The organism is Escherichia sp. MOD1-EC6162, assembly GCF_002965125.1.
GTDB classification, from domain to species: Bacteria; Pseudomonadota; Gammaproteobacteria; order Enterobacterales; family Enterobacteriaceae; genus Escherichia; species Escherichia marmotae.
Genome location: NZ_PTSB01000008.1, coordinates 115,344 through 170,546, shown reverse-complemented (window position 1 = coordinate 170,546; position 55,203 = coordinate 115,344). Strand labels below are relative to the sequence as shown.

General features: G+C 52.0%; 45 protein-coding genes and 1 rRNA gene (1 of these 46 cut by a window edge). 30 read left to right on the top strand and 16 right to left on the bottom strand.

Annotated features, from left to right (window positions below; translation table 11 throughout):
• Positions 1-48 precede the first annotated feature (48 nt).
• Positions 49-164: ribosomal RNA gene (gene rrf, locus A9587_RS09450) — 5S ribosomal RNA — on the top strand.
• Between the two features lie 124 nt (positions 165-288).
• On the opposite strand, the gene A9587_RS09445 is transcribed toward rrf, so the two are convergent.
• A complete protein-coding gene (locus tag A9587_RS09445; protein WP_105264048.1) occupies positions 289-732 on the bottom strand; it encodes an acetyltransferase in 444 nt (147 codons plus the stop codon).
• 156 nt (positions 733-888) lie between these two features.
• Here A9587_RS09445 and metA point away from each other — a divergent pair, with 156 nt between their 5' ends.
• The 4 genes from metA (at position 889) to aceK (ending at position 7,699) form a co-directional block, all read left to right on the top strand.
• Positions 889-1,818 carry a homoserine O-acetyltransferase MetA gene (gene metA, locus A9587_RS09440; RefSeq protein ID WP_001122799.1) on the top strand — a complete coding sequence of 310 codons (930 nt, stop codon included), beginning with the start codon at positions 889-891 and terminating at the stop codon, positions 1,816-1,818.
• A gap of 268 nt (positions 1,819-2,086) precedes the next feature.
• Positions 2,087-3,688, top strand: coding sequence for a malate synthase A (aceB, locus tag A9587_RS09435; protein ID WP_000193602.1), 1,602 nt, complete (start codon positions 2,087-2,089; stop codon positions 3,686-3,688).
• A 29-nt stretch (positions 3,689-3,717) separates the two neighbouring features.
• Positions 3,718-5,022: an isocitrate lyase gene (gene aceA, locus A9587_RS09430; protein WP_000857846.1), complete on the top strand. Its 1,305-nt coding sequence runs from the start codon at positions 3,718-3,720 to the stop codon at positions 5,020-5,022.
• Positions 5,023-5,974: 952 nt separating this feature from the next.
• Positions 5,975-7,699, top strand: coding sequence for a bifunctional isocitrate dehydrogenase kinase/phosphatase (gene aceK / locus A9587_RS09425; RefSeq protein WP_061090589.1), 1,725 nt, complete (start codon positions 5,975-5,977; stop codon positions 7,697-7,699).
• Between the two features lie 15 nt (positions 7,700-7,714).
• Here the strand turns inward: aceK and iclR are convergent, their stop codons facing one another.
• On the bottom strand, positions 7,715-8,539 hold the full coding sequence (gene iclR / locus A9587_RS09420; protein WP_105263966.1) for a glyoxylate bypass operon transcriptional repressor IclR: 825 nt from the start codon (positions 8,537-8,539) through the stop codon (positions 7,715-7,717).
• Between the two features lie 199 nt (positions 8,540-8,738).
• Here iclR and metH point away from each other — a divergent pair, with 199 nt between their 5' ends.
• Both metH and A9587_RS09410 read left to right on the top strand, forming a co-directional pair.
• Positions 8,739-12,422 carry a methionine synthase gene (gene metH, locus A9587_RS09415; RefSeq protein ID WP_016249460.1) on the top strand — a complete coding sequence of 1,228 codons (3,684 nt, stop codon included), beginning with the start codon at positions 8,739-8,741 and terminating at the stop codon, positions 12,420-12,422.
• Between the two features lie 158 nt (positions 12,423-12,580).
• A complete protein-coding gene (locus A9587_RS09410) occupies positions 12,581-14,212 on the top strand; it encodes a Na/Pi cotransporter family protein (RefSeq protein WP_105263967.1) in 1,632 nt (543 codons plus the stop codon).
• 90 nt (positions 14,213-14,302) lie between these two features.
• Here the strand turns inward: A9587_RS09410 and pepE are convergent, their stop codons facing one another.
• Positions 14,303-14,992, bottom strand: a complete 690-nt coding sequence (gene pepE, locus A9587_RS09405) for a dipeptidase PepE (RefSeq protein ID WP_000421749.1) — start codon at positions 14,990-14,992, stop codon at positions 14,303-14,305.
• 411 nt (positions 14,993-15,403) lie between these two features.
• On the opposite strand from pepE, the gene A9587_RS25005 reads away from it, so the two are divergent.
• Positions 15,404-15,541 carry a CcdB family protein gene (locus tag A9587_RS25005; RefSeq protein WP_228929306.1) on the top strand — a complete coding sequence of 46 codons (138 nt, stop codon included), beginning with the start codon at positions 15,404-15,406 and terminating at the stop codon, positions 15,539-15,541.
• A gap of 88 nt (positions 15,542-15,629) precedes the next feature.
• Positions 15,630-16,502, top strand: coding sequence for a 23S rRNA pseudouridine(2604) synthase RluF (gene rluF / locus A9587_RS09390; protein ID WP_105263968.1), 873 nt, complete (start codon positions 15,630-15,632; stop codon positions 16,500-16,502).
• Here the strand turns inward: rluF and A9587_RS09385 are convergent, their stop codons facing one another.
• The gene (locus A9587_RS09385) at positions 16,503-16,775 is read right to left on the bottom strand and encodes a DUF3811 domain-containing protein (protein ID WP_001207629.1); all 273 of its coding nucleotides are present in this window, start codon (positions 16,773-16,775) and stop codon (positions 16,503-16,505) included.
• Between the two features lie 304 nt (positions 16,776-17,079).
• On the opposite strand from A9587_RS09385, the gene A9587_RS09380 reads away from it, so the two are divergent.
• Positions 17,080-17,868: a nucleotidyltransferase domain-containing protein gene (locus tag A9587_RS09380; RefSeq protein WP_001130546.1), complete on the top strand. Its 789-nt coding sequence runs from the start codon at positions 17,080-17,082 to the stop codon at positions 17,866-17,868.
• Positions 17,869-17,905: 37 nt separating this feature from the next.
• Here the strand turns inward: A9587_RS09380 and lysC are convergent, their stop codons facing one another.
• A complete protein-coding gene (gene lysC / locus A9587_RS09375; RefSeq protein ID WP_001517553.1) occupies positions 17,906-19,255 on the bottom strand; it encodes a lysine-sensitive aspartokinase 3 in 1,350 nt (449 codons plus the stop codon).
• A 294-nt stretch (positions 19,256-19,549) separates the two neighbouring features.
• On the opposite strand from lysC, the gene pgi reads away from it, so the two are divergent.
• From pgi to A9587_RS09350, 5 genes are all read left to right on the top strand, one after another.
• Positions 19,550-21,199, top strand: a complete 1,650-nt coding sequence (gene pgi, locus A9587_RS09370; protein WP_105263969.1) for a glucose-6-phosphate isomerase — start codon at positions 19,550-19,552, stop codon at positions 21,197-21,199.
• A 510-nt stretch (positions 21,200-21,709) separates the two neighbouring features.
• Positions 21,710-21,952 carry an exopolysaccharide production protein YjbE gene (gene yjbE, locus A9587_RS09365; RefSeq protein WP_000757338.1) on the top strand — a complete coding sequence of 81 codons (243 nt, stop codon included), beginning with the start codon at positions 21,710-21,712 and terminating at the stop codon, positions 21,950-21,952.
• 113 nt (positions 21,953-22,065) lie between these two features.
• The gene (locus A9587_RS09360; protein WP_001517554.1) at positions 22,066-22,704 is read left to right on the top strand and encodes a YjbF family lipoprotein; all 639 of its coding nucleotides are present in this window, start codon (positions 22,066-22,068) and stop codon (positions 22,702-22,704) included.
• Positions 22,701-23,438, top strand: coding sequence for a capsule biosynthesis GfcC family protein (locus tag A9587_RS09355; protein WP_016262767.1), 738 nt, complete (start codon positions 22,701-22,703; stop codon positions 23,436-23,438). Before A9587_RS09360 ends, A9587_RS09355 begins: the two co-directional genes overlap by 4 nt.
• Complete coding sequence (locus A9587_RS09350; RefSeq protein WP_105263970.1) at positions 23,438-25,534, top strand: YjbH domain-containing protein; 2,097 nt, start codon at positions 23,438-23,440, stop codon at positions 25,532-25,534. Before A9587_RS09355 ends, A9587_RS09350 begins: the two co-directional genes overlap by 1 nt.
• A 46-nt stretch (positions 25,535-25,580) precedes the next feature.
• Here A9587_RS09350 and A9587_RS09345 read toward each other — a convergent pair whose 3' ends face one another.
• Positions 25,581-25,859 carry a hypothetical protein gene (locus tag A9587_RS09345; RefSeq protein ID WP_000804022.1) on the bottom strand — a complete coding sequence of 93 codons (279 nt, stop codon included), beginning with the start codon at positions 25,857-25,859 and terminating at the stop codon, positions 25,581-25,583.
• A 256-nt stretch (positions 25,860-26,115) separates the two neighbouring features.
• On the opposite strand from A9587_RS09345, the gene psiE reads away from it, so the two are divergent.
• Complete coding sequence (gene psiE / locus A9587_RS09340; protein WP_000202902.1) at positions 26,116-26,526, top strand: phosphate-starvation-inducible protein PsiE; 411 nt, start codon at positions 26,116-26,118, stop codon at positions 26,524-26,526.
• Between the two features lie 94 nt (positions 26,527-26,620).
• Here the strand turns inward: psiE and malG are convergent, their stop codons facing one another.
• The 3 genes from malG to malE all read right to left on the bottom strand — a co-directional run bounded on the left by malG (position 26,621) and on the right by malE (position 30,962).
• Positions 26,621-27,511, bottom strand: a complete 891-nt coding sequence (gene malG, locus A9587_RS09335; RefSeq protein WP_001252091.1) for a maltose ABC transporter permease MalG — start codon at positions 27,509-27,511, stop codon at positions 26,621-26,623.
• A 14-nt stretch (positions 27,512-27,525) separates the two neighbouring features.
• Positions 27,526-29,070 (bottom strand): maltose ABC transporter permease MalF, encoded by a 1,545-nt coding sequence (malF, locus tag A9587_RS09330; RefSeq protein ID WP_001517565.1) that lies wholly within the window; start codon positions 29,068-29,070, stop codon positions 27,526-27,528.
• A gap of 701 nt (positions 29,071-29,771) precedes the next feature.
• The gene (gene malE, locus A9587_RS09325; RefSeq protein WP_000695404.1) at positions 29,772-30,962 is read right to left on the bottom strand and encodes a maltose/maltodextrin ABC transporter substrate-binding protein MalE; all 1,191 of its coding nucleotides are present in this window, start codon (positions 30,960-30,962) and stop codon (positions 29,772-29,774) included.
• Between the two features lie 364 nt (positions 30,963-31,326).
• Between malE and malK the strand changes: the two genes are divergently transcribed.
• From malK to ubiA, 5 genes are all read left to right on the top strand, one after another.
• On the top strand, positions 31,327-32,442 hold the full coding sequence (gene malK / locus A9587_RS09315; protein WP_105264051.1) for a maltose/maltodextrin ABC transporter ATP-binding protein MalK: 1,116 nt from the start codon (positions 31,327-31,329) through the stop codon (positions 32,440-32,442).
• A gap of 71 nt (positions 32,443-32,513) precedes the next feature.
• Positions 32,514-33,854: a maltoporin LamB gene (lamB, locus tag A9587_RS09310; protein WP_001517566.1), complete on the top strand. Its 1,341-nt coding sequence runs from the start codon at positions 32,514-32,516 to the stop codon at positions 33,852-33,854.
• 1,152 nt (positions 33,855-35,006) lie between these two features.
• Positions 35,007-35,927 carry a maltose operon protein MalM gene (gene malM / locus A9587_RS09305; RefSeq protein ID WP_105263472.1) on the top strand — a complete coding sequence of 307 codons (921 nt, stop codon included), beginning with the start codon at positions 35,007-35,009 and terminating at the stop codon, positions 35,925-35,927.
• A 178-nt stretch (positions 35,928-36,105) separates the two neighbouring features.
• Positions 36,106-36,603 carry a chorismate lyase gene (ubiC, locus tag A9587_RS09295; protein ID WP_000019214.1) on the top strand — a complete coding sequence of 166 codons (498 nt, stop codon included), beginning with the start codon at positions 36,106-36,108 and terminating at the stop codon, positions 36,601-36,603.
• 12 nt (positions 36,604-36,615) lie between these two features.
• Positions 36,616-37,488, top strand: a complete 873-nt coding sequence (gene ubiA / locus A9587_RS09290; protein WP_000455236.1) for a 4-hydroxybenzoate octaprenyltransferase — start codon at positions 36,616-36,618, stop codon at positions 37,486-37,488.
• Between the two features lie 212 nt (positions 37,489-37,700).
• On the opposite strand, the gene plsB is transcribed toward ubiA, so the two are convergent.
• Positions 37,701-40,124 (bottom strand): glycerol-3-phosphate 1-O-acyltransferase PlsB, encoded by a 2,424-nt coding sequence (plsB, locus tag A9587_RS09285; protein WP_001517568.1) that lies wholly within the window; start codon positions 40,122-40,124, stop codon positions 37,701-37,703.
• A 170-nt stretch (positions 40,125-40,294) separates the two neighbouring features.
• Between plsB and dgkA the strand changes: the two genes are divergently transcribed.
• The 4 genes from dgkA to A9587_RS09265 all read left to right on the top strand — a co-directional run bounded on the left by dgkA (position 40,295) and on the right by A9587_RS09265 (position 43,104).
• Positions 40,295-40,663, top strand: a complete 369-nt coding sequence (gene dgkA, locus A9587_RS09280) for a diacylglycerol kinase (protein WP_000002905.1) — start codon at positions 40,295-40,297, stop codon at positions 40,661-40,663.
• Positions 40,664-40,772: 109 nt separating this feature from the next.
• On the top strand, positions 40,773-41,381 hold the full coding sequence (gene lexA / locus A9587_RS09275) for a transcriptional repressor LexA (protein WP_000646076.1): 609 nt from the start codon (positions 40,773-40,775) through the stop codon (positions 41,379-41,381).
• A 72-nt stretch (positions 41,382-41,453) separates the two neighbouring features.
• Complete coding sequence (gene dinF, locus A9587_RS09270; RefSeq protein WP_123057481.1) at positions 41,454-42,779, top strand: MATE family efflux transporter DinF; 1,326 nt, start codon at positions 41,454-41,456, stop codon at positions 42,777-42,779.
• 115 nt (positions 42,780-42,894) lie between these two features.
• On the top strand, positions 42,895-43,104 hold the full coding sequence (locus A9587_RS09265; protein WP_001030602.1) for a CsbD family protein: 210 nt from the start codon (positions 42,895-42,897) through the stop codon (positions 43,102-43,104).
• 41 nt (positions 43,105-43,145) lie between these two features.
• On the opposite strand, the gene zur is transcribed toward A9587_RS09265, so the two are convergent.
• Complete coding sequence (gene zur / locus A9587_RS09260; RefSeq protein ID WP_000416265.1) at positions 43,146-43,661, bottom strand: zinc uptake transcriptional repressor Zur; 516 nt, start codon at positions 43,659-43,661, stop codon at positions 43,146-43,148.
• 153 nt (positions 43,662-43,814) lie between these two features.
• On the opposite strand from zur, the gene dusA reads away from it, so the two are divergent.
• The gene (gene dusA / locus A9587_RS09255; protein WP_001272039.1) at positions 43,815-44,810 is read left to right on the top strand and encodes a tRNA dihydrouridine(20/20a) synthase DusA; all 996 of its coding nucleotides are present in this window, start codon (positions 43,815-43,817) and stop codon (positions 44,808-44,810) included.
• Positions 44,811-44,945: 135 nt separating this feature from the next.
• On the top strand, positions 44,946-45,188 hold the full coding sequence (gene pspG, locus A9587_RS09250; RefSeq protein ID WP_000891405.1) for an envelope stress response protein PspG: 243 nt from the start codon (positions 44,946-44,948) through the stop codon (positions 45,186-45,188).
• Positions 45,189-45,351: 163 nt separating this feature from the next.
• On the opposite strand, the gene A9587_RS09245 is transcribed toward pspG, so the two are convergent.
• The 5 genes from A9587_RS09245 to A9587_RS09225 all read right to left on the bottom strand — a co-directional run bounded on the left by A9587_RS09245 (position 45,352) and on the right by A9587_RS09225 (position 52,311).
• Complete coding sequence (locus A9587_RS09245; protein ID WP_000235536.1) at positions 45,352-46,335, bottom strand: quinone oxidoreductase; 984 nt, start codon at positions 46,333-46,335, stop codon at positions 45,352-45,354.
• A gap of 83 nt (positions 46,336-46,418) precedes the next feature.
• Positions 46,419-48,488 carry an FAD-dependent oxidoreductase gene (locus A9587_RS09240; RefSeq protein ID WP_000149523.1) on the bottom strand — a complete coding sequence of 690 codons (2,070 nt, stop codon included), beginning with the start codon at positions 48,486-48,488 and terminating at the stop codon, positions 46,419-46,421.
• Positions 48,478-49,878 (bottom strand): MFS transporter, encoded by a 1,401-nt coding sequence (locus A9587_RS09235; RefSeq protein ID WP_001183245.1) that lies wholly within the window; start codon positions 49,876-49,878, stop codon positions 48,478-48,480. The genes A9587_RS09240 and A9587_RS09235 overlap by 11 nt, the downstream gene beginning before the upstream one ends.
• Positions 49,879-49,967: 89 nt before the next feature.
• A complete protein-coding gene (locus A9587_RS09230; protein WP_105263470.1) occupies positions 49,968-50,747 on the bottom strand; it encodes an enoyl-CoA hydratase/isomerase family protein in 780 nt (259 codons plus the stop codon).
• A complete protein-coding gene (locus A9587_RS09225; RefSeq protein ID WP_000337274.1) occupies positions 50,740-52,311 on the bottom strand; it encodes an acyl CoA:acetate/3-ketoacid CoA transferase in 1,572 nt (523 codons plus the stop codon). Before A9587_RS09225 ends, A9587_RS09230 begins: the two co-directional genes overlap by 8 nt.
• Before the next feature lie 254 nt (positions 52,312-52,565).
• Here A9587_RS09225 and A9587_RS09220 point away from each other — a divergent pair, with 254 nt between their 5' ends.
• The 3 genes from A9587_RS09220 to alr form a co-directional block, all read left to right on the top strand.
• Positions 52,566-53,600 carry a LacI family DNA-binding transcriptional regulator gene (locus A9587_RS09220; protein ID WP_001129779.1) on the top strand — a complete coding sequence of 345 codons (1,035 nt, stop codon included), beginning with the start codon at positions 52,566-52,568 and terminating at the stop codon, positions 53,598-53,600.
• Between the two features lie 72 nt (positions 53,601-53,672).
• Positions 53,673-55,088 (top strand): replicative DNA helicase, encoded by a 1,416-nt coding sequence (gene dnaB, locus A9587_RS09215; protein WP_001517572.1) that lies wholly within the window; start codon positions 53,673-53,675, stop codon positions 55,086-55,088.
• A 52-nt stretch (positions 55,089-55,140) separates the two neighbouring features.
• Positions 55,141-55,203, top strand: partial view of an alanine racemase gene (gene alr, locus A9587_RS09210; RefSeq protein ID WP_105263469.1) — the 5' end (the start) only. Its footprint extends 1,017 nt past the window's final position; 63 of the gene's 1,080 nt are visible here — the first part of the coding sequence; the start codon lies at positions 55,141-55,143; the stop codon falls past the right edge of the window.

Genomic DNA, 55,203 nt, shown 5'->3' with positions numbered 1-55,203 from the left:
GATACAGATTAGATTAGCCGGCGAAAGCGGGTTAATAAACAGAATTTGCCTGGCGGAGATAGCGCGGTGGTCCCACCTGACCCCATGCCGAACTCAGAAGTGAAACGCCGTAGCGCCGATGGTAGTGCGGGGTCTCCCCATGCGAGAGTAGGGAACTGCCAGGCATCAAATAAAGCGAAAGGCCATCCGTAAGGATGGCCTTTTTGCGCTGGTGCGGAAAAAGGCCGGATGCGATGCTGGCGAGCCTTATCTGTCCTGCGCAGGGTTACGGTAGGGGTCAGCAGTGCATTATTCCCCCACATACGCCAGATTCAGTAGCGGATACGGTTTCCCCAGCTCGTCGACTTCCGAACGCCCGGTAACTTTAAATCCCATCTTCTTATAGAATCCTACTGCTTGATCATTTTGCTCATTAACGTTGGTTGTCAGTTCCGTGGCCATCGAGAGCGCATGTTCCACCAGTAGTCGACCTACGCCATACCCGCGCGCATCAGAATCGACAAATAGCGCATCCATATGCTGCCCGCTTAGCAACATAAACCCAATCGGTTGATCCCGCTCATTAACCGCAACCCACAGCGGTGCTTCTGGCAGAAACGAACTTACCAGCTCTTCCAGTTCGACCCGATAGTCTGCAGACAAAAAATGGTGGGTAGCATCGACAGAACGACCCCAGATCGAAACCAGTTTTTCCCCTTCCTCATGCCGTGAACGGCGAATTCTAATAACCATTTCCACTCCTTTTATTCATGCTTATATTCTAACTCAGCCTTTTTCTTGAAACTTTCTCACCTTGAACATGCAGGCTCGACATTGGCGAATTTTCTGGTTATCTTCAGCTATCTGGATGTCTAAACGTTTAAACGTATGTAGTGAGGTAATCAGGTTATGCCGATTCGTGTGCCGGACGAGCTACCCGCCGTCAATTTCTTGCGTGAAGAAAACGTCTTTGTGATGACAACTTCGCGCGCGTCTGGTCAGGAAATTCGTCCGCTAAAGGTGCTTATCCTTAACCTGATGCCGAAGAAGATCGAAACTGAAAATCAGTTTTTACGCCTGCTTTCAAACTCTCCTTTGCAGGTCGATATTCAGTTGTTGCGCATCGATTCTCGCGAGTCGCGCAACACGCCTGCAGAGCATCTGAACAACTTCTACTGCAACTTTGAAGATATACAGGAACAGAACTTTGATGGTCTGATTGTAACTGGCGCGCCGCTGGGTCTGGTGGAGTTTAATGACGTCGCTTACTGGCCGCAGATCAAACAGGTATTGGAGTGGTCGAGAGATCACGTCACCTCGACATTATTTGTCTGTTGGGCGGTTCAGGCCGCGCTTAATATTCTCTACGGTATACCCAAGCAAACCCGCACCGACAAACTTTCGGGTGTATACGAGCACCACATTCTCCATCCTCATGCGCTTCTGACGCGTGGATTTGATGATTCATTTCTGGCACCGCATTCGCGATATGCAGACTTTCCGGCAGCGTTGATTCGTGATTACACCGATCTGGAGATTCTGGCAGAGACAGAAGAAGGGGATGCGTATTTGTTTGCCAGCAAAGACAAGCGCATTGCCTTTGTGACGGGCCATCCCGAATACGATGCGCAAACACTGGCGCAGGAATATTTCCGCGATGTAGAAGCCGGACTAACTCCGGATGTACCGTATAACTATTTCCCGCATAACGATCCGCAAAACAAACCGTGTGCGAGCTGGCGTAGTCACGGTAATTTGCTGTTTACCAACTGGCTCAACTATTACGTCTACCAGATTACGCCATACGATCTACGCCACATGAATCCAACGCTGGATTAATCTTCTGCGGCGATCGATCGTTAAGCGATTCAGCACATTACATCAGGCACCTTCGGGTGCCTTTTTTATTTCTGAAACGTCACTCATCAAGTGAATTAATTTTATTATTATTGTTATCAATAAGTTAATTTATAATTAAATTAAAAATGGAAATTGTTTTTGATTTTGAATTTTAAATGAGTAGTCTTAGTTGTGCTGAACGAAAAGCGCACAACGATCCTTCGTTCACAGTGGGGAAGTATTCGGATCCATGACGAGGAGCTGCACGATGACTCAACAGGCAACAACAACCGATGAACTGGCTTTCATAAGGCCGTATGGCGAGCAGGAGAAGCAAGTTCTCACCGCCGAAGCGGTAGAATTTCTGACTGAGCTGGTGACGCATTTTACGCCACAACGCAATAAACTTCTGGCAGCGCGCATTCAGCAACAGCAGGATATCGATAACGGGACGTTGCCTGATTTTATTTCGGAAACAACTTCCATTCGAGAAAGTAATTGGAAGATTCGCGGAATTCCTGCGGACTTACAAGATCGCCGGGTAGAGATAACCGGACCCGTTGAGCGCAAGATGGTGATTAACGCGCTAAACGCTAATGTGAAAGTCTTCATGGCTGACTTCGAGGATTCACTGGCCCCGGACTGGAACAAAGTGATCGACGGGCAAATTAACCTGCGCGATGCGGTTAACGGCACCATCAGTTACACCAACGAAGCAGGTAAAATTTATCAACTCAAGCCCAATCCGGCGGTTTTGATTTGTCGGGTACGCGGCCTGCACTTGCCGGAAAAACATGTTACCTGGCGTGGTGAAGCAATCCCTGGCAGCCTGTTTGATTTTGCTCTCTACTTCTTCCACAACTACCAGGCGCTGCTGGCAAAGGGCAGTGGTCCTTATTTTTATCTGCCAAAAACTCAGTCCTGGCAGGAAGCTGCATGGTGGAGCGAAGTCTTCACTTACGCAGAAGGTCGCTTTAACCTGCCGCGCGGCACCATCAAGGCAACGTTACTCATTGAAACCTTGCCTGCTGTATTCCAGATGGATGAAATCCTTCACGCACTGCGCGACCATATTGTCGGTCTGAACTGCGGTCGCTGGGATTACATCTTTAGCTATATCAAAACATTAAAAAACTATCCCGATCGCGTCCTGCCAGACCGCCAGGCAGTGACAATGGATAAACCGTTCCTCAGTGCCTATTCACGTCTGCTGATTAAAACCTGCCATAAACGCGGTGCATTCGCGATGGGCGGCATGGCAGCCTTTATCCCGAGTAAAGATGAAGAGCGCAATAATCAGGTGCTCAACAAGGTAAAAGCGGATAAAGCACTAGAAGCCAACAACGGTCACGATGGTACGTGGATCGCCCATCCAGGCCTTGCTGATACCGCAATGGCGGTATTTAACGACATCCTCGGCTCTCGTAAAAACCAGTTAGAAGTCCTGCGCGAGCAAGATGCACCGGTTACTGCCGAACAACTGCTGGCTCCTTGTGACGGTGAGCGCACCGAAGAAGGCATGCGCGCCAATATTCGTGTGGCCGTGCAGTACATCGAAGCATGGATCTCCGGCAACGGCTGTGTGCCGATTTATGGTCTGATGGAAGACGCAGCAACGGCAGAGATTTCCCGCACCTCTATCTGGCAATGGATCCACCATCAAAAAACGTTGAGCAATGGCAAACCGGTGACCAAAGCACTGTTCCGCCAGATGTTGGCTGAAGAGATGAAAGAGATTGCCCATGAATTGGGCGAACAACGTTTCAATAGTGGGCGCTTCGATGATGCTGCTCGCCTGATGGAACAGATCACCACTTCCGATGAGTTAATTGATTTCCTAACCCTGCCAGGCTACCGCCTGTTAGCGTAAACCACCACATAACTATGGAGCATCTGCACATGAAAACCCGTACACAACAAATTGAAGAATTACAGAAAGAGTGGACTCAACCGCGCTGGGAAGGTATTACCCGCCCATACAGCGCGGAGGACGTGGTGAAATTACGCGGCTCGGTCAATCCGGAATGCACGCTGGCACAACTGGGCGCGGCAAAAATGTGGCGACTGCTGCACGGTGAATCGAAAAAAGGCTATATCAACAGCCTCGGCGCACTGACTGGCGGTCAGGCGCTGCAACAGGCGAAAGCGGGTATTGAAGCGGTTTACCTGTCTGGCTGGCAGGTAGCGGCGGATGCTAACCTGGCGGCCAGCATGTATCCGGACCAGTCACTTTATCCGGCAAATTCAGTGCCAGCGGTAGTGGAGCGGATCAATAACACCTTCCGTCGAGCTGATCAGATCCAGTGGTCCGCAGGTATTGAGCCGGGCGATCCGCGTTATGTTGATTATTTCCTGCCGATCGTTGCCGATGCTGAAGCCGGTTTTGGTGGTGTCCTGAATGCTTTTGAGCTGATGAAAGCGATGATTGAAGCCGGTGCAGCGGCAGTTCACTTCGAAGATCAGTTGGCGTCAGTGAAAAAATGCGGTCACATGGGCGGTAAAGTGCTGGTGCCAACCCAGGAAGCGATCCAGAAACTGGTCGCGGCGCGTCTGGCTGCGGATGTTACAGGAGTTCCGACCCTGTTGGTTGCTCGTACCGATGCCGATGCGGCAGACCTGATCACCTCCGATTGCGATCCGTACGACAGCGAATTCATCACTGGTGAACGCACTAATGAAGGTTTCTTCCGTACCCATGCGGGCATTGAACAAGCTATCAGCCGTGGTCTGGCTTATGCGCCATATGCTGACCTGGTTTGGTGTGAAACCTCTACGCCAGATCTGGAACTGGCGCGCCGTTTTGCCGACGCTATTCATGCGAAATATCCAGGCAAGCTGTTAGCCTACAACTGCTCGCCGTCGTTCAACTGGCAGAAAAATCTCGACGACAAAACTATTGCCAGCTTCCAGCAGCAATTGTCGGATATGGGTTACAAATTCCAGTTTATCACCCTGGCGGGTATCCACAGCATGTGGTTCAACATGTTCGACCTGGCAAACGCCTATGCGCAGGGCGAGGGGATGAAGCATTATGTTGAGAAAGTGCAGCAGCCGGAATTTGCTGCTGCGAAAGATGGCTACACCTTCGTTTCTCACCAGCAGGAAGTGGGTACGGGTTATTTCGATAAAGTGACGACCATTATTCAGGGTGGCACATCGTCGGTTACCGCACTGACCGGCTCTACCGAAGAATCGCAGTTCTAAGCAACCGACAATTGTTGTTGGCTGTAGACCGGATAATGCGTTTACGCCGCATCCGGCAATGAGCGCCTGATGCGACGCTTGCGCGTCTTATCAGGCCTACAAATGTTGCAGACGCGTAGACCGGATAATGCGTTCACGCCGCATCCGGCAATGAGCGCCGGATGCGACGCTGACGCGTCTTATCAGGCCTACAAATGTTGCAGACGCGTAGACCGGATAATGCGTTTACGCCGCATCCGGCAATGAGCGCCTGATGCGACGCTTGCGCGTCTTATCAGGTCTACAAATGTTGCAGACGCGTAGGCCGGATAAGGCGTTTACGCCGCATCCGGCAATGAGCGCCTGATGCGACGCTTGCGCGTCTTATCCGGCCTACAAATGTTGCAGACGCGTAGACCGGATAATGCGTTTACGCCGCATCCGGCAATGAGCGCCTGATGCGACGCTTGCGCGTCTTATCAGGCCTACAAATGTTGCAGACGCGTAGACCGGATAATGCGTTCACGCCGCATCCGGCAATGAGCGCCTGATGCGACGCTGACGCGTCTTATCAGGCCTACAAATGTTGCAGACGCATAGGCCGGATAATGCGTTTACGCCGCATCCGGCAATGAGCGCCTGATGCGACGCTGACGCGTCTTATCAGGTCTACAAATGTTGCAGACGCGTAGACCGGATAATGCGTTTACGCCGCATCCGGCAATGAGCGCCTGATGCGACGCTTGCGCGTCTTATCAGGCCTACAAATGTTGCAGACTCGTAGACCGGATAATGCGTTTACGACGCATCCGGCAATGAGCGCCTGATGCGACGCTTGCGCGTCTTATCAGGTCTACAAATGTTGCAGACGCGTAGGCCGGATAAGGCGTTTACGCCGCATCCGGCAATCAACGCCTGATGTGACGCTTGTGCGTCTTATCCGGCAATTCACAGCTCCCGATGAGGGCAACAAATGCCGCGTGGCCTGGAATTACTGATTGCACAAACAATTTTGCAGGGTTTCGATGCCCAGTATGGTCGATTCCTCGAAGTGACTTCCGGGGCGCAGCAGCGTTTCGAACAGGCCGACTGGCACGCTGTCCAGCAGGCGATGAAAAATCGTATCCATCTTTACGATCATCACGTGGGTCTGGTGGTGGAGCAGTTACGCTGCATTACTAACGGCCAAAGCACGAATGCGGCATTTTTACTGCACGTCAAAGAGCATTACACCCGGCTATTGCCGGACTACCCGCGCTTCGAGATTGCGGAGAGTTTTTTCAACTCCGTATACTGTCGGTTATTTGACCACCGCTCGCTTACTCCCGAGCGGCTTTTTATCTTTAGCTCCCAGCCGGAACGCCGCTTTCGTACCATTCCGCGCCCGCTGGCCAAAGACTTTTACCCCGATCACGGCTGGGAATCACTGCTGATGCGCGTTATTAGCGACTTGCCGCTACGCCTGCGCTGGCAGAATAAAAGCCGTGATATCAACTATATCATTCTTCATCTGACGGAAACGCTGGGGACAGATAACCTCGCTGAAAGTCATCTACAGGTGGCGAACGAACTGTTTTACCGTAATAAAGCCGCCTGGCTGGTGGGCAAACTGATAACGCCTTCCGGCACGTTGCCATTTTTGCTGCCGATCCACCAGACGGACGACGGCGAGTTGTTTATTGATACCTGCCTGACGACGACCGCCGAAGCGAGCATCGTCTTTGGCTTCGCGCGATCCTATTTTATGGTTTACGCGCCGCTGCCTGCCGCACTGGTCGAGTGGCTACGGGAGATTCTGCCGGGTAAAACTACCGCAGAACTGTATATGGCTATCGGTTGCCAGAAGCATGCCAAAACCGAAAGTTACCGTGAATATCTCGTTTATTTACAAGGATGTAATGAGCAGTTTATTGAAGCGCCGGGCATTCGTGGGATGGTCATGCTGGTGTTCACGCTGCCGGGCTTTGATCGGGTATTCAAAGTCATCAAAGACAAATTCGCCCCGCAGAAAGAGATGTCAGCGGCTCACGTCCGCGCCTGCTATCAACTGGTAAAAGAGCACGATCGCGTAGGAAGGATGGCGGATACCCAGGAGTTTGAAAACTTTGTACTGGAGAAGCGACATATTTCCCCGTCATTAATGGATTTGCTGCTTCAGGAAGCGCCAGAAAAAATCACCGATCTGGGCGAACAAATTGTGATTCGCCATCTCTATATCGAACGGCGGATGGTGCCTCTCAATATTTGGCTTGAACAGGTTGAGGGTCAGCAACTGCGTGATGCTATAGAAGAGTACGGCAACGCTATTCGCCAGCTTGCCGCCGCCAATATTTTCCCCGGTGATATGCTGTTTAAAAACTTTGGCGTCACCCGACACGGGCGCGTGGTGTTTTATGATTACGATGAAATTTGCTACATGACGGAAGTGAATTTCCGCGACATCCCACCGCCGCGCTACCCGGAAGACGAACTCGCCAGCGAACCGTGGTATAGCGTCTCGCCGGGCGATGTTTTCCCGGAAGAGTTCCGCCACTGGCTATGCGCCGACCCACGCATTGGTCCACTGTTCGAGGAAATGCACGCCGACCTGTTCCGCGCCGATTACTGGCGCGCTCTACAAAACCGCATCCGCGAAGGACATGTGGAAGATGTTTATGCATATCGGCGCAGACAGCGGTTTAGCGTGCGGTTTGTATAAATCAGAGGCGAAAAGTCACCGCATTCCACCATACGCCAGCGTCACTTCCTTCGCCGCTTTAATTACCATCGCGCCAAACTCAGTCACGCGGTCATCGGTAATACGTGAAATCGGCCCGGAAATTGAAATTGCGGCAAACGGTTCGCGGTGTTCATCGAAAATACACGCAGCCAGGCAACGCAGTCCCAGCGCATGTTCTTCATCATCAAATGAATAACCGCGTTTGCGTGTCTGCGCGAGGTCTTCTTTTAAATGCACAGGAGAAACCAGCGTCGCGTGGGTATAGGCATGTAACCCTTTGCGATGCAGCAGCTTTGTCACCTGTTCTTCACTCAGTTGAGCCAAAAAGGCTTTACCGGCACCGGAAGCATGCATCGGCAATTTACCGCCAATAGGGGCGGACATTCGCATCAGATGTGTACACTGCACCTGATCGATAATAATCGCCTCGTGATCGCTTTGATCGAGCACCGCCATATTGACCGTTTCGCCAGATTCTTCCATCAGATCGCGCAGTATAGGATGGACAATAGCTAACAAATTACGGCTCTGGAGAAAACTGCTACCGACCATAAATGCATGCGCGCCGATCGCCCAGTGACCCAGCTCACCGACCTGACGCACAAAGCCCTGTTGTTGCATAGTGGTTAGCAGACGGTGGGTGGTGGAATTGGGTAATCCGGCTTGCTGTGCCAGTTCGGTTAGTGCCACACTGCCATTGGATTCGGCAATCCACTCCAGTAATTTCAGGCCACGCGTTAAAGACTGAACCTGTCCAGTCGCGGGGCCGCTGGTTGCGGCAGGTTTTCTACCGCGTTTTGCGGGAATGGGTGCGACCATGACAGCCTCCTTTTTCTGTATCGTGGAAATCATTTTCATTTTTATTGTTAACTAATGCAACAGTTGCTGTACTGATCCGATGAGTTAATGTTGAACAAATCTCATGTTGCGTAGTGGTCGCTTTTACCACTGATGCGTTTGTGCCAGTATGGTTTGTTGAATTTTTATTAAATCTGGGTTGAGCGTGTCGGGAGCAAGTGTGAGCAGCAAAGTTGAACAACTGCGTGCGCAGTTAAATGAACGTATTCTGGTGCTGGACGGCGGTATGGGCACCATGATCCAGAATTATCGTCTGAACGAAGCCGATTTTCGCGGTGAGCGTTTTGCCGACTGGCCGTGCGATCTAAAAGGCAACAACGACCTGCTGGTACTCAGTAAACCTGATGTGATTGCCGCGATCCACAACGCTTACTTTGAAGCGGGCGCGGATATCATCGAAACCAACACCTTCAACTCCACGACTATTGCGATGGCGGATTACCAGATGGAATCCCTGTCAGCAGAAATCAACTTTGCAGCAGCGAAACTGGCACGTGCCTGCGCTGACGAGTGGACCGCCCGCACGCCGGGGAAACCACGCTACGTTGCTGGTGTTCTCGGCCCAACCAATCGCACAGCATCTATTTCTCCGGATGTAAACGATCCGGCATTTCGCAATATCACCTTTGACCAACTGGTGGCGGCTTATCGTGAATCCACCAAAGCGCTGGTGGAAGGCGGTGTAGACCTGATTCTGATTGAAACTGTTTTCGACACTCTTAACGCGAAAGCGGCGGTCTTTGCGGTGAAAACCGAGTTTGAAGCGCTGGGTGTGGAGTTGCCGATTATGATTTCCGGCACCATTACCGACGCCTCCGGGCGCACGCTCTCCGGTCAGACAACCGAGGCATTTTACAACTCCCTGCGGCATGCCGAAGCGCTGACCTTTGGCCTCAACTGCGCACTGGGGCCAGACGAACTGCGTCAGTACGTGCAGGAACTTTCGCGTATTGCCGAATGCTACGTCACCGCGCACCCGAATGCCGGACTGCCAAACGCCTTTGGTGAATACGATCTCGATGCTGACACAATGGCGAAACAGATTCGCGAATGGGCTGAATCGGGTTTCCTGAATATTGTCGGCGGCTGCTGTGGCACGACGCCACAACATATTGCTGCGATGAGCCGTGCAGTTGAAGGATTAGCACCGCGCAAACTGCCTGATATCCCCGTAGCCTGCCGTTTGTCCGGACTGGAGCCGCTGAACATTGGCGACGATAGTTTGTTTGTTAACGTTGGTGAACGAACTAATGTAACCGGTTCCGCTAAGTTCAAACGCCTGATCAAAGAAGAGAAATATAGCGAGGCGCTGGACGTGGCGCGTCAGCAGGTGGAAAACGGCGCGCAGATTATCGATATCAACATGGATGAAGGGATGCTCGACGCCGAAGCGGCGATGGTGCGTTTCCTCAGTCTGATTGCTGGCGAGCCGGATATCGCTCGCGTGCCGATTATGATCGATTCTTCGAAATGGGACGTCATCGAAAAAGGATTGAAGTGTATTCAGGGCAAAGGCATTGTTAACTCTATCTCGATGAAAGAGGGCGTTGAAACCTTTATCCATCATGCCAAATTATTACGCCGTTACGGTGCGGCGGTGGTGGTAATGGCCTTTGACGAACAGGGCCAGGCCGATACCCGCGCACGGAAAATCGAGATTTGCCGTCGGGCGTACAAAATCCTCACCGAGGAAGTCGGCTTCCCGCCGGAAGATATCATTTTCGACCCGAACATCTTCGCTGTCGCCACCGGGATTGAAGAGCATAACAATTACGCGCAGGATTTCATCGGCGCGTGCGAAGACATCAAACGCGAACTGCCGCACGCACTCATCTCCGGTGGCGTCTCCAACGTTTCCTTCTCGTTCCGTGGCAACGACCCGGTGCGCGAAGCTATTCACGCGGTGTTCCTCTACTACGCCATCCGTAACGGTATGGATATGGGGATCGTCAACGCCGGACAACTGGCGATTTACGACGATCTGCCTGCGGAACTGCGCGACGCGGTGGAAGATGTGATCCTTAACCGTCGCGACGATGGTACAGAGCGTTTACTGGAACTTGCCGAAAAATATCGCGGCAGTAAAACCGACGACACCGCCAACGCCCAACAGGCGGAGTGGCGCTCGTGGGACGTGAAGAAACGCCTGGAGTACTCGTTGGTCAAAGGCATTACTGAGTTTATCGAACAGGACACTGAAGAAGCTCGTCAACAAGCCGCTCGCCCGATTGAAGTGATTGAAGGGCCGCTGATGGACGGAATGAACGTCGTCGGTGACCTGTTTGGTGAAGGGAAAATGTTTTTGCCGCAGGTGGTGAAATCGGCACGCGTTATGAAGCAGGCGGTGGCGTATCTCGAACCGTATATTGAAGCCAGCAAAGAGCAGGGTAAAACCAACGGTAAGATGGTGATCGCCACCGTGAAGGGTGACGTGCACGATATCGGTAAAAATATTGTTGGTGTGGTGCTGCAATGTAACAACTATGAAATTGTTGATCTCGGCGTGATGGTGCCAGCGGAAAAAATCCTCCGCACTGCCAAAGAGGTGAATGCTGATTTGATTGGTCTTTCGGGGCTGATCACGCCGTCGCTGGACGAAATGGTCAACGTGGCGAAAGAGATGGAGCGTCAGGGCTTCACCATTCCGCTACTGATTGGCGGCGCGACTACCTCAAAAGCGCATACAGCGGTGAAAATCGAGCAAAACTACAGCGGCCCGACGGTTTACGTGCAAAACGCCTCGCGCACCGTTGGTGTTGTGGCGGCGCTGCTTTCCGACACTCAGCGTGACGACTTTGTCGCTCGTACCCGCAAAGAGTACGAAACCGTGCGTATTCAGCACGGGCGCAAGAAACCGCGCACGCCACCGGTCACGCTGGAAGTGGCGCGCGATAACGATTTCGCTTTTGACTGGCAGGCCTATACGCCGCCTGTAGCGCACCGTCTCGGCGTGCAGGAAGTCGAAGCCAGCATCGAAACGCTGCGTAACTATATCGACTGGACGCCGTTCTTTATGACCTGGTCGCTGGCCGGAAAGTATCCGCGCATTCTGGAAGATGAAGTGGTGGGCGAAGAGGCAAAACGCCTGTTTAAAGACGCTAACGACATGCTGGATAAATTAAGCGCTGAAAAATCGCTGAATCCGCGCGGCGTGGTTGGTCTGTTCCCGGCAAACCGGGTGGGTGACGACATTGAAATCTATCGTGATGAAACACGCACGCATGTGATTAATATCAGCCACCATCTGCGCCAACAGACGGAAAAAACCGGCTTTGCTAACTACTGCCTCGCTGATTTTGTGGCACCGAAACTCTCCGGCAAAGCGGATTACATCGGTGCATTTGCCGTAACTGGCGGGCTGGAAGAGGACGCGCTGGCTGATGCCTTCGAAGCGCAGCACGATGATTACAATAAAATCATGGTGAAAGCGCTTGCCGACCGTTTAGCCGAAGCCTTTGCAGAATATCTTCATGAGCGCGTGCGTAAAGTCTACTGGGGCTACGCGCCGAATGAAAATCTCAGCAACGAAGACCTGATCCGCGAAAACTATCAGGGCATCCGCCCGGCACCAGGATATCCGGCCTGCCCGGAACATACGGAAAAAGCCACCATCTGGGAGCTGCTGGAAGTGGAAAAACACACCGGCATGAAACTCACGGAATCTTTCGCTATGTGGCCTGGCGCATCAGTTTCGGGTTGGTACTTCAGCCATCCGGACAGCAAGTACTACGCAGTGGCACAAATTCAGCGCGATCAGGTTGAAGACTATGCCCGCCGTAAAGGTATGAGCGTTTCTGATGTTGAACGCTGGCTGGCGCCGAATCTGGGGTATGACGCGGACTGATTCACAAATCTGTCACTTTTCTTTACAACAAACAGGGCACTCACGGAGTGCCCTGTCTCTTTATTGATAGTAAACACATATACTGGACTTATATCAGACCGGAAAAGCGCTTCCGGAACTGTTTCAGGCACATATAACGATAAGGAGAACCTGAACTCGTGTTAACACTGCTTCACCTGCTTTCTGCCGTCGCCCTGCTGGTCTGGGGGACGCATATTGTTCGAACAGGCGTAATGCGTGTCTTTGGCGCACGGCTGCGTACTGTCCTTAGCCGGAGCGTCGAAAAAAAGCCGCTCGCCTTCTGTGCGGGGATTGGCGTTACGGCACTGGTGCAGAGCAGTAATGCCACCACCATGCTGGTGACGTCGTTTGTTGCCCAGGATCTGGTTGCTCTCGCGCCTGCGCTGGTGATTGTGCTGGGGGCCGATGTCGGAACGGCGCTGATGGCGCGGGTTCTCACCTTCGATTTATCCTGGTTGTCGCCGCTACTTATTTTTATCGGCGTAATTTTTTTCCTCGGACGCAAGCAGTCGCGCGCCGGGCAACTGGGCCGCGTCGGTATTGGCCTTGGGTTGATTTTGCTGGCACTGGAGTTGATTGTGCAGGCCGTAACGCCGATCACCCAGGCGAACGGTGTTCAGGTGATCTTTGCCTCGCTGACCGGCGATATTCTGCTGGATGCGCTGATTGGCGCGATGTTCGCCATTATCAGCTACTCCAGCCTTGCCGCGGTACTGCTGACTGCGACTCTGACTGCTGCGGGCATTATCTCTTTCCCGGTGGCGCTCTGCCTGGTTATTGGCGCTAACCTTGGTTCCGGCTTGCTGGCGATGCTCAACAATAGCGCCGCTAATGCTGCCGCACGTCGTGTCGCGTTGGGTAGCCTGCTTTTTAAGCTGGTGGGGAGCCTGATTATCCTGCCGTTTGTCCACGTTCTGGCAGAATCAATGGATAAACTGCCTTTGCCGAAAGCGGAACTGGTTATCTATTTCCACGTCTTCTATAACCTTGTGCGCTGTCTGGCGATGCTGCCATTTGTCGACCCGATGGCACGGTTTTGCAAAACCATTATTCGCGATGAACCCGAACTGGATGTCCATCTGAAACCAAAACATCTGGATGTCAGCGCGCTGGATACGCCGACCCTTGCTCTGGCGAATGCCGCCCGTGAAACACTGCGTATCGGTGACGCGATGGAACAGATGATGGAAGGGCTGAATAAAGTGATGCACGGCGAACCGCGTGAAGAGAAGGAGTTGCGCAAGCTGGCGGATGATATCAACGTCCTCTACACCGCGATTAAACTTTATCTGGCGCGGATGCCAAAAGAAGAGTTGGCGGAAGAAGAATCACGTCGCTGGGCGGAGATTATCGAAATGGCGCTCAACCTTGAGCAGGCTTCCGATATTGTCGAGCGCATGGGCAGCGAAATTGCCGACAAATCACTGGCAGCACGGCGGGCGTTTTCGCTTGATGGGTTGAAGGAACTGGATGCGCTCTATGAGCAATTGCTCAGCAATTTAAAACTGGCAATGTCGGTGTTCTTCTCTGGCGATGTCACCAGCGCTCGCCGTTTACGTCGCAGTAAGCATCGCTTTCGCATTCTTAATCGCCGCTATTCCCATGCCCACGTCGATCGCCTGCATCAGCAAAACGTGCAGAGTATTGAAACCAGTTCGCTACATTTAGGTTTATTGGGAGATATGCAGCGTCTGAACTCGCTGTTTTGTTCGGTGGCTTACAGCGTACTGGAACAGCCAGATGAAGATGAGGGACGGGACGAGTATTAATATTGTGAATCCTGTAGGCCTGATAAGACGCGTTAAGCGTCGCATCAGGCACTATGTACAAGATGCCGGATCATGCATCCGGCAATTCACTTAAAAACGGTGACCCGCTTCCAGCGGCACGGCTTCTTCACCGGCCTTAAACACATAAGTGGTATTCGGGCCGCCAAGCGTAGCGTGACCTTTACTTACGGTGATCCAGTTACCTTCCGGCAGACCAATAATCGTCAGTTCTGGCGCTACCACCAGTAATTCGCGAATACGCTGCTCGCGCGTTTCACCTTTGTGACCTTCCGGCAGCGCGTTGGTGAAGTGCGGGTTGATTTGCAGCGGGAACAGATTCAGCGCATCGAAGCCCTGCGGATCGACAATCGGCATATCGTTGGTCGTGCGAATGGTTGGGCAAGCGAGGTTAGCGCCTGCGCTCCAGCCAATATACAGCGCGCCGCGTTTCACTACGTCAACAATCGGTGCCAGCAGACCGCGCACACGGCATTCTTTCAGTAACTGGAAAGTGTTGCCACCGCCGACAATCACGATCTCCGCATTTTCAATCGCGGCAACAGGATCGGCAACGCTATGAATACCGGTGACAGAAATGCCAAGTGGGGCAAGAACTGCAGCCGTTTTGGCGGTGTAATCATCCCAGGTTTGCGTTACGCCAGCGAAAGGAATAAACACCGCGGAACGGCGACCCTGCAACTGTTCAGCAATCAGCGGCAGCGCATGTTCCAGCCAGGCTTTTCCCGGCAGCGTCGAGTTACTCAATAAAAGCAGTTCCATTACTTCTCCGGTTAGTAAGAAATCACGGAAGGCATGCTACCACTGTGAATTTAACCGCTTACTGACATGGCTCACGATGTCGCGTATTGCTTCTGGAAAGCGTCTCGCAAGTTTGAATGTTCAGGCGTGACAGGTATTCGCAACAGCGGTATTTTCCGACAAATTTCTAAGGACACTGGAGGAAAAATGCTCGCTAATTACGCTACTTTTAGACAGAGTATGCGCATCATGATGGAGGGAATTATGCGCACAATGTCGAAGGTGAAAAAATCTGTCAATGTTTCGCTGCCCCCCGAGATTCTGGAAGAGGCACGTAAATCCTGTCGCTGATGTATTAAAGCATGCCATTGTTGTCCGGCGGTCAGACTTGCTCAGCTATCTGGCGGTAAACCACCTGTAAAAGTTTGTCCGGTGGTTTCAATTGCTGGCCTGGACCACATGGTGATGACAGGAATACCGCTAAAAGAGTTGGGAGAACGTATAGCTGATCTTAGTCAACAGCGAATCGAACTGCGTGATGCTATCGATTTTCTATTAAACGGCTATTAATGCTGGTACGTAACTTATCGTATTCCGCATAAATCCTGTTTTTCCTCGCTAAGAGGTAAGGTATATTCCGCGTTTCAGAGGAGAATTTATGCTGCCCGACTCATCAGTCCGTTTAAATAAATACATCAGCGAAAGCGGAATTTGCTCACGCCGCGAAGCGGATCGCTATATCGAGCAAGGCAATGTGTTCCTTAATGGCAAGCGTGCCACTATTGGCGATCAGGTAAAGCCCGGTGACGTTGTAAAAGTAAACGGTCAGTTGATCGAGCCGCGGGAAGCCGAAGATTTAGTGCTTATCGCCCTGAATAAGCCCGTGGGCATTGTCAGCACTACGGAAGATGGCGAGCGCGATAACATCGTCGATTTCGTCAATCACAGCAAGCGCGTGTTCCCGATTGGTCGCCTGGATAAAGACTCCCAGGGGCTGATTTTCCTCACTAATCACGGCGATCTGGTCAATAAGATCCTTCGTGCTGGCAACGACCATGAAAAAGAATATCTGGTGACGGTCGATAAACCGATTACCGAGGAGTTTATTCGCAGCATGAGTGCGGGGGTGCCAATCCTCGGGACAGTGACCAAAAAGTGCAAAGTTAAAAAAGAAGCGCCGTTTGTCTTTCGTATTACCCTGGTGCAAGGGTTGAACCGTCAGATCCGTCGTATGTGTGAACATTTTGGCTACGAAGTGAAAAAGCTGGAACGTACGCGCATTATGAACGTCAGCTTAAGCGGCATTCCGCTGGGTGAATGGCGTGATTTAACCGACGATGAGCTTATCGATCTCTTTAAACTCATTAAAAATTCCTCTTCCGAGGCGAAGCCCAAAGCGAAGGCCAAACCGAAAACGGCAGGCATCAAACGCCCGGTGGTGAAGGTGGAGAAAACAGCGGAAAAAGGTGGCCGCCCGGCATCAAACGGCAAGCGTTTCGCCTCGCCGGGGCGGAAGAAAAAAGGTCGTTAATCAGCGTTTGCCACGCGTCGACGTATTTGCCGACCAACTGAATGACGCTTCAGGATCCGGTTTATAAGCCTGCTTTTTCTTCAATTGGCGGGCTTTTTTCGCTTCAGCCTCACGCTCAACCATTAATTTATCGATGTACTCTTTCTTAATGCTGTTGGTTTCGGCGTTGGTCAGCACGCGGCCATGTGCAATACGCGCTCGATCCAGCAGCGTCTTCAGTTCGCGCTGTTCACGCTCAGTCATCTCTTTTTGAGTAATGCGGGGGAGTGCCATGATGGTGCCCTCTGTTAATCGGATAGCTCAGTGTACGGGAATTCATTTGCGAGCAGAACCGATAAGATTCATTTGCGTTCTCTTTTATTTTTATGTTTTTAGCTAATTAGCGATAAATACATATAAAAATTTAACGGAAATAATTCACTGGTAACTGTTCAAATTTAATTAATCTTTTATTATTCAAGGTGTTAAATCTTAGAGTCCATTTCTGGCTCGTTTCTCGCAATAACGCTATCGCATTGATAACATTTCTGTTTTCAGTGGTCTGGCGCGGGTTAGTTAATATCAAAGGATGAGTCAAATGCCATTAAATGGAGTCAGTGCTGCGATGCGTGAACGGGTATCGCAGCAGTTAAAGGAAATTGAATGGCGGTATGGCGTGAAAGTGCTGTACGCCTGCGAATCGGGGAGTCGCGGCTGGGGATTTGCCTCGCCAGACAGCGATTACGATGTGCGTTTTTTGTATGTTCACCCGCTGGAATGGTATCTGCGGGTAGAGTCACCACGCGATGTTATCGAACTGCCCATCGACGACGAGCTGGATGTTTCAGGTTGGGAGTGGCGCAAGGCGCTGGGATTATTGAAAGGCGCGAACCCGACGCTGATTGAATGGCTGGATTCGCCGGTGGTCTATCAGCAGGATGAAGAAACGATAACGGCGCTTAAGGCGATGGTGCCGAAGTGGTTTTCTCCGCTACGTGCGCGCTGGCATTACTATTCGATGGCGCAGAAAAACTTCCGCGGCTATTTGCAGGCCGACGAAGTTCGGCTGAAAAAATATTTTTACGTGCTGCGCCCGCTGCTGGCCGTGCGCTGGGTCGAAGCGGGTAAAGGCGTACCGCCAATGCGCTTTGCTGAGTTACTGGCGGGAAGTGAGTTGGATGCGGCCTTACGTGCAGAAATAGATGAATTGCTGGAACGTAAACAGCGCGCGGGAGAAGCGGAATATGGACCGCGCCGTCCATTGCTACATGCGTTTATTCGTGCGGAACTGGCGCGCGGGGAAATTCCACCAGTGTTACCGGACAGCAGGGAAGGCGATGTCAGGGAGTTGGATCGTCTGTTGATGACGACAGTGATGGGGAAATAAATACGGCCCGGGGCATATCATCCGGGCCATACTGTTTTTACTCAAACAAATTACTATGCAGTTTCTGCACCACCTGATCGGCGTCTGCGCCTGGCACCAGGAAGCACAGGTTATGGCTGGAAGCGCCGTAGCAAATCATGCGGATGTTGAACGGTTCCAGTACGCCAAAGACCTCTTTGCCGACGCCGCAGGCTTTTGACAGGTCGTTACCAATCAGTGCCACCAGCGCCAGGCCTTCTTCCACTTCTACCCGGCACAGTGCCGAAAGCTCCATCAGTAAGGATTGCGTCAGCAACGTATCGCCGGTAGATGTTGATCCGGTAGTGTCGAGAGTTAACGCCACGCTTACTTCTGACGTCGTAATTAAATCCACCGAAATATTATGTCGCGCGAGGATGCCGAAAACCTCCGCGAGGAAGCCGCGGGAATGCAGCATATTCAGGCTATGTAGGGTTAATAGCGTTTGTTTACGGCGCAGGGCCAGGGCGCGAAATAGCGGTGGATTTTCGGTGGTATTACACACCAGCGTACCGCCAGCGCGCGGATCTTTGCTGGAGCCGACAAATACCGGAATATCGCTGCGTACTGCAGGCAACAACGTTGCCGGATGCAGCACTTTCGCGCCAAAGGTCGCCATTTCAGCGGCCTCTTCAAAAGCAATTTCATCTATGCGTTTTGCTGCGGGCACCACGCGCGGATCGGTGGTGTAGATGCCGGGGACGTCAGTCCAGATATCCACACGAGATGCGTGTAAAGCTTCCGCCAGCAAGGCTGCCGTATAATCGCTGCCGCCACGACCAAGTGTTGTGGTACGGCCTTTACTTTCTCTGCCAATAAATCCCTGAGTGATGATTAAACTTTCACTGAGTCGTGGAGCCAACTGCAACGCAGCCAGTTCCGCCAGTGCAGTAACATCCGGCTCCGCACGGCCAAATCGGTCATTGGTACGCATCACTTTACGCACATCAAACCACTGTGCCTGAACATTGCGTTCGCGCAGGATCTCAACAAACAGCAGAGTAGACATCAGCTCGCCGTGGCTGACCAGTTCATCTGTTAACGCCGGAGAGGTTGCCAGTGCCGCTGCTTCGGCCAGAATGGTAATGTTCTCCAGTAGACGTTCAATCTCTTCACGGACGACGTTCGGGTAACGCAGGCGTTCCAGAATAGCGAACTGAATATTGCGAATGGCATCGAGTTTTTCGAAACGCTCAGCCGGTTCCAGACCTTCGGCTAGTGCTACCAGCAGATTGGTGATCCCTGCGGAAGCGGAAAGCACAACTAAACGCACATTCACATCAGAAAGCACAATGTCAGCGCTGCGGTTCATGGCGTCGAAATCAGCCACGCTAGTACCACCAAATTTGGAGACAACAATATCGGGCATAACAACCTCGTGTCAGGGAATGAAAGAAGCGACCATGGCACAAAGGCAAAACAGAAACCGGTGCAGGCGCAGACCGTATTTATAAATAAAAGGTGTAGCGGAGTGTGTCAACGCTGGGATTATGCGGATTATTCATGCAGCGCTGGTGGCCAGAAATTGTGCTTATAACAGCTATACTGTTTTATCCATTTCGGCGGTTGAACGAGCTAAAGACACTAAAACCATCACATTTTTCTGTGACTGGCGCTACAATCTTCCACAGTCACAATTCTCAATATCAGAAGAGTATTGCTAATGAAAAATATCAATCCAACGCAGACCGCTGCCTGGCAGGCACTACAGAAACACTTCGATGAAATGAAAGACGTTACGATCGCTGAGCTTTTTGCTAAAGACGGCGATCGTTTTTCTAAGTTCTCCGCAACCTTCGACGATCAGATGCTGGTGGATTACTCCAAAAACCGCATCACCGAAGAGACGCTGGCGAAATTACAGGATCTGGCGAAAGAGTGCGATCTGGCTGGCGCGATTAAGTCGATGTTCTCTGGCGAGAAGATCAACCGTACCGAAAACCGCGCTGTACTGCACGTGGCGCTGCGTAACCGTAGCAATACGCCGATTCTGGTTGATGGCAAAGACGTGATGCCGGAAGTCAACGCGGTGCTGGAGAAGATGAAAACCTTCTCGGAAGCGATTATTTCTGGTGAGTGGAAAGGTTATACCGGCAAGGCAATCACTGACGTGGTAAACATCGGTATCGGTGGTTCTGACCTTGGTCCGTACATGGTGACTGAAGCGCTGCGCCCGTACAAAAACCACCTGAACATGCACTTCGTTTCTAACGTCGATGGGACTCACATCGCAGAAGTACTGAAAAAAGTGAATCCGGAAACCACCCTGTTCCTGGTGGCGTCTAAAACCTTCACTACTCAGGAAACTATGACCAACGCCCACAGTGCGCGTGACTGGTTCCTGAAAGCGGTTGGCGATGAGAAGCACGTTGCGAAACACTTTGCGGCGCTCTCCACCAACGCGAAAGCTGTTGGCGAGTTTGGTATTGATACCGCTAACATGTTCGAGTTCTGGGATTGGGTCGGCGGTCGTTACTCTCTGTGGTCAGCGATTGGTCTGTCGATTGTTCTCTCCATCGGTTTTGATAACTTCGTTGAACTGCTTTCCGGTGCACACGCCATGGACAAGCATTTCTCCACTACTCCGGCAGAGAAAAACCTGCCTGTACTGCTGGCGCTGATCGGCATCTGGTACAACAATTTCTTTGGCGCGGAAACTGAAGCGATTCTGCCATACGACCAGTATATGCACCGTTTTGCGGCGTACTTCCAGCAGGGCAATATGGAATCCAACGGTAAGTACGTTGACCGTAACGGTAACGTGGTGGATTACCAGACTGGCCCGATTATTTGGGGTGAACCAGGTACGAATGGTCAGCACGCGTTCTACCAGTTGATTCACCAGGGAACCAAAATGGTGCCGTGCGATTTCATCGCTCCGGCTATCACCCATAACCCGCTCTCTGATCACCACCAGAAACTGCTGTCTAACTTCTTCGCTCAGACCGAAGCTCTGGCGTTTGGTAAATCCCGCGAAGTGGTTGAGCAGGAATACCGTGATCAGGGTAAAGATCCGGCGACGCTCGATTATGTTGTGCCGTTCAAAGTGTTCGAAGGCAACCGCCCGACCAACTCCATTCTGCTGCGCGAAATCACCCCGTTCAGTCTGGGTGCCTTGATTGCGCTGTATGAGCACAAAATCTTTACTCAGGGCGTGATCCTGAACATCTTCACCTTTGACCAGTGGGGCGTAGAGCTGGGTAAACAACTGGCGAACCGCATTCTGCCGGAGCTGAAAGATGATAAAGAAATCAGCAGCCACGATAGCTCGACCAATGGTCTGATTAACCGCTATAAAGCGTGGCGCGGTTAATCTTCGTGCATTTCTGATGCCGATATGTAGGCCGAATAAGGCGTTCACGCCGCATCCGGCAACCGGTGCCTGATGCGACGCGGTCGCGTCTTATCAGGCCTACAGGTCGATGCCGATATGTACATCGCATTCGGCAATTAATACATAGCTCGATTGACTAAATAGCCTTAAAAACAATGCCGACTATAAGTCGGCATTGTTTTATCAGATAAATCCCCTTGCCGGGGATTTAACGAAAATCATACCGTGAGGTTAATCCTAAAATATATTTTTAGTCTGTGTTAATTTCAGAAAATACGCAGGAAATTTATTTTTATATTTATTTTAACTGAATGATTTAACTGATTGTTTTCATATTATAAAAATATATAGTTGATATTCATTCCAATTATCCTAAAACCCATTCACTAATTCCCCGCGGCGTAATTCGTATGCTTTAGTTGTGTATACTCGATCCCGCCCGAAATGTTTTTGGGTAAATCTCCATTCATTCAATGAAGGGAAATTATTATGAAAAAAGTTCTGTATGGCATTTTTGCCATATCTGCGCTTGCGGTGACTTCTGCGTGGGCTGCACCTGTACAGGTGGGCGAAGCGGCAGGGTCAGCAGCAACGTCGGTTTCAGCGGGTAGTTCCTCTGCGACCAGCGTCAGCACCGTAAGCTCGGCGGTGGGCGTCGCGCTCGCGGCAACCGGTGGCGGTGATGGTTCTAATACCGGGACCACAACAACCACGACCACCAGTACTCAGTAATAAAGTATGTATCCCCAAAATAATTCGAGTCATCGCATCTGTGGCTTGAGGTATGAAGGGATTTACCATAACCACACTCCGGTGTGGTTATTCTGCCCCTCTGGAGAAGAGTCGTGAAGCGACCTGCACTCATTCTTATCTGCCTGTTATTACAGGCCTGTTCAGCCACTACTCAAGAACTGGGCAACTCACTGTGGGACAGCCTGTTCGGTACGCCGGGCGTTCAGCTTACGGACGATGATATTCAAAATATGCCCTACGCCAGCCAGTATATGCAGCTTAATGGCGGTCCACAGTTATTTGTCGTTTTGGCCTTCGCTGAAGACGGACAACAAAAATGGGTTACTCAGGATCAGGCCACCCTCGTTACGCAACATGGTCGTCTGGTGAAAACCCTGCTCGGTGGCGACAACCTGATTGAAGTAAATAATCTTGCTGCCGATCCGCTGACCAAACCCGCACAAATCGTTGATGGCACAACCTGGACTCGCACGATGGGCTGGACCGAGTACCAGCAGGTGCGCTACGCCACAGCTCGTTCAGTCTTTAAATGGGATGGTACTGACACCGTCAAAGTCGGTAGCGATGAAACCCCGGTTCGCGTGCTGGATGAAGAAGTCTCCACCGATCAGGCGTGCTGGCATAACCGTTACTGGATCGACAGCGAAGGACAAATTCGCCAGTCGGAACAGTATCTCGGTGCAGATTATTTCCCGGTGAAAACCACGCTCATCAAGGCAGCAAAACAATGATTAAACAAACAATTGCAGCGTTGCTTTTGAGCGTAGGGATGTCATCGGTCTTGGCGGCGGGAACCGTCAAGGTGTTTAGCAATGGTAGTCGCGAGGCAAAAACGCTGACGGGCGCAGAGTATTTAATCGATCTGGTGGGGCAACCACGACTGGCAAATAGCTGGTGGCCCGGTGCGGTGATTAGCGAAGAGCTGGCAACGGCGGCGGCATTGCGTCAACAGCAGGCGTTGCTGGCACGACTGGCGGCGTTGGCCGCAGATTCCAGCGGTGATGATGCCGCCGCCATTAACACCTTACGCCAGCAAATTCAGGCGTTGAAAGTGACGGGCAGGCAAAAAATCAATCTTGATCCCGATATGGTGCGCGTTGCCGAACGCGGTAACCCGCCGTTGCAGGGCAACTACACGCTGTGGGTCGGATCTCCGCCGTCAACGGTCACGTTGTTTGGGCTTATTAGTCGTCCAGGCAATCAGCCATTTACCCCAGGTCGTGACGTGGCGAGTTACCTCTCCGGTCAGAACCTGCTTAGTGGTGCGGATCGCAGCTACGCATGGGTTATTTATCCAGACGGTCGCACGCAAAAAGCGCCGGTGGCTTACTGGAACAAGCGTCACGTAGAGCCGATGCCCGGCAGCATTATTTATGTTGGCCTGGCGGACTCCGTCTGGAGTAAGACGCCAGACGCCCTGAACGCCGACATTCTTCAGATTCTGACGCAGCGGATACCCCAATAATGAAAAAAAGACATCTGCTTAGCGTACTGGCGCTGGGCATTAGCGCGGCCTGCTACGGCGAAACGTATCCTGCGCCTATCGGGCCGTCGCAATCAGATTTCGGCGGCGTCGGTTTGTTGCAAACGCCCACCGCCCGTATGGCGCGGGAAGGGGAGCTTAGTCTCAACTACCGCGATAACGATCAGTACCGTTATTACTCAGCTTCAGTGCAACTCTTCCCGTGGCTGGAAACGACGCTGCGCTATACCGACGTGCGTACCAGACAGTACAGCAGCATCGAAGCGTTCTCTGGCGACCAAACGTATAAAGATAAAGCCTTCGATCTTAAACTGCGTTTGTGGGAAGAGAGTTACTGGATGCCGCAGGTGGCTGTTGGCGCGCGGGATATCGGCGGTACGGGGCTGTTTGATGCGGAATATCTGGTCGCCAGCAAAGCCTGGGGGCCGTTCGATTTCACGCTCGGCCTGGGGTGGGGATATCTGGGCACCAGCGGTAACGTGAAAAATCCGCTCTGTTCAGCCAGTGACAAATATTGCTATCGCGATAACAGCTATAAACAGGCGGGTTCTATCGACGGCAGCCAGATGTTCCACGGCCCAGCCTCGCTGTTTGGGGGAGTGGAATACCAGACGCCCTGGCAGCCGCTGCGCCTGAAACTGGAGTATGAAGGCAATAATTATCAGCAGGATTTTGCTGGGAAGCTGGAGCAAAAAAGTAAGTTTAACGTCGGGGCGATTTATCGCGTTACCGATTGGGCCGACGTTAACCTTAGCTATGAACGTGGCAACACCTTTATGTTTGGCGTCACGCTGCGCACCAACTTTAACGATCTGCGCCCGTCGTACAACGATAACGCCCGACCGCAATACCAGCCGCAGCCGCAGGATGCCATTTTGCAGCATTCGGTGGTGGCGAATCAGTTAACGCTATTGAAATACAACGCCGGGCTTGCCGATCCGCAGATCCAGGTGAAAGGCGATACGCTGTATGTTACCGGCGAGCAGGTGAAATATCGCGATTCGCGCGAAGGGATCATTCGTGCCAATCGGATCGTGATGAACGATCTGCCGGATGGGATCCGCATGATCCGTATAACGGAAAATCGGCTTAATATGCCGCAGGTGACCACCGAAACGGATGTCGCCAGCCTGAAAAATCATCTTGCCGGAGAGCCGCTGGGTCATGAAACAACGTTGGCGCAAAAACGCGTCGAACCGGTGGTGCCGAAGTCCACTGAACAAGGCTGGTATTTTGACAAATCGCGCTTTGATTTCCATATCGATCCAGTACTGAATCAGTCAGTTGGTGGCCCGGAAAATTTCTATATGTACCAGCTTGGCGTGATGGGGACGGCGGATTTGTGGCTAACGGATCATCTGCTGACTACCGGCAGCCTGTTTGCTAACCTGGCGAATAACTACGACAAGTTTAACTACACTAACCCGCCGCAGGACTCCCATCTGCCGCGTGTGCGTACTCATGTTCGTGAATATGTGCAGAACGATGTTTACGTCAATAACCTGCAAGCCAACTACTTCCAGCATCTGGGCAACGGCTTCTATGGCCAGGTCTACGGCGGCTATCTCGAAACCATGTTTGGCGGTGCGGGGGCAGAAGTGTTGTATCGTCCGCTGGATAGCAACTGGGCGTTTGGGCTGGATGCTAACTATGTGAAACAGCGCGACTGGCGTAGCGCGAAAGATATGATGAAGTTTACCGATTACAGCGTGAAAACCGGACATCTGACCGCGTACTGGACGCCATCTTTCGCCCAGGATGTGTTAGTCAAAGCGAGCGTCGGGCAGTATCTGGCAGGGGATAAAGGCGGTACGCTGGAGATTGCCAAACGTTTTGATAGCGGCGTGGTGGTGGGTGGCTATGCCACGATCACTAACGTTTCGAAAGAGGAGTACGGGGAAGGGGATTTCACCAAAGGCGTGTATGTCTCTGTACCGCTGGATCTCTTCTCGTCCGGCCCGACCCGCAGTCGTGCGGCAATTGGTTGGACACCGCTGACGCGCGACGGTGGTCAGCAACTTGGGCGTAAGTTCCAGTTGTATGATATGACCAGCGATCGTAGCGTAAATTTCCGTTAAGTCATGGGAAAGGTGCCAGCTTTCGCAATCACTGGCACCCTCATTCTTAATGGCCTGTCGAGCCATCAGGAACGCAGTTCACCCCCGGTTTACGATCTGGTGTGTAAAGGCGAAAACATTCTGTCTTCCTGTCCGTCGATATAGGTTGCAGGTCTGGTTGCCTGAGCGACTGAGCCATCATTGGGCTGGAGACATTGCTTTGCGGAAGGTCGGCTTTATCAGCAGTACCGAGCGGACCGGCAAAAGCAGGAAGAACAGAGACTGATAACAACAAAGCAGCAAAATAAGGCTTCATTTTTACCACCTTTATCAGGTTAGGTTTTATTTGTTCCAGAGGAACATTGTCGATTTTTCGCGCTTTGTTGGTGGCTGGGAATCACCTGAATGGGTGATTTTTTGGGGGCGCGTGTCTTGCCGGAGGCACAGTCAGGCGCGGTTTATCCGGCCTACGGGGAGCCGCATCCGGCGCTGGCGAGAGGAGCCATCTAAATCCAGGTTGAACAAAACATACACAAAAAATATAGATCTCCGTCACATTTTTACGTTATACAGGAAGCTCGCCACTGAGTTGGAGGGCTGTTATGACGTCGCTATCTCGTCCCCGCGTGGAGTTTATCTCCACTATTTTGCAGACCGTACTCAATCTTGGCCTGTTGTGCCTGGGCTTGATTCTGGTTGTCTTTCTCGGCAAAGAAACGGTGCATCTGGCTGATGTGCTGTTCGCACCAGAACAAACCAGCAAATATGAGCTGGTGGAAGGGCTGGTGGTTTACTTTCTCTATTTCGAATTTATTGCCCTGATTGTGAAGTATTTTCAGTCCGGATTTCACTTTCCCTTACGTTACTTTGTCTATATCGGGATCACCGCCATTGTGCGCTTGATCATCGTCGATCATAAATCGCCACTGGATGTGTTGATCTACTCTGCAGCGATCCTGTTACTGGTGATCACTCTATGGCTGTGTAATTCGAAACGGCTGAAGCGGGAGTAAAAAAGAGGCGCTCCGAAGAGCGCCGAATAACAGTCACAAGTTAGGATAACGTAAGTTGAGGGTGCAGCGGCATAACAGTGGCATAACAACATCTTTAACCTTTCACACCACCCGCCGTCAGGCCGTTGACCAGCCAGCGTTGAGCCAGCAAGAAGACGAGGGTGATCGGTAATGCAGACATCACAGCAGCGGCAGCAAAGTCACCCCACAGGTAGTTTTGTGGGTTGAGGTATTGCTGCATACCCACGGCCAGGGTGTAACTGTTCACATCACGCAGTAACAGCGACGCGACCGGAACTTCAGTAATAGCAGCGATAAATGACAGGATGAACACCACTGCCAGAATCGGTACTGACAGCGGCAGCAGGACGAGGCGGAAGGCCTGCCACGGCGTCGCGCCATCCAGCGCCGCCGCTTCTTCCAGCGAGCCATCGATAGTTTCGAAATAACCTTTGATCGTCCAGACGTGCAGCGCAATCCCCCCCAGGTAAGCAAAGATAACGCCGCCGTGGGTATTCAGGCCGATGAACGGAATGTACTCACCCAGGCGGTCAAATAACGCATACAACGCGACCAGTGAGAGTACCGCCGGGAACATCTGGAAAATCAGCATCCCTTTCAGCAGCGTCGCTTTGCCAGGGAAGCGCATACGGGCGAAGGCGTAGGCGCAGGTGGTGGAGAGCGCCACAATACCTATCGCAGAAATCCCCGCGACTTTCACCGAGTTCCACAGCCACAGCAGTACCGGGAACGGCGGTGGCGTAACGCGACCATCCGCCTGTTCAACGCTAAAACCTAACGCCAGTTTCCAGTGATCCCACGAGATTTGCTCCGGGATCAGGCTGCCGGTCGCGAAGTTCCCCTGGCGCAGCGAGATGGCGACGACCATTAGCAGCGGGAACATAATCGCCGCGATAAAAAGTAGCAGTAGCAGGTGAGTAATAAATAAACGTACTTTTTGCGATTTCGGTTGGACCATTGCCATTTTTGTTATCTCCCTTAATCAAACTTCATTCGCGTGGCTTTCAGGTTCACTATCGCCAACGCACCCACCAGCAGGAAGATCAGCGTGGCAATCGCTGCCGCCAGACCGAAGTCCTGACCACCGCCGCCTTCAAAGGCGATACGGTAGGTGTAGTTAACGAGCAGGTCGGTATAACCGGCTGGTGTGGTGGTGCCAAGACGATCCGGGCCGCCATTGGTCAACAGTTGAATCAGTACGAAGTTGTTAAAGTTAAAGGCGAAGCTGGCGATCATCAGCGGTGTTAGCGGCTTGATCAGCAGCGGCAGCGTGATTTTAAAGAAGTTCTGGAATGGGCCTGCGCCATCCATTGCAGAGGCTTCATACAGATCGTCTGGAATCGCTTTCAGCAAGCCCATGCAGAGGATCATCATGTACGGATAACCCAGCCAGGTGTTGACGATAATCAGCATCGTCCGCGCAGTGGTTGGATCGCTGAACCAGGCGGGCTTCACGCCAAACAGTGCGCTCAACATCATGTTGATTTCACCGAAGCTCTGGTTGAACAACCCTTTGAAAATCAAAATTGAAATAAATGAGGGGACGGCGTAGGGCAGAATCAGCAGTACGCGGTAGATAGCTTTGCCGCGCAACGCTTCCCATTGCACCAGACAAGCCAGCACCATGCCGACTGCCACCGTTAAAAAGACAGTGATCAGTGAGAACATCACGGTCCAGACGAAAATCGCGAGGAACGGTTTCTGAATGCCTTCGTCGGTGAAGACGCGGGTAAAGTTTTTCCAGCCGGTGGTTACGGTATAACCCGGACTTAACTTTTCGTCGCCCCAGTTGCCGTCGGCGGTAATGGACTGGTAAAAGCCTGTCTGGTCATTCGGACGATACTTTACACCACTCTGGTTATTGGTCAGCGTACCATCATCGCCCAGCGTGTAGAGCGGCTGCGTACCGGAGAACTGGCGCAGGGAGCTCATCATCACTTTGTTGTCATCCGGGAGAATGGCGGTAATGTTGCTCAGTGCCTGACGATTTTGGGTAATCACGCGCAGATTTGCGCGCTCGCCTTCAGGCAGTGTGGCGCTTTCTTTCAACTGTAGTTTTTGCTCGCCGCCAAATTTAAAGGCGTCGGAGAGATAATTCTTGCCGGTTTCACCATCGGTAAGCGCCAGTTGCCACTCATCACCTGCCGGATAAAGACCGAAGTTATAGGTTTTTCCCGCTTGCCAGGAACGATCCAACAGAACTTCCTGGGCGCGTTCAAAAGTAAGCTGGTTGGTGCTGCTGTAGTTGGTGAAGGCGATGGCGATGGTGCAGACCAGAGGGAAGAGGACGAATAAGCCCATTCCGGCCATTCCCGGATAGACATAGCGCCAGGCATAGGCTTTACGGTTGGCGAAAATATACAGCCCCGCTGAACTCAAAATCAGCGTGGTAATGGCGAACAGGTATTCCCCTTGTGCGTACATTAAAACTACAAGGTAACCCACCAGCAGGCCAAGCAGACCTAACACTGACCATTTCAGCGCGTCGCTTTGCCACCAATGTTTCTTTTTAATGACATCCATGGGGTTCTTCCTCATTCCAGGACGGATAAATGATTACACCGCATCCGGCAACAACTGCCTGATGCGACGCTGGCGCGTCTTATCAGGCCTACATACGTTTCGTTTTTTCGGTCGGATAAGGCGTTTACGCCGCATCCGGCAACAACTGCCTGATGCGACGCTGAGGCGTCTTATCAGGCCTACATAGGTTTCGTTTTTTCGGTCGGATAAGGCGCTCACGCCGCATCCGGCAACAACCGCCTGATGCGACGCTGAGGCGTCTTATCAGGCCTACATAGGTTTCGTTTTTTCGGTCGGATAAGGCGTTTACGCCGCATCCGACAACAACTGCCTGATGCGACGCTGAGGCGTCTTATCAGGCCTACATAGGTTTCGTTTTCGTAGGCCGGATAAGGCGTTCACGCCACATCCGGCAACAACTGCCTGATGCGACGCTGAGGCGTCTTATCAGGCCTACATACGCTTCGGCTTCGTAGGCCGGATAAGGCGTTCACGCCGCATCCGGCAACAACCGCCTGATGCGACGCTGAGGCGTCTTATCAGGCCTACATAGGTTTCGTTTTCGTAGGCCGGATAAGGCGTTTACGCCGCATCCGGCAACAACCGCCTGATGCGACGCTGAGGCGTCTTATCAGGCCTACATAGGTTTCGGTTTCGTAGGCCGGATAAGGCGTTCACGCCGCATCCGGCATTTAACGGCATTACTTGGTGATACGACCCTGTGCATCTTTCAGCGCGGCATCAACAGTTTGGCGACCGCTGGCAGCGTTGATCACTGCGGTACGCACGGCATACCAGAAGGCGGACATCTGCGGGATGTTCGGCATGATTTCGCCGTTTTTGGCGTTATCCATGGTGGCGGCAATGCGTTGATCTTTCGCCAACTGATCCTGGTAAGACTTCAGCGCCACGGCACCCAGCGGTTTATCTTTATTTACCGCTTCCAGACCTTCGTCGGTCAGCAGGTAGTTTTCGAGGAACTCTTTCGCCAGTTCTTTGTTCGGGCTGGCAGCGTTAATGCCTGCACTCAGAACACCAACGAATGGTTTGGAAGGTTGTCCCTTGAAGGTCGGCAGCAGCGTCACGCCGTAGTTCACTTTGCTGGTATCGATGTTGGACCATGCCCACGGACCGTTGATGGTCATCGCAGTTTCACCTTTGTTAAAGGCTGCCTCTGCGATGGAGTAATCAGTATCCGCATTCATGTGTTTGTTTTTAACCAGATCAACCAGGAAGGTCAGACCCGCTTTCGCGCCAGCGTTATCCACACCAACGTCTTTCACGTTGTATTTATCGTTTTCATACTTGAACGCATAACCACCGTCGGCGGCAATCAGTGGCCAGGTGAAGTACGGTTCTTGCAGGTTGAACATCAGCGCGCTCTTACCTTTCGCTTTCAGTTCTTTATCCAGAGCCGGGATTTCTTCCCAGGTTTTCGGTGGGTTCGGCAGCAGGTCTTTGTTATAAATCAGCGATAACGCTTCAACTGCGATCGGATAAGCAATCAGTTTGCCGTTATAACGAACAGCATCCCAGGTGAAAGGATACAGTTTGTCCTGTAACGCTTTGTCTGGGGAGATTTCAGCCAACAGACCAGATTGGGCATAGCCGCCAAAGCGGTCGTGCGCCCAGAAAATAATGTCCGGACCATCGCCAGTTGCCGCAACCTGGGGGAATTTCTCTTCCAACTTATCTGGATGCTCAACGGTAACTTTAATTCCGGTATCTTTCTCGAATTTCTTACCCACTTCTGCGAGGCCGTTGTAGCCTTTATCGCCGTTGATCCAGATTACCAGTTTACCTTCTTCGATTTTGGCGAGAGCCGAGGCGGAAAACATCATCGTCGTTAAAACAGATAATGCGAGGATGCGTGCACCTGTTTTTATTTTCATAATCTCTGGTCCTTGTTGGTGAAGTGCTTGTGAAAACGCCTGAACGGACTCTAGTTTCTTTATACGGCAACCTCTTTCCATCCTCCTTGCCCCTACGCCCCACCCTCGCTTTGTGTGATCTGCGTCGCAGAAATAGCAGTATTGCGGGGAGGCGCACACAAAATTGCCATGTTTTTTGCAAGCAATATCACGAATTTCCTTACTTCTCCTCGGATTAGTATGCAGACACCATCTTCTCATCCTCCCGCCTCCTCCCCCATAAAAAAGCCAGGGGGTGGAGGATTTAAGCCATCTTCCGATGACGCATAGTCACTGCATCATGAATGTTGCTGTCGATGACAGGTTGTAACGAAGGGAGAAGGGCATGGCGAGCGTACAGCTACAAAATGTAACGAAGGCCTGGGGGGATGTGGTGGTATCGAAAGATATCAATCTCGACATCCACGAAGGTGAGTTCGTGGTGTTTGTCGGACCATCTGGCTGCGGTAAATCCACTTTACTGCGCATGATTGCCGGTCTTGAGACGATCACCAGCGGCGACCTGTTCATCGATGAAAAACGAATGAACGACACCCCGCCAGCAGAACGCGGCGTCGGCATGGTGTTCCAGTCCTATGCGCTCTATCCCCATCTGTCTGTGGCAGAAAATATGTCGTTTGGCCTGAAATTAGCAGGCGCAAAGAAAGAGGTCATCAACCAGCGTGTTAACCAGGTAGCGGAAGTGCTGCAACTGGCGCACTTGCTGGATCGCAAACCGAAGGCGCTCTCTGGTGGCCAGCGTCAACGTGTGGCGATTGGTCGTACGTTGGTGGCCGAGCCAAGCGTGTTTTTACTCGATGAACCACTTTCCAACCTCGATGCAGCGCTGCGCGTACAGATGCGTATCGAAATTTCCCGTCTGCATAAACGGTTGGGTCGCACAATGATTTACGTCACTCACGATCAGGTCGAAGCGATGACGCTGGCCGACAAAATCGTGGTGCTGGATGCCGGTCGCGTGGCGCAAGTCGGGAAGCCTCTTGAACTGTATCACTATCCGGCAGACCGCTTTGTCGCCGGTTTTATTGGTTCACCGAAGATGAACTTCCTGCCGGTGAAAGTAACCGCTACCGCAATCGATCAGGTCCAGGTTGAGCTGCCGATGCCAAACCTCCAGCAAGTCTGGCTTCCGGTTGAAAGCCGCGATGTTCAGGTCGGTGCCAACATGTCGCTGGGCATTCGCCCGGAACATTTACTGCCAAGCGATATCGCTGACGTCATCCTTGAGGGTGAGGTTCAGGTGGTCGAACAGCTTGGCAACGAAACGCAAATTCATATCCAGATCTCTTCTATTCGTCAAAACCTGGTGTACCGCCAGTCTGACGTGGTGTTGGTAGAAGAAGGTGCCACATTCGCTATCGGCCTGCCGCCAGAGCGTTGCCATCTGTTCCGTGAGGATGGCACTGCATGTCGTCGACTGCATCAGGAACCGGGCGTTTAAGCATCCTACAAAAGACACAGAGCCTGTGACAGGTGATGTGAAAAAAGAAAAGCAATGACTCAGGAGATAGAATGATGATTACTCTGCGCAAACTTCCTCTGGCGGTTGCCGTCGCAGCGGGCGTAATGTCTGCTCAGGCAATGGCTGTGGATTTCCACGGTTACGCTCGTTCCGGTATCGGCTGGACAGGGAGCGGCGGTGAACAACAGTGTTTCCAGACCACTGGCGCTCAAAGTAAATACCGTCTTGGCAACGAATGTGAAACTTATGCTGAATTAAAATTGGGTCAGGAAGTGTGGAAAGAGGGCGATAAGAGCTTCTATTTCGACACTAACGTGGCCTATTCCGTAGCACAACAGAATGACTGGGAGGCCACCGATCCGGCTTTCCGTGAAGCGAATGTGCAGGGGAAAAACCTGATTGAATGGCTGCCAGGTGCCACCATTTGGGCTGGTAAGCGTTTCTATCAGCGTCATGACGTTCATATGATCGACTTCTACTACTGGGATATTTCTGGTCCTGGTGCCGGTCTGGAAAACATCGACGTTGGTTTCGGTAAACTTTCCCTGGCAGCAACGCGTTCTTCTGAAGCGGGCGGTTCTTCCTCTTTCGCCAGCAACAATATTTATGACTATACCAACGAAACTGCGAACGACGTCTTTGACGTGCGTTTAGCGCAGATGGAAATTAACCCGGGCGGAACCTTAGAGCTGGGTGTCGACTACGGTCGTGCCAACCTGCGTGATAACTATCGTCTGGTTGATGGCGCATCGAAAGATGGCTGGATGTTCACTGCCGAGCATACCCAGAGCATCCTGAAAGGCTTTAACAAGTTTGTTGTTCAGTACGCAACAGACTCTATGACCTCACAGGGCAAAGGGCTGTCGCAAGGGTCTGGCGTCGCATTTGATAACGAACACTTTGCTTACAACATCAACAACAACGGTCACCTGCTGCGTATCCTGGATCACGGTGCGATTTCTATGGGTGACAATTGGGACATGATGTACGTGGGTATGTATCAGGACATCAACTGGGATAACGACAACGGCACCAAATGGTGGACCGTCGGTATTCGCCCGATGTACAAGTGGACGCCTATCATGAGTACCTTGATGGAGATCGGCTACGACAACGTCGAATCCCAGCGCACTGGCGACAAGAACAACCAGTACAAAATCACCCTCGCACAACAATGGCAGGCTGGCGACAGCATCTGGTCACGCCCGGCTATTCGTGTCTTCGCAACCTACGCCAAGTGGGATGAGAAATGGGGTTATGACTACAACGGTAGTTCCTCTTCTAACCCGAACTACGGCAAAGCTGTTCCGGCGAACTTCGAAGGCGGTAGTTTCGGTCGTGGCGATAGCGATGAGTGGACCTTCGGTGCCCAGATGGAAATCTGGTGGTAATAGCAAAACCTGGGCCGGATAAGGCGTTTACGCCGCATCCGGCAACCAACGCCTGATGCGACGCTGTCGCGTCTTATCAGGCCTACAACCGCTGCCGAATGTAGGCCGGATAAGGTGCTTGCACCGCATCCGGCAACCAATGCCTGATGCGACGCTGTCGCGTCTTATCAGGCCTACAACCGCTGTCGAATGTAGGCCGGATAAGGTGCTTGCACCGCATCCGGCAACCAACGCCTGATGCGACGCTGTCGCGTCTTATCAGGCCTACAACCGCTGTCGAATGTAGGCCGGATAAGGTGCTTGCACCGCATCCGGCAACCAACGCCTGATGCGACGCTGTCGTGTCTTATCAGGCCTACAACCGCTGCCGAATGTAGGCCGGATAAAGTGTTTGCACCGCATCCGGCAACCAACGCCTGATGCGACGCTGTCGCGTCTTATCAGGCCTACAACCGCTGCCGAATGTAGGCCGGATAAAGTGCTTGCACCGCATCCGGCAACCAATGCCTGATGCGACGCTGTCGTGTCTTATCAGGCCTACAACCGCTGCCGAATGTAGGCCGGATAAAGTGCTTGCACCGCATCCGGCAACCAATGCCTGATGCGACGCTGTCGTGTCTTATCAGGCCTACAACCGCTGCCGAATGTAGGCCGGATAAAGTGCTTGCACCGCATCCGGTAACCAACGCCTGATGCGACGCTGTCGCGTCTTATCAGGCCTACAACCGCTGTCGAATGTAGGCCGGATAAGGTGCTTGCACCGCATCCGGCAACCAACGCCTGATGCGACGCTGTCGCGTCTTATCAGGCCTACAACCGCAGCCGAATGTAGGCCGGATAAGGTGCTTGCACCGCATCCGGCAACCAATGCCTGATGCGACGCTGTCGCGTCTTATCAGGCCTACAACCGCTGTCGAATGTAGGCCGGATAAGGTGCTTGCACCGCATCCGGCAACCAATGCCTGATGCGACGCTGTCGTGTCTTATCAGGCCTACAACCGCAGCCGAATGTAGGCCGGATAAGGTGCTTGCACCGCATCCGGCATAAAAACAGGTTGTCATTATCTATAAAGGGCGTAAGCCCCTCTGTTTATCGGGTTTAGCGCGCTATTGCCTGGCCACCGCTGAACTCCAGATTTTGAGGTGAAAACAATGAAAATGAATAAAAGTCTCATCGCCCTCTGTTTATCAGCAGGGGTGCTGGCGAGTGCGCCTGGAATCAGCCTGGCCAACGTCAACTACGTACCGCAAAACACCAGCGACGCGCCAGCCATTCCATCTGCCGCGCTGCAACAATTAACCTGGACACCGGTCGACCAATCTAAGACTCAGACGACCCAACTGGCGACCGGCGGCCAACAACTGAACATCCCTGGTATCAGTGGCCCGGTTGCCGCATACAGCGTTCCGGCCAATATTGGCGAGCTTACTCTGACGCTGACCAGTGAAGTGAACAAACAAACCAGCGTATTTGCGCCGAATGTGCTGATTCTTGATCAAAACATGACGCCATCGGCCTTCTTCCCCAGCAGTTATTTCACCTATCAGGAACCCGGCGTCATGAGTGCCGATCGCCTGGAAGGGGTTATGCGCCTGACGCCAGCACTGGGGCAGCAAAAACTTTATGTTCTGGTCTTTACCACTGAAAAAGATCTCCAGCAGACGACCCAACTGCTCGACCCGGCAAAAGCCTATGCCAAAGGCGTTGGTAACTCGGTGCCGGATATTCCAGATCCGGTTGCCCGTCATACCACTGATGGCTTGCTGAAGCTGAAAGTGAAGACCAACTCCAGCTCCAGCGTGTTGGTAGGGCCGCTGTTTGGTTCTTCCGCTCCTGCTCCGGTTACGGTAGGCAACACGGCAGCGCCAGCCGTAGCTGCGACTGCTCCAGTGTCAGCGAAGAAAAGCGAACCTATGCTCAACGACACGGAAAGTTATTTTAATACCGCGATCAAAAACGCTGTCGCGAAAGGTGATGTTGATAAGGCGTTAAAACTGCTTGATGAAGCTGAACGTCTGGGATCGACATCTGCCCGTTCCACCTTTATCAGCAGTGTAAAAGGCAAGGGGTAATTACGCCCCACAGTGCTGATTTTGCAACAACTGGTGCGTCTTCTGATGCACCTTTTTTTCTCTCCCTTGGTGATTGTTGCGTTATTGTTGCGTATTAGATCACTTAATATGCTTTACATCTCCCGTTAACGCTTTTCTGCGATACAATGCCTTTACGTTATGTAACGGAGAGTTCGGCATGTCACACCCCGCGTTAACGCAACTGCGTGCGCTGCGCTATTTTGCAGAGATCCCTGCGCTGGAACCGCAACTGCTTGACTGGTTGTTGCTGGAAGATTCCATGACCAAACGTTTTGAACAGCAGGGAAAAACGGTGAGTGTGACGATGATCCGCGAAGGGTTTGTCGAGCAGAATGAAATCCCCGAAGAATTGCCGCTGCTGCCGAAAGAGTCTCGTTACTGGTTACGTGAAATTTTGTTATGTGCTGATGGTGAACCCTGGCTTGCCGGGCGTACCGTCGTTCCTGTGTCAACGTTAAGTGGCCCTGAGCTGGCGTTACAAAAATTGGGTAAAACGCCGTTAGGGCGCTATCTGTTCACATCATCGACATTAACCCGTGACTTTATTGAGATAGGCCGTGATGCCGGACTGTGGGGACGACGTTCCCGCCTGCGATTAAGCGGTAAGCCGCTGCTGCTGACCGAACTGTTTTTACCGGCATCACCGTTGTACTAAGAGGAAAAAAATATGGAGTGGAGTCTGACGCAAAATAAGCTGCTGGCGTTTCACCGCTTAATGCGTACGGATAAGCCAATTGGCGCGTTACTGCTGCTCTGGCCAACTTTGTGGGCGCTATGGGTGGCGACACCAGGTGTTCCCCAGCTCTGGATCCTGGCGGTGTTTGTTGCTGGCGTCTGGCTAATGCGCGCCGCCGGTTGTGTAGTGAATGACTATGCTGACCGTAAGTTTGACGGTCATGTTAAGCGCACGGCAAACCGACCGCTTCCCAGTGGCGCGGTGACTGAGAAAGAGGCGCGCACACTGTTTGTGGTGCTGGTGCTAATTTCGTTCTTACTGGTGCTGACGCTGAATACGATGACCATTCTGTTGTCGATTGCTGCGCTGGTGCTGGCATGGGTTTACCCATTTATGAAACGTTATACCCATCTACCGCAAGTGGTGCTGGGCGCGGCGTTTGGCTGGTCGATTCCAATGGCTTTTGCCGCAGTGAGTGAGTCAGTACCGTTAAGCTGCTGGCTGATGTTCCTCGCCAATATTCTCTGGGCGGTGGCTTACGATACTCAGTACGCGATGGTTGACCGTGACGACGACGTAAAGATTGGCATTAAGTCCACGGCAATCTTGTTTGGTCAATACGATAAGTTGATTATCGGCATTTTGCAGGTCGGCGTACTGGTACTGATGGCGATTATTGGCGAGTTAAATGGCTTAGGCTGGGGATATTACTGGTCAATTCTGGTAGCGGGCGCGCTGTTTGTTTATCAACAAAAACTGATTGCCAACCGCGAGCGTGAAGCCTGCTTTAAAGCGTTTATGAATAATAACTATGTTGGCCTGGTACTATTTTTAGGGCTGGCAATGAGTTACTGGCATTTCTGATGATGTAAAAAAAGTCGGATGATTATGGACTGCACCTTAATCAGTTGGGTGTCCAACTTTTGGGGGGCAGTCCATTATCCGGCTTTTTTCTGTGAAAAGCTGCCTGATGCGCTGCGCTTATCAGCTCTACATAACACATCGCAATTTATTGAATTTGCAGGTCATGGTAGGCCAGATAAGGCGGTTTCGCCGCATCCGGCAACGCTCACCAATTACCCTTCGCCCTGCGTCGCACTCTCAATCGTCAAACGCACATCGGATGTAATCAACTCCGCCAGCAACTGGTACACCTTCATCGTCTCTGCCGGTTCGGCGTCGCCGCTGTCGCTGATATACCCTTCATCACGCAGCGTCAGCACCAGAGAACTGAACACCGCTTTGTCGAAGAACTCCGGTGCGTTGATGCCGTGTAGCACAGAGAGACGTTGTGCCACGGTGCGGCTCTCTTTTTCCAGCGTACCGCGGTTGATTGACGGGTTGGCGCTCAGCAGCCAGAAAGTGATGGCATAACGTTGCAGCGTTTCGCGCGCACCTGCGGCAAGCAACTGAAGCGTGCGGGAATGCGCCGGGTTGATATGCAATTCATCATCTTGCAGCGTAATCAGCCCCTGACGTTGCATCTCATTCGCCAGCGCATCAATCACACCCGGTAATTCGTCGCGATCCCAGCGTAGGAACAGCTCTGCTTTCAGCATTGGATACAGCACATTGACGTGCTCCATCAATACGTCGCGGGAGATGTGGCGATGCTGCGTTACAATTGCCGCCATCAGTGAAGGCAGAACCAACATATGCGCAATATTGTTGCGATAGTAGGTCATCAGCACCGCTTGCTCACGCGGCAGAATGATGATGTCACCGATGGTGTCTTTCTCGACTTCAAACTTGTTCATCTGCAGCGCGTGATCGATAAGCTCACTGGCGCTGGCTGAAGGCACCGTTGAATCCGCGGAGTAAGGCACGTTGCGCATCAAATCGAGATAACAGTTGAGTTGCTCGGTTAACTGCTCGCGGGTGAGTGAGCGCTGACGTGACGCCAGAAGCGCAGTACAGCACAGGTTCATGGCGTTTGCCGCCCCTGCGTTGTTAATGCGTACCATCAGATCGGCGGCAATGTTATTCACCGTCGGCGTTAACCAGGCTGGACGCACCGCTTCGATGGGGTCGATTGATTCGCGCCAGTCCGGCACATGCTGGTTGAGATAGGTCATCAACGGCATTGGTTCACCGAAGTTGACATAGCCCTGTCCAAGATTACGCAGTTTGCTTAAGCCGCGCAGCATCTGTGGCAGGCTCTCTTTCTCTTTCGTCGCGCCGCGCAGTTCTTTGGCGTAAGTCCCCACTTCCATGACGTGCTCATAACCGATGTAGATCGGAATCAGCGTAATCGGGCGTGTACCGCCACGCAGCATCGCCTGAATGGTCATCGACAGGGTGCCGGTTTTTGGATCAAGCAGACGCCCCGTTCGCGAACGCCCACCCTCCACAAAGTACTCAACGGAATAACCACGGCTGAACAGTTCACCGAGATATTCGCGGAAAACTGTGGAGTAGAGTTTATTGCCTTTAAACGTACGGCGAATAAAGAACGCACCCAGACGGCGGAAAATCGGCCCGGCAGGCCAGAAGTTCAGGTTGATCCCAGCGGCGATATGCGGCGGCACCAGCCCCTGGTGATAAAGCACGTAAGAGAGCAGCAGGTAGTCCATGTGACTGCGATGGCAAGGCACATATACCAGCTCATGACCGTCGTGGGCCAACTGGCGAACGCGCTCGGCGTTATGGACGTTGATGCCCTGATAAAGCCGGTTCCAGGTGAAGCCCAGAATACGGTCAGTCAGGCGGATCATCTCGTAAGAGAAGTTCGCCGCAATCTCTTCCATCAGCGCAATAGCGTTTTGCTGCGCTTTTTCATGGGAGATTTTTTTGCTGCGGGCTTCATCTTCTACCGCTTTGGCAATGGCGCGGGAGGCAAGTAGCTTATTGAACAAGTCCTGACGGGCAGGCAGGCGTGGACCCACGGCAGCAAGGCGCTGGCGGGCAAAGTGCATACGTGCCACGCGCGCCAGTTTCTGGGCGATAATTTTATCCGTGCCGTGTTCATCAGCCATGCGACGCAGCGAAACTGACGGCGAGAAACGCACAAAACTGTCGCGACCAAGCCACAGTACGGCGAAAAATTTCTGCACGCCGTTGAGTATACGCAACGGTGGGTTTACTTCGCCTTTTTCGCGCCCCGGTGCACGACCAAACATCACCGATACCGGCACCATCTGCACATCCAGATTCGGGTTGCTGCGGTGCAGGTCGAGATAATCGTGGAACAGCTTAATGGATTCTTCTTTTGGCGTGTAATAGGTGAAAACACGCGGCCCGCCGTGAATAAACACATAGCGTGGCAGCAGCGTGCCGTCGATCTCCAGCGGCTCTAATGGGTCGGGCAGATCATGTGCCAGACACTGGGCGCGCAACGTCAGCAAATCCGCTTTTGAGTTGTACGGTAAAACGTACATAATTGGACGAGAGGTATCGAGTCCCAGTTCCGGGGCAGGATCTGCCGGAATAGACTTGCTTTTTACCAGGATGCTTAATGGTAAATTCAGTAATTTGTAGTAAATTCGTGGCCAGCCGGACATAAACGATGTAAAGCCTCTGGTTAATAATGCAAATGCGCGGCAAGGATAGCAGAAAGTCATGGGAAATTCTGTGGTATCCGCTCATGTTTCGCGCGGCGTTATGCAAACCCGAGTCATCGGATTTAACGGTACACTGATATTGACGCTCATAATGTAAAAAGGTTCTTTCAATGGCCAATAATACCACTGGATTCACTCGAATTATCAAAGCTGCTGGCTATTCCTGGAAAGGGTTACGCGCAGCATGGATCAACGAAGCGGCATTCCGTCAGGAAGGCGTTGCGGTATTGTTGGCGGTGATCATCGCCTGCTGGCTGGATGTGGACGCGATAACCCGCGTACTGCTTATTAGCTCCGTCATGTTGGTCATGATCGTAGAAATTCTCAATAGCGCCATCGAGGCCGTAGTTGACCGTATTGGCTCCGAATACCATGAGCTTTCCGGGCGAGCGAAAGATATGGGGTCCGCGGCGGTGTTGATCGCGATTATCGTCGCAGTGATTACCTGGTGCATCCTGTTATGGTCGCATTTTGGATAACCCTTCCAGAATTCGATAAATCTCTGGTTTATTGTGCAGTTTATGGTTCCAAAATCACCTTTTGCTGTATATACTCACAGCATAACTGTATATACACCCAGGGGGCGGAATGAAAGCGTTAACGGCCAGGCAGCAAGAGGTGTTTGATCTCATTCGTGATCACATCAGCCAGACAGGTATGCCGCCGACGCGTGCGGAAATCGCGCAGCGTTTGGGGTTCCGTTCCCCAAATGCGGCTGAAGAACATCTGAAGGCGCTGGCACGCAAAGGCGTTATTGAAATTGTTTCCGGCGCATCGCGCGGGATCCGTCTGTTGCATGAAGAGGAAGAAGGGCTGCCGCTGGTAGGCCGTGTGGCTGCTGGTGAACCGCTTCTGGCGCAACAGCATATTGAAGGTCATTATCAGGTCGATCCTTCCCTGTTCAAACCGAATGCCGATTTCCTGCTGCGCGTCAGCGGGATGTCGATGAAAGATATCGGCATTATGGATGGCGATCTGCTGGCAGTGCATAAAACCCAGGATGTACGTAATGGTCAGGTCGTTGTCGCGCGTATTGATGACGAAGTTACCGTTAAACGTCTGAAAAAGCAGGGTAATAAAGTCGAACTGCTGCCAGAAAACAGTGAGTTTAAACCAATTGTCGTTGACCTTCGTCAGCAGAGCTTCACTATTGAAGGGCTGGCAGTTGGGGTTATTCGCAACGGCGACTGGCTGTAATATATCTCTGATACCGCGATGCCGCCTGGCGTCGCGGTTTGTTTTTCATCTCTCTTCATCAGGCTTGTCGGCATGGCATTCCTCACTTCATCTGATAAAGCGCTCTGGCATCTCGCCTTACCCATGATCTTCTCCAATATTACCGTTCCCTTGCTGGGGTTGGTTGATACGGCGGTTATTGGTCATCTTGATAGTCCGGTTTATCTGGGCGGCGTGGCGGTTGGTGCAACGGCGACCAGCTTTCTCTTTATGCTGTTGCTGTTTTTGCGTATGAGTACTACCGGGCTTACTGCACAGGCTTTTGGTGCTCAAAATCCTCAGGCATTAGCGCGGGCGCTGGTGCAGCCGTTGCTGTTGGCGTTGGGGGCTGGGGCGTTGATTGCTCTACTGCGTACGCCGATTATCGATCTGGCGCTGCATATTGTTGGCGGTAGCGAAGCAGTGCTGGAACAGGCGCGGCGCTTTCTTGAAATCCGTTGGCTAAGCGCCCCGGCGTCGCTGGCGAATCTGGTGCTGCTTGGCTGGTTGCTCGGTGTGCAATATGCCCGTGCGCCAGTGATTTTGTTAGTGGTTGGCAATATCCTCAACATTGTGCTGGATATCTGGCTGGTGATGGGACTGCATATGAACGTGCAGGGCGCAGCGCTGGCGACGGTTGTTGCAGAATATGCGACGTTGCTGATTGGTCTGCTCATGGTACGTAAAATCCTCAAACTGCGCGGTATCTCCGGCGAAATGCTGAAAACAGCCTGGCGAGGAAACTTCCGTCGCTTACTGGCGCTTAACCGCGACATCATGCTTCGCTCATTGCTGTTGCAACTCTGCTTTGGCGCAATAACGGTTATTGGCGCGCGGCTGGGGAGCGATATTATCGCTGTTAACGCGGTTCTGATGACGTTACTCACCTTCACCGCCTATGCGTTGGATGGCTTTGCCTACGCCGTTGAAGCGCATTCTGGTCAGGCGTATGGCGCGCGTGACGGTAGTCAATTGCTGGATATCTGGCGCGCAGCGTGCCGCCAGTCAGGTGTCGTGGCACTGTTGTTTTCTGTAGTTTATCTGCTGGCAGGGGAACACATTATCACGTTGCTGACCTCGTTAACCCAAATTCAGAATCTGGCCGATCGTTACCTTATCTGGCAGGTCATTTTGCCGCTGGTGGGAGTCTGGTGTTATCTGCTGGATGGCATGTTTATTGGCGCAACGCGCGCCGCCGAAATGCGAAACAGCATGGCAGTGGCAGCGGCAGGTTTTGCACTTACGTTACTCACATTGCCGTGGTTGGGTAATCATGGGTTGTGGTTGGCATTAACCGTCTTTCTGGCTCTGCGCGGGCTTTCTCTGGCGGCTATCTGGCGGCGTCACTGGCGCAATGGAACCTGGTTTGCTGAAACGTGATGGTTAAAAATTCTGAATAAATAATCCTGAGCCAAATTCCTGACTACACTTAATCCCACGTTCAGAAGAAAAGCGAGCGTACTCTCATTCACCACCTAACGATGAGGACTTGAATATGAATAAAGACGAAGTCGGCGGTAACTGGAAACAGTTCAAAGGTAAAGTGAAAGAGCAATGGGGAAAACTGACCGATGATGATATGACGGTCATTGAAGGTAAACGTGACCAGTTAGTGGGTAAAATCCAGGAACGTTACGGTTACCAGAAAGATCAGGCAGAGAAAGAGGTTGATAGCTGGGAAAAACGCCATGATTACCGCTGGTAATTAATCCCTCCTGCCCGATGTGTACAAGGACGTACGCCCTCTTAACGTGGTTTCTTTTTCACCTGTACAGAGTGGTCATGCTGGCACTGATCATGATGGCGACACGCTTCTACTTCCACGCACGCTGCACATAATCCGTGCGCTTCAATCACATTATGCCGCAGGGCAAAACCCATTTTTGCCGCCAGTGTATGCATGATGTCTTCTACACCTTCCGCACACTCTTCTTTCACTGCGCCGCAGCGATCGCAAATAAACATTGCGGAGGTATGAGTTGGTTGATCAAACAGGTGGCAGAGCACATAGCTGTTGGTGGATTCCACCTTATGTACAAAACCCTGCTCAAGCAGAAAATCTAGTGCGCGATAAACCGTTGGCGGCTTGGCTTGCGGCTCGGCTTCACGCAGCAAATCAAGCAGATCGTAGGCGCTGATTGCCCCTTCCTGCAGACTCATCAAACGCAACACTTCCAGGCGCTGCGGGGTCAGGCGCACATTTCGCTGCGCACAGAGTTTCTCAGCCTGCGCTAATAACTCCTGCGTTGTGGTCTTTTCCATTGGGCACCTCAAAGTGGGGTTAAGAATGTCCTTACTTTACCATAGTTCTCACTTAAACGCCGAGAACAGGGGACATAGCTGTCACATTGCCTGATCGCATATTCGTTATGCTATAGTAGCGCCCCAAATTCACCGGATGCTTAAAAAATCGCCATGTCAGCAGAATCACAAACCGCTTATCCCGCACACCGTTTCTCGATTGCTCCTATGCTCGACTGGACGGACAGACACTGCCGCTATTTCCTGCGTCTGCTTTCCCGCAATACGTTGCTCTATACCGAAATGGTGACCACCGGGGCGATTATTCACGGTAAAGGTGATTACCTGGCGTACAGTGAAGAAGAGCATCCGGTGGCGTTGCAGTTGGGTGGAAGCGATCCGGCGGCGCTGGCGCAATGTGCGAAGCTGGCACAAGCGCGCGGATACGATGAGATCAACCTGAATGTTGGCTGCCCATCTGACCGGGTGCAGAACGGGATGTTTGGCGCGTGCCTGATGGGCAATGCGCAATTGGTAGCCGACTGCGTGAAAGCGATGCGCGATGTGGTGTCGATTCCGGTGACGGTGAAAACGCGTATTGGCATTGATGATCAGGACAGTTATGAATTTCTCTGTGATTTCATCAACACTGTTTCCGGCAAAGGTGAATGCGAGATGTTTATCATCCACGCGCGTAAAGCCTGGCTTTCTGGTTTAAGTCCGAAAGAAAACCGTGAAATCCCGCCGCTCGATTACCCGCGCGTCTATCAACTGAAGCGTGATTTCCCGCATCTGACGATGTCGATTAACGGTGGTATTAAGTCACTGGAAGAGGCTAAAGCGCATTTGCAACATATGGATGGTGTGATGGTCGGGCGCGAGGCGTATCAAAACCCCGGCATTCTGGCGGCGGTGGATCGTGAGATTTTTGGTTCCTCGGATACCGATGCCGATCCGGTGGCGGTGGTACGAGCCATGTATCCGTACATTGAACGCGAGCTTAGCCAGGGTACGTATCTCGGTCATATCACCCGCCATATGTTGGGGTTGTTCCAGGGGATCCCTGGCGCGCGGCAGTGGCGGCGTTATTTAAGTGAAAATGCCCATAAAGCAGGTGCCGATATTAACGTGCTGGAACACGCGCTCAAACTGGTGGCGGACAAGCGTTAATTTTTCACCATAAAGTAGTCAAATTCACTACGCCCTGCGCACGGTCGCGGGGCGTTTTCTTTGATAAATCAATATATTAGTTTTTGGCATGATTCTTGTAATGGCAGCAAGAGATTTCATTTTTGGGAGAACATCATGCTGGAACTACTTTTCGTTATTGGCTTTTTTGTCATGTTGATGGTCACTGGTGTTTCGTTGCTGGGTATTATCGCCGCGCTGGTTGTGGCGACGGCCATTATGTTCCTCGGCGGTATGCTGGCATTGATGATCAAGTTGTTGCCGTGGCTGCTGTTGGCGATTGCAGTAGTGTGGGTAATCAAGACGATTAAAGCACCAAAAGTGCCGAAATATCAGCGCTATGACCGCTGGCGTTACTAAGGGATTGTGCGGATGATCACAACCTAAGGTTTTATCCTTAGAACAAAATAGGAATTGATAATCAAATCTGTCACTATTGCGCGTCAAACAAATTCATCGAGCTGTACCCTACATACAGCCGAACTATAAAAGAAAGGGCTTCCCAAGTGGAAGCCCAATTTCTTTATGGGATCAGTAGACTGGAACCCTGCGTTGCCCGGCTTTCCAGAATCTCATGCGCGCGCCGCGCATCCTTCAGCGGATATTTTTGTTGCTCCGCGACATCGACCTTAATCACGCCGCTGGCAATTAATGAAAACAGTTCATTACTGGCTTCGGTTAACTCATCCCGCGTGGTGATATAGCCTTGCAAGGAAGGGCGCGTCACATACAGCGAGCCTTTCTGATTGAGAATGCCTAAGTTCACACCGGTAACCGCGCCTGATGAGTTGCCAAAACTGACCATTAAACCGCGACGTTGCAGACAATCCAGCGACCGTTCCCAGGTATCTTTGCCTACGGAATCGTATACCACGCGCACTTTCTTGCCGTCGGTGATCTCTTTTAATCGCTCGACCAGATTTTCGTCGCGATAGTTAATCACCTGCCATGCCCCGGCTTTTATGGCACTTTGTGCTTTTTGCGCGGTGCTCACGGTGCCAATAAGTTTCGCCCCTAAGGCTTTCGCCCACTGACAGGCTATCAGGCCCACACCACCCGCCGCGGCATGAAACAGGAATTGCTCGTCAGGTTTGATTTCATAGGTTTTACGCAGCAGATAATAAACCGTTAAGCCTTTCAGGAACGAGGCGGCAGCTTGCTCAAAAGAGATCGCTGCTGGCAGAATCGCTGCTTTATCAGCATTGACGTTATGCACAGAACTGTAAGCCCCTAATGCCGCCTGCGCATAGACCACGCGATCGCCTGCTTTAATATGTTTCACACTACTGCCGACTTTACTTACTATGCCAGCCGCTTCGGTGCCTAATCCACTGGGCAGTGATGGCGGCGGATAAAGGCCGCTGCGGATATACGTGTCGATAAAATTGATGCCAATCGCTTTATTTTCGACCTGGATTTCATTCTCTGCTGGATCGGCAGGAGTAAACTCCACGGCTTGCAGTACTTCCGGGCCACCATGCTTGTGAAATTCGATGCGCGTTGCCATTTAAACTCCTTTACTGAGCGACATATCTGTTTTAAGCCTAACAGTAGTCGCCAGGCCACGCGGGGATTTTTTCCGGTCTGCGGTCACAACCCGGAATATCTCTGGTCAGTATGAAACAGCGTCGCCAAAATCCAGTTTTGCCACTGGTGCTCAAAGTTGGTTAGCGTTAATACGCCTCGCTCACGGCACGGGCGAGTCCAGGTTTGGTAACTATTAGCATCCAGACAAACACAAATCATAAATTGCCGGGCATCCTGATTTTCAGGCCGAAAACGCCAGGTCAGGAGTGGCCCACCGGGTGTTTGCGGTGCGATACCGGCTTCACCATCATAGATCGCTCTGGCACCACGACTTCCTCCACCGTTTTCGATATAGCATTGTAAAGAGCGTAGTACCGCCAGCGCCAGTTGCGCACTTTGCCGCCACTGGAAAGATTGGGCGAGGCTGTTTTCATCGCTTTGAATACCTTCCCGGCGAATATCTTCACAGAGTGTTGCTATGGTTTGCGCGGCAGCGTTGATCTCCTGTGTATGACACAAAATTGCGGCATGGTGGCTCATGGTATTTTGTATCGCTTCTCGCACGTCGTCGCGCAGCAGTCCTTGATTCAGGTACTGTTGCGCCTCGTTAATCGTACTGAGAATTTGTTGCCTCTCGAGAGGGAGGTTTTGGCTTTTCTGATGAGCAATATGCAATGCACAGCGGCGGGCAAAAACTTGCCCGGCATTGAGCGCTGATCCACCAGGGCGCGTGACACCATGTGTTCCGGCATTTTCTCCGACAGCATAACAACCAATTAGCGAGGTACGCCCCCAAATATCAACATCAATTCCGCCATTAAGATGTTGATTGTTTAACGTAAATTTTAGTGGTGAGGCAGTCAGGTCATGACCATGCATCTGATACAAACGAAGAGCCAGTGGATTCATCTGTGTTAATCGCGCCAGTGGTTGCGCCAACAGAGCGTGATTTTCTTGCAGATAGCCGATGACATCATCATCCAGTTCCTGCAGGTTGAATGGCGTTCCGTCCGCTGCGGGGGCCGGTTCCTGCAGAAAATCGAGGAAAACATCGCGCCCTTTTTGTGTCTCCTCATATACCGCGACATCTAGCAGGCTGGAGCCATAGTCCAGCATTCGTTCCGCGTGAAACGGCCATTGGTAACCTTTGCGAAATATAGCGGAGGCCAGCATACGAGTCGTGGGGTAATAAGCTGCCAGAAAATTATACTGACGTCCGGAGTGGTCCTGCGAGTAGATGCGCGGCATTGCTTGCATGTAAGTACCGGAAAGATTCCACGGAAACTGGCTGCGCGGTGTACCGATACCAAACTGACTTTCCGTAAGATTCACCAGGGTTATACCTGCTTCCAGTGCCATGCCCAACGCACTAAAGCAGTTCACCGGATAGACACTGTCACGATAAAGTTCACCAGGCCCCCCCGTGGCTAAAACCAGATGTTGGCAGCGAATCACTACCATTCGCCAGGGATTATCCCGACAGGCTTTATCGATTGCGATCACCCCTGCGACTCGTCTATTTTCTCCTTCATCACTGGTCAGGATACGAATCGCTGTTGTGTGATCGCAAAGAGGGATATTAAGGCGCATTGCCTCCTGAGCCAGCACCTTAACCATCAGGCGCGATGTGCGTGGGCCGCAACTGGTTGCGCGGCCAAACTCATCGTGATCGGTTTGATAACGCAACGTTGCGCCAAAGAGATCTTCTGGCAGATCCAGACCCAGATATTTCAGTACTTCACAGGTGTTCACTGATCCGACGGCCTCAACATATGCAGTGTCATAATCCATCGAACCACCCGCCGCCAGAGAGTCACTTAATGCCAGAAAATGGTCACCATTTGCACGAGTATTGGCGGTGTGAAGCGTTTGTTTATCAGAACCAGAACAGGCGGAAGTGCCCCAGAAGGCTTTGCTGGAGGCTACCATCACATCGACATTCTGTCGCTTGAGCTCAACTGCGGCACGCCACCCGGCGGCACCGCTTCCCAAAACCAGAGTGTTGCAAAGGTACTCTGGCAATAGTGAACCGTTGAGGTCGATATACCCGCTGGTCTGAGCCAGCGGTGCGTAATGGGGCATTTTCACGTCTATCAGGGAATCGATAATGGATTCAGAGACATTATGCGTCATAGTATGACCCCGTAGTTTGATTGCGTCGGGAGACGGTGATCACGCTTGCATCGGCCAGATCATCAAGATCACGATCGCGTGTTTCTGGCGCAAAAAAGGTCGCAATGATCGTGCCAACGGTCAACAGACTGAGGTAAATCGCAATTGGCATCCAGGCGGCAATACCGCTTGGATCGTTGGTGTGAATTACCCAGGAGATGATGGCTGAGCCAACCAGCGGGGCGATCCCACCCGCGATAACTGCAGAAACTTCCCTTGCCAGTGCTACGCCAATATAACGATGGCGGGCACCAAACAATTCCGGCAGGAAAGCGCCCTGAGCGCCGAACATCCCCCATGCCCCAACACCCAACGCCAGAGAAAGAGAGACAATCGTGACCGGAACATTGCCGTGGCTGAAAGACCACCATACCGGAAAGGTGATCAATAGCTGAAAAATTGCCAGGCTGCGATAGACAATAACCCTACCGAAGCGGTCTGTCAGCCAACCAGCAACGGGCACCATAATTGCGCCTACCACCACCGCGGACATTAGACACAGTGTGCCGACCGATTTATCCAGCCCAACCACACCAACGATATAGCTAATAGCTAAAGCCTGATAAATCGAAGAGCCGCCGTTTTCTGCCAGGCGCAAACCAATCCCCACGAAGACGTTGCGGCGTGACGTTTTCAGCAAATTGCGTAAAGGTGATTCTGTAACTTGTTGGCGAGCTTCAAGTTTGGCGAATGACGGTGACTCTTTAAGATGCAGACGAATATAAATGGCCACCGCGATAATCACCACGCTGGAGAGGAAGGGCAGACGCCACCACCAGGTTTCGGCAAGATTTGTCACATTGTGGAGCAGGATGAAGTAAACGGCAGATGCCATAAACGTACCAATCTGAATACCAAGGAACGGCAGCGCAGCGTAATAACCCCGTTTGCCGTTGGGGGCATATTCGGTCATCAGTACAGCCGCTCCAGCCTGTTCCGCACCCGCGCCAAGCCCTTGTAACAGGCGTAATGCGATAAGCATGATCGGTGCCCAGATCCCTGCTGTTTCGTAGGTGGGTAAAACCCCAATCAACGTGCTGGCGATCCCCATTAACAACACCGTTGCGAGCAGGACAAATTTACGTCCCAGACGATCACCTAATGAGCCGAAGAGAATGCCGCCTACCGGTCTGACGGCAAACCCGAGAAAGTAAGTACCAAAACTGGCGATAAGCGCCATTCCCGGTTCCTGATTAGGAAAAAAGAGTGGCCCAAAAATAATGGCGGAGGCCAGGCTGTAAAGTGCGAAATCGTAGTATTCCAGTGCGCTGCCGAGAGAGCAGGTCCACGCCGCGCGACGCAGATCTGCTGATGAAACATTCGTTTTTTCAGCTAGTTGTGTAGGTTGCATGATGTATCTCCTTTCAGACGGATAAAAGAGATCCGCCCAAAATCAATGGGATTCTGCGTTGTTGTTAAAATCCAAAATGAAACGTTAAGTTATCGGGCGCTAAAGTTCGGTTGACGCTTCTCGGCAAATGCCTGACTGCCTTCACGAGCATCTTGAGTAGTGGAGGAAAAAGCGCCAGCCAGTGCTTCAAGCGTTGAGGCCACGGCAATACCTTCACCGGCATCAATAACCTGTTTGGCTAGCTGCACAGCAATGGGAGCGCGCTGGGCGATACGTTGTGCCAGTTGCTGCCCGGCATCGTGTAACGCTTCTCTGGCGACAACACGATTTACCAGTCCGCAGGACAGTGCACGTTGCGCATCCAGTGGTTCGCCCGTAAATATCAATTCTTTCACCAGTGAGCGCCCAATCAGTGCCGTCAGCCGCTGAGTACCTGACCAGCCAGGCACGGTCGCCAGCCCGGTTTCTGGTAGCGCCATCCGTGCTTCGTCGCTACAAATACGGATATCGGCGGTAGCAGCCAGTTCCAGGCCACCGCCATAGGCGAGGCCGTGCATCAGAGCAATTACGGGCTGTGGCAGTTGTGCCAGTGCGTCAAATGCCTGATGACCGCGACGGATCCAGTTGCGCCACATATCGAGCGCAGAAAGAGAGGACCAGTGATGAATATCCGCGCCGACACAAAATGCTTTTTCACTGGCACTGGTCAGTAGTACCACGCGGATCTCCGAATCAGTTTCCAGCGTATGGCAATGTGTCAGTAGCTGTTCAAGCATCTCCGGAGTTAATGCGTTGAGTTTCGCCGGGCGGTTAATCACCAGTGTGGCAACGAAATCGTTGCGCAGGAGGTCAATGGTGCCGTTACTCATGGTCACTTCCTTGTTGAAAATAGAGGGGATTCATTAACTTGAGATCGTCTGCCAGACGGAGTGGGGCATCGCTTTGGGAGAGAATGTCGCGTTCAGGCTCAATACCCGGGGCAATTTCCGTGACCAGTAACCCGTCTGGTGTTAATTCCAACACGCAGCGTTCAGTGATGTATTGCACTTGTTGACCTCGCGCCATCGCGCGTTTGCCAGAGAACGTCACGTGGGCGACTTCTTGCACCAGTTTTTTGGCTTTGCCTTCTTTAATGATACGTAGTTGGCCATCTTCCAGTTGTAGCTGTGCACCCGCATTGAAAAAGCCAGAGAAAATAATCCGCTTCGCATGTGAAGTGATATCAATAAAACCACCGCATCCGGCAGTCACATGTGGACGAGCGGGCAGATGCGAGACGTTTACTGAGCCATCTGCGCCGATTTGTAAAAATGACATCAGAGTGAGATCAAAGCCACCGCCCTGGAAATAGGTGAATTGCTGGGGAGAGGGCAAAAATGCTTCCGCATTAGAAGCGCAGCCGAACTGAAATTCCAGCAGTGGAACTCCGCCAATCGCCCCTTGTTCCAGCAGCCAGGTGACGTCACCGTGGCGACCTTGTTCCAGCAAAATACGCGGCACGTTGGCAGAAATACCAAAGCCAATATTTACCGCATCACCACGTTGTAGTTCTTGCGCGACTCGCTGGGCAATAACCCGCGCCGGGCTATGTTCCATATAACTAAAGTCTGACAGCGGACGACTGATTTCGCCGGAAATAGCAGGTTCGTATTGCGTTTGCGTGGTTTGTGTTTGTTCCGGTGCAATTACGATGTAATCCACCAATACACCAGGAATACGCACCTCTTTTGGTTTCAGGCTTCCGGCAGCAACCTGCCGTTTTACTTGCGCAATTACGATTCCACCGTTATTGCGAACGGCGGTGGCTTGTTCCAGTGGCCCAAGATAAGCCCCTTCATGTTCATAAGTCAGATTGCCGCGTTCATCGGCAGTAGTAGCGCGAATTATAGCCACCTGGGGCACGATACTGGGGAAAAACAGCCAGTCGTCGTTAGCAAATCGAACACGTTCAACCAGAGATTGTTGCGCCGCTTTTTCATTCATTGCACCGCCCTGCAACAGGGGATCTACATAAGTATCCATACCTGTTTGTGTCAGCACGCCAGGGCGATGAGCCGCGGCTTCCCGGTGCATATCAAATAAGATCCCGGAAGGCAGATTCCAGGCGGGGATCGCGTTGTCATTGATCATTTGCCAGATTAACGGAGGCGTCATTGATGATGGCCCGGAGGGGTAGGAGCCTGCGATCACTTTTGCCAGTAAGCCCGGTTGCGCCAGATGATCGACACCTTTTACGCCATACATATCACCTGCAGCGATAGGGTGGATGGTAGTGATGTTTTGCGGATGTCCGGCACGTTGAAAGCGTTCACCTATTGCCGCCAGCACGACATCCGGGCAACCCATTCCACTGGAGGAGGAGACGGTGACAACTGCGCCATCAGCAATCAAATCTGCAGCTTCCGATGCAGTGATCGTGCGTACAGAGCACATAATAATTTCCTTATTTCGATATAAAAATAATTAAAAATATGCATGTATAACAATGTAATAGTGATTATAAATTAATTGGAACGATCTAATTTATGCGTAATTTGTACGATTGGTGTGCAAAAAAAACAATAAGCGAAGTGTGAATCTGTGATCGAAACGACGATCTCCTGCGATCCCGGGGGTAACGGATCGCATGAGCAAAAGGAGATTATGATAAAGTAAATGCCTTGATCTTATGGGGGATTGGAGTAGTCATGGCGAAGTCGGATACAGGAAGAAAGCGGGTAACATTAACCGATGTTGCACGTGCGGCTGGCGTTTCGAAATCGACCGTGTCGCTGGTACTCAACGACAGTCCGTTGATCAAAAAAGAGACTCAACAAAAAGTCCAACAAGCCATTGAGCAATTAGGCTATGTCTATAACCGTTTTGCCGCCAATTTACGTTCGCAAAAATCACTGACTATCGGCGTGGTGATTGATGATTTGACCAACCCTTTCTTCGCTGAATTTACAATGGGCCTTGAGATGACGCTGGCGGAGCACGGTTTTATCACCGTAATGTCCAATACCTCCCAGCGTAGCGATCGGCAAAAACAGGTACTTGATACCTTGCTGGAACACCACGTCGCGGGCATTGTCCTCTGTCCAGTAAACAGCACCTCAGAAGCCGATTTACAGCGTTATGCCAACAGTTCCACACCCTTATTAATCACGATGCGCCCTCTTGACTGGCAACAATTGCCCGTCGATTACGTTGGCGTGGACAGCCACGCAGGTGTCCGGGAAGCTACGGAATATCTCATTCAACAAGGACACCGGGACATCGTGTTTATTGGGGGGCTTACGCACCATATGCGTTATCAGGGATATCTGGAGGCGATGAACCATCATGGTTTACAACCGTGGAGTACTGATGCTTTTTCGCTGCGTGCTGAACCGACTCAGGCCAACGGCTACCAGTTGATGCAACAACTGTTAGATATGCCTTCGCCACCGACAGCAGTAATTTGTTATAACGATCTCATGGCTTTTGGCGCGGAATCGGCGTTAGGCGAAAGAGGGGTGCTTGCCGGAAAAGATATTTCGCTGATTGGTAATGACGGCGTGGCGGCTTGCGCTTACAGTAACCCGCCGTTAACCACCATTGCGGTAGAACCACTGGCGCTGGGGAAACAAGCGGCGCAGCAAATTCTACGGCGTATCGCGCAACCTGATGCGCCGCTCAGCCATTACGTTTATCGCCCAACCCTGCAAATTCGCGCTTCCACCGGAAAGCAGGGGCGTTAAATGCTGTAGCGAGAAACCGTTTCTCGCTATACTCTCTTGTCCCCCGTTCAACATCAGGTAACACCATTCGTTATGGCAGGCAATAAACCCTTCAACAAACAACAAACTGAACCCCGCGAACGCGATCCACAAGTTGCCGGGCTGAAAGTGCCTCCGCACTCGATCGAAGCGGAGCAGTCGGTGTTGGGCGGTTTAATGCTGGATAACGAACGCTGGGATGATGTGGCCGAGCGTGTGGTGGCAGACGATTTCTACACCCGTCCGCACCGTCATATCTTTACCGAAATGGCGCGTTTGCAGGAAAGCGGTAGCCCCATCGACCTGATCACCCTGGCAGAATCGCTGGAGCGCCAGGGGCAACTCGACAGCGTTGGTGGTTTTGCCTATCTGGCGGAACTGTCAAAAAATACGCCAAGTGCGGCAAACATCAGTGCATATGCTGACATCGTGCGCGAACGTGCCGTTGTCCGTGAGATGATCTCGGTTGCTAATGAGATTGCCGAAGCCGGTTTTGATCCGCAAGGACGCACCAGTGAAGACCTGCTCGACCTTGCTGAGTCTCGCGTCTTTAAAATTGCCGAAAGTCGTGCCAATAAAGACGAAGGACCGAAGAACATCGCTGATGTGCTCGACGCCACGGTGGCGCGTATTGAGCAACTTTTCCAGCAGCCGCACGATGGTGTAACCGGTGTTAATACCGGCTACGACGATCTCAACAAAAAAACCGCGGGTTTGCAGCCGTCGGATTTGATCATCGTCGCGGCACGTCCGTCGATGGGTAAAACGACATTTGCGATGAACCTCGTTGAAAATGCGGCGATGTTGCAGGATAAACCGGTATTGATCTTCTCGCTGGAGATGCCATCAGAACAGATTATGATGCGTTCTCTGGCGTCACTGTCACGTGTTGACCAGACCAAAATCCGTACCGGGCAGCTTGATGATGAAGACTGGGCGCGCATTTCCGGCACGATGGGCATTTTGCTCGAAAAACGTAATATCTATATCGATGATTCCTCCGGCCTGACGCCAACGGAAGTGCGCTCCCGCGCGCGCCGTATTGCCCGTGAGCACGGCGGCATCGGGCTTATCATGATCGACTACCTGCAATTGATGCGCGTACCGGCGCTTTCCGATAACCGTACGCTGGAAATTGCAGAAATCTCCCGCTCGCTAAAAGCGCTGGCAAAAGAGCTGAACGTGCCGGTGGTGGCACTCTCGCAGTTGAACCGCTCTCTGGAACAACGTGCCGACAAACGCCCGGTCAACTCTGACCTGCGTGAATCCGGCTCCATCGAGCAGGATGCGGACTTGATCATGTTTATCTATCGTGATGAGGTTTATCACGAAAACAGTGATTTAAAAGGCATCGCGGAAATTATTATCGGTAAACAACGTAACGGCCCAATCGGGACGGTACGGCTGACCTTTAACGGTCAATGGTCGCGCTTTGATAATTACGCAGGGCCGCAATACGACGACGAGTAATAATTATTTTATAAATCAGGTAATTAAAGCAAACACTTATCAAGGAACACAAATGCAAGCGGCAACTGTTGTGATTAACCGCCGCGCTCTGCGACACAACCTGCAACGTCTGCGT

What these genes read in the sequence shown, in the direction of transcription:
- psiE (WP_000202902.1), top strand. Translation starts at nt 26,116, where the DNA reads ATGACGTCGCTATCTCGTCCCCGCGTGGAGTTTATCTCCACTATTTTG.
- iclR (WP_105263966.1), bottom strand. Translation starts at nt 8,539, where the DNA reads ATGGTCGCACCCATTCCCGCAAAACGCGGTAGAAAACCTGCCGCAACC.
- pgi (WP_105263969.1), top strand. Translation starts at nt 19,550, where the DNA reads ATGAAAAATATCAATCCAACGCAGACCGCTGCCTGGCAGGCACTACAG.
- dgkA (WP_000002905.1), top strand. Translation starts at nt 40,295, where the DNA reads ATGGCCAATAATACCACTGGATTCACTCGAATTATCAAAGCTGCTGGC.
- lexA (WP_000646076.1), top strand. Translation starts at nt 40,773, where the DNA reads ATGAAAGCGTTAACGGCCAGGCAGCAAGAGGTGTTTGATCTCATTCGT.
- A9587_RS09225 (WP_000337274.1), bottom strand. Translation starts at nt 52,311, where the DNA reads ATGTGCTCTGTACGCACGATCACTGCATCGGAAGCTGCAGATTTGATT.
- malF (WP_001517565.1), bottom strand. Translation starts at nt 29,070, where the DNA reads ATGGATGTCATTAAAAAGAAACATTGGTGGCAAAGCGACGCGCTGAAA.
- ubiA (WP_000455236.1), top strand. Translation starts at nt 36,616, where the DNA reads ATGGAGTGGAGTCTGACGCAAAATAAGCTGCTGGCGTTTCACCGCTTA.
- A9587_RS09245 (WP_000235536.1), bottom strand. Translation starts at nt 46,335, where the DNA reads ATGGCAACGCGCATCGAATTTCACAAGCATGGTGGCCCGGAAGTACTG.
- pepE (WP_000421749.1), bottom strand. Translation starts at nt 14,992, where the DNA reads ATGGAACTGCTTTTATTGAGTAACTCGACGCTGCCGGGAAAAGCCTGG.
- A9587_RS09240 (WP_000149523.1), bottom strand. Translation starts at nt 48,488, where the DNA reads ATGACGCATAATGTCTCTGAATCCATTATCGATTCCCTGATAGACGTG.
- yjbE (WP_000757338.1), top strand. Translation starts at nt 21,710, where the DNA reads ATGAAAAAAGTTCTGTATGGCATTTTTGCCATATCTGCGCTTGCGGTG.
- malM (WP_105263472.1), top strand. Translation starts at nt 35,007, where the DNA reads ATGAAAATGAATAAAAGTCTCATCGCCCTCTGTTTATCAGCAGGGGTG.
- aceA (WP_000857846.1), top strand. Translation starts at nt 3,718, where the DNA reads ATGAAAACCCGTACACAACAAATTGAAGAATTACAGAAAGAGTGGACT.
- rluF (WP_105263968.1), top strand. Translation starts at nt 15,630, where the DNA reads ATGCTGCCCGACTCATCAGTCCGTTTAAATAAATACATCAGCGAAAGC.
- dinF (WP_123057481.1), top strand. Translation starts at nt 41,454, where the DNA reads ATGGCATTCCTCACTTCATCTGATAAAGCGCTCTGGCATCTCGCCTTA.
- zur (WP_000416265.1), bottom strand. Translation starts at nt 43,661, where the DNA reads ATGGAAAAGACCACAACGCAGGAGTTATTAGCGCAGGCTGAGAAACTC.
- A9587_RS09355 (WP_016262767.1), top strand. Translation starts at nt 22,701, where the DNA reads ATGATTAAACAAACAATTGCAGCGTTGCTTTTGAGCGTAGGGATGTCA.
- A9587_RS09230 (WP_105263470.1), bottom strand. Translation starts at nt 50,747, where the DNA reads ATGAGTAACGGCACCATTGACCTCCTGCGCAACGATTTCGTTGCCACA.
- A9587_RS09265 (WP_001030602.1), top strand. Translation starts at nt 42,895, where the DNA reads ATGAATAAAGACGAAGTCGGCGGTAACTGGAAACAGTTCAAAGGTAAA.
- A9587_RS09445 (WP_105264048.1), bottom strand. Translation starts at nt 732, where the DNA reads ATGGTTATTAGAATTCGCCGTTCACGGCATGAGGAAGGGGAAAAACTG.
- A9587_RS09235 (WP_001183245.1), bottom strand. Translation starts at nt 49,878, where the DNA reads ATGCAACCTACACAACTAGCTGAAAAAACGAATGTTTCATCAGCAGAT.
- malK (WP_105264051.1), top strand. Translation starts at nt 31,327, where the DNA reads ATGGCGAGCGTACAGCTACAAAATGTAACGAAGGCCTGGGGGGATGTG.
- lysC (WP_001517553.1), bottom strand. Translation starts at nt 19,255, where the DNA reads ATGCCCGATATTGTTGTCTCCAAATTTGGTGGTACTAGCGTGGCTGAT.
- metA (WP_001122799.1), top strand. Translation starts at nt 889, where the DNA reads ATGCCGATTCGTGTGCCGGACGAGCTACCCGCCGTCAATTTCTTGCGT.
- aceK (WP_061090589.1), top strand. Translation starts at nt 5,975, where the DNA reads ATGCCGCGTGGCCTGGAATTACTGATTGCACAAACAATTTTGCAGGGT.
- dnaB (WP_001517572.1), top strand. Translation starts at nt 53,673, where the DNA reads ATGGCAGGCAATAAACCCTTCAACAAACAACAAACTGAACCCCGCGAA.
- A9587_RS09350 (WP_105263970.1), top strand. Translation starts at nt 23,438, where the DNA reads ATGAAAAAAAGACATCTGCTTAGCGTACTGGCGCTGGGCATTAGCGCG.
- malG (WP_001252091.1), bottom strand. Translation starts at nt 27,511, where the DNA reads ATGGCAATGGTCCAACCGAAATCGCAAAAAGTACGTTTATTTATTACT.
- A9587_RS09380 (WP_001130546.1), top strand. Translation starts at nt 17,080, where the DNA reads ATGCCATTAAATGGAGTCAGTGCTGCGATGCGTGAACGGGTATCGCAG.
- plsB (WP_001517568.1), bottom strand. Translation starts at nt 40,124, where the DNA reads ATGTCCGGCTGGCCACGAATTTACTACAAATTACTGAATTTACCATTA.
- lamB (WP_001517566.1), top strand. Translation starts at nt 32,514, where the DNA reads ATGATGATTACTCTGCGCAAACTTCCTCTGGCGGTTGCCGTCGCAGCG.
- A9587_RS09385 (WP_001207629.1), bottom strand. Translation starts at nt 16,775, where the DNA reads ATGGCACTCCCCCGCATTACTCAAAAAGAGATGACTGAGCGTGAACAG.
- aceB (WP_000193602.1), top strand. Translation starts at nt 2,087, where the DNA reads ATGACTCAACAGGCAACAACAACCGATGAACTGGCTTTCATAAGGCCG.
- pspG (WP_000891405.1), top strand. Translation starts at nt 44,946, where the DNA reads ATGCTGGAACTACTTTTCGTTATTGGCTTTTTTGTCATGTTGATGGTC.
- malE (WP_000695404.1), bottom strand. Translation starts at nt 30,962, where the DNA reads ATGAAAATAAAAACAGGTGCACGCATCCTCGCATTATCTGTTTTAACG.
- A9587_RS09220 (WP_001129779.1), top strand. Translation starts at nt 52,566, where the DNA reads ATGGCGAAGTCGGATACAGGAAGAAAGCGGGTAACATTAACCGATGTT.
- dusA (WP_001272039.1), top strand. Translation starts at nt 43,815, where the DNA reads ATGTCAGCAGAATCACAAACCGCTTATCCCGCACACCGTTTCTCGATT.
- ubiC (WP_000019214.1), top strand. Translation starts at nt 36,106, where the DNA reads ATGTCACACCCCGCGTTAACGCAACTGCGTGCGCTGCGCTATTTTGCA.